This is a genomic window from Ruegeria alba (assembly GCF_022321465.1).
GTDB classification, from domain to species: Bacteria; Pseudomonadota; Alphaproteobacteria; order Rhodobacterales; family Rhodobacteraceae; genus Ruegeria_B; species Ruegeria_B alba.
The window spans coordinates 1-53,763 of the sequence record NZ_JAKOEM010000006.1 but is presented as its reverse complement, the minus strand read 5'-3'; the positions used below and the strand labels follow the sequence as shown (position 1 = coordinate 53,763).

Annotated in this window: 61 protein-coding genes and 1 tRNA gene (1 of these 62 only partly in view); 32 read left to right on the top strand and 30 right to left on the bottom strand. The window is 63.4% G+C overall.

Annotation, left to right across the window (positions count from 1 at the left end; translation table 11 throughout):
* Together MB818_RS09225 and MB818_RS09220 are read right to left on the bottom strand one after the other, a co-directional pair.
* Window positions 1-616: the 5' portion of an ornithine cyclodeaminase family protein gene (locus tag MB818_RS09225; RefSeq protein WP_238904878.1), read on the bottom strand. It extends 389 nt beyond the left edge of the window; only the first 616 of its 1,005 coding nucleotides appear in the window; its start codon is at window positions 614-616; its stop codon lies off the left edge, out of view.
* Window positions 613-1,311 (bottom strand): NAD-dependent deacylase, encoded by a 699-nt coding sequence (locus MB818_RS09220; protein ID WP_238904876.1) that lies wholly within the window; start codon window positions 1,309-1,311, stop codon window positions 613-615. The genes MB818_RS09225 and MB818_RS09220 overlap by 4 nt, the downstream gene beginning before the upstream one ends.
* Window positions 1,312-1,355: 44 nt before the next feature.
* On the opposite strand from MB818_RS09220, the gene MB818_RS09215 reads away from it, so the two are divergent.
* Window positions 1,356-1,817 (top strand): low molecular weight protein-tyrosine-phosphatase, encoded by a 462-nt coding sequence (locus MB818_RS09215; protein ID WP_238904875.1) that lies wholly within the window; start codon window positions 1,356-1,358, stop codon window positions 1,815-1,817.
* 285 nt (window positions 1,818-2,102) lie between these two features.
* Here the strand turns inward: MB818_RS09215 and MB818_RS09210 are convergent, their stop codons facing one another.
* Window positions 2,103-3,068: a LysR family transcriptional regulator gene (locus tag MB818_RS09210; RefSeq protein WP_234139403.1), complete on the bottom strand. Its 966-nt coding sequence runs from the start codon at window positions 3,066-3,068 to the stop codon at window positions 2,103-2,105.
* A 77-nt stretch (window positions 3,069-3,145) separates the two neighbouring features.
* On the opposite strand from MB818_RS09210, the gene hisD reads away from it, so the two are divergent.
* Window positions 3,146-4,447, top strand: a complete 1,302-nt coding sequence (gene hisD / locus MB818_RS09205) for a histidinol dehydrogenase (RefSeq protein WP_238904874.1) — start codon at window positions 3,146-3,148, stop codon at window positions 4,445-4,447.
* 47 nt (window positions 4,448-4,494) lie between these two features.
* Here the strand turns inward: hisD and MB818_RS09200 are convergent, their stop codons facing one another.
* A complete protein-coding gene (locus MB818_RS09200) occupies window positions 4,495-4,812 on the bottom strand; it encodes a hypothetical protein (RefSeq protein WP_234139405.1) in 318 nt (105 codons plus the stop codon).
* A gap of 375 nt (window positions 4,813-5,187) precedes the next feature.
* On the opposite strand from MB818_RS09200, the gene lepA reads away from it, so the two are divergent.
* The gene (lepA, locus tag MB818_RS09195) at window positions 5,188-6,987 is read left to right on the top strand and encodes a translation elongation factor 4 (RefSeq protein ID WP_234163236.1); all 1,800 of its coding nucleotides are present in this window, start codon (window positions 5,188-5,190) and stop codon (window positions 6,985-6,987) included.
* Window positions 6,988-7,141: 154 nt separating this feature from the next.
* Here lepA and MB818_RS09190 read toward each other — a convergent pair whose 3' ends face one another.
* The 5 genes from MB818_RS09190 to MB818_RS09170 form a co-directional block, all read right to left on the bottom strand.
* Window positions 7,142-8,086, bottom strand: a complete 945-nt coding sequence (locus MB818_RS09190; protein WP_238904873.1) for a hypothetical protein — start codon at window positions 8,084-8,086, stop codon at window positions 7,142-7,144.
* Window positions 8,079-8,669 (bottom strand): DUF6932 family protein, encoded by a 591-nt coding sequence (locus MB818_RS09185; RefSeq protein ID WP_238904872.1) that lies wholly within the window; start codon window positions 8,667-8,669, stop codon window positions 8,079-8,081. Before MB818_RS09185 ends, MB818_RS09190 begins: the two co-directional genes overlap by 8 nt.
* Before the next feature lie 330 nt (window positions 8,670-8,999).
* Entirely contained in the window at window positions 9,000-9,794 is a 795-nt protein-coding gene (locus tag MB818_RS09180; RefSeq protein ID WP_234139408.1) for a metal ABC transporter permease, read from the bottom strand.
* Window positions 9,794-10,564: an ATP-binding cassette domain-containing protein gene (locus MB818_RS09175; RefSeq protein WP_234143221.1), complete on the bottom strand. Its 771-nt coding sequence runs from the start codon at window positions 10,562-10,564 to the stop codon at window positions 9,794-9,796. Before MB818_RS09175 ends, MB818_RS09180 begins: the two co-directional genes overlap by 1 nt.
* Window positions 10,561-11,040 (bottom strand): helix-turn-helix domain-containing protein, encoded by a 480-nt coding sequence (locus MB818_RS09170; protein ID WP_234139410.1) that lies wholly within the window; start codon window positions 11,038-11,040, stop codon window positions 10,561-10,563. Before MB818_RS09170 ends, MB818_RS09175 begins: the two co-directional genes overlap by 4 nt.
* A 93-nt stretch (window positions 11,041-11,133) precedes the next feature.
* On the opposite strand from MB818_RS09170, the gene MB818_RS09165 reads away from it, so the two are divergent.
* Window positions 11,134-12,132 (top strand): zinc ABC transporter substrate-binding protein, encoded by a 999-nt coding sequence (locus MB818_RS09165; protein WP_275671437.1) that lies wholly within the window; start codon window positions 11,134-11,136, stop codon window positions 12,130-12,132.
* Between the two features lie 11 nt (window positions 12,133-12,143).
* On the opposite strand, the gene MB818_RS09160 is transcribed toward MB818_RS09165, so the two are convergent.
* The 3 genes from MB818_RS09160 to MB818_RS09150 all read right to left on the bottom strand — a co-directional run bounded on the left by MB818_RS09160 (window position 12,144) and on the right by MB818_RS09150 (window position 14,123).
* Entirely contained in the window at window positions 12,144-13,202 is a 1,059-nt protein-coding gene (locus MB818_RS09160; RefSeq protein ID WP_234182984.1) for a YeeE/YedE family protein, read from the bottom strand.
* Window positions 13,203-13,265: 63 nt separating this feature from the next.
* Window positions 13,266-13,601, bottom strand: a complete 336-nt coding sequence (locus tag MB818_RS09155; RefSeq protein WP_234139412.1) for an ArsR/SmtB family transcription factor — start codon at window positions 13,599-13,601, stop codon at window positions 13,266-13,268.
* A gap of 144 nt (window positions 13,602-13,745) precedes the next feature.
* The gene (locus tag MB818_RS09150; RefSeq protein ID WP_234216478.1) at window positions 13,746-14,123 is read right to left on the bottom strand and encodes a thioredoxin fold domain-containing protein; all 378 of its coding nucleotides are present in this window, start codon (window positions 14,121-14,123) and stop codon (window positions 13,746-13,748) included.
* A gap of 95 nt (window positions 14,124-14,218) precedes the next feature.
* Between MB818_RS09150 and MB818_RS09145 the strand changes: the two genes are divergently transcribed.
* From MB818_RS09145 to MB818_RS09095, 11 genes are all read left to right on the top strand, one after another.
* Window positions 14,219-14,956, top strand: a complete 738-nt coding sequence (locus MB818_RS09145; RefSeq protein ID WP_234139414.1) for a cytochrome c biogenesis CcdA family protein — start codon at window positions 14,219-14,221, stop codon at window positions 14,954-14,956.
* 27 nt (window positions 14,957-14,983) lie between these two features.
* Window positions 14,984-15,562 (top strand): thioredoxin family protein, encoded by a 579-nt coding sequence (locus MB818_RS09140; RefSeq protein WP_234139415.1) that lies wholly within the window; start codon window positions 14,984-14,986, stop codon window positions 15,560-15,562.
* A gap of 130 nt (window positions 15,563-15,692) precedes the next feature.
* A complete protein-coding gene (gene soxX, locus MB818_RS09135; protein WP_234237544.1) occupies window positions 15,693-16,166 on the top strand; it encodes a sulfur oxidation c-type cytochrome SoxX in 474 nt (157 codons plus the stop codon).
* A gap of 42 nt (window positions 16,167-16,208) precedes the next feature.
* Window positions 16,209-16,625 carry a thiosulfate oxidation carrier protein SoxY gene (gene soxY / locus MB818_RS09130; RefSeq protein WP_234139417.1) on the top strand — a complete coding sequence of 139 codons (417 nt, stop codon included), beginning with the start codon at window positions 16,209-16,211 and terminating at the stop codon, window positions 16,623-16,625.
* 33 nt (window positions 16,626-16,658) lie between these two features.
* Window positions 16,659-16,988, top strand: a complete 330-nt coding sequence (soxZ, locus tag MB818_RS09125; RefSeq protein WP_234139418.1) for a thiosulfate oxidation carrier complex protein SoxZ — start codon at window positions 16,659-16,661, stop codon at window positions 16,986-16,988.
* A 77-nt stretch (window positions 16,989-17,065) separates the two neighbouring features.
* Entirely contained in the window at window positions 17,066-17,917 is an 852-nt protein-coding gene (gene soxA, locus MB818_RS09120) for a sulfur oxidation c-type cytochrome SoxA (RefSeq protein WP_234177465.1), read from the top strand.
* A gap of 101 nt (window positions 17,918-18,018) precedes the next feature.
* Window positions 18,019-19,722, top strand: coding sequence for a thiosulfohydrolase SoxB (soxB, locus tag MB818_RS09115; RefSeq protein WP_234139420.1), 1,704 nt, complete (start codon window positions 18,019-18,021; stop codon window positions 19,720-19,722).
* A 78-nt stretch (window positions 19,723-19,800) separates the two neighbouring features.
* A complete protein-coding gene (soxC, locus tag MB818_RS09110; RefSeq protein WP_238904871.1) occupies window positions 19,801-21,084 on the top strand; it encodes a sulfite dehydrogenase in 1,284 nt (427 codons plus the stop codon).
* Entirely contained in the window at window positions 21,068-22,129 is a 1,062-nt protein-coding gene (locus MB818_RS09105) for a c-type cytochrome (RefSeq protein WP_234139422.1), read from the top strand. Before soxC ends, MB818_RS09105 begins: the two co-directional genes overlap by 17 nt.
* A 3-nt stretch (window positions 22,130-22,132) precedes the next feature.
* Window positions 22,133-22,843 carry a c-type cytochrome gene (locus MB818_RS09100; protein ID WP_234143227.1) on the top strand — a complete coding sequence of 237 codons (711 nt, stop codon included), beginning with the start codon at window positions 22,133-22,135 and terminating at the stop codon, window positions 22,841-22,843.
* Window positions 22,844-22,881: 38 nt separating this feature from the next.
* The gene (locus MB818_RS09095) at window positions 22,882-24,144 is read left to right on the top strand and encodes an NAD(P)/FAD-dependent oxidoreductase (RefSeq protein ID WP_234143228.1); all 1,263 of its coding nucleotides are present in this window, start codon (window positions 22,882-22,884) and stop codon (window positions 24,142-24,144) included.
* 24 nt (window positions 24,145-24,168) lie between these two features.
* On the opposite strand, the gene MB818_RS09090 is transcribed toward MB818_RS09095, so the two are convergent.
* On the bottom strand, window positions 24,169-25,173 hold the full coding sequence (locus MB818_RS09090) for a GlxA family transcriptional regulator (protein ID WP_234143229.1): 1,005 nt from the start codon (window positions 25,171-25,173) through the stop codon (window positions 24,169-24,171).
* 242 nt (window positions 25,174-25,415) lie between these two features.
* Here MB818_RS09090 and MB818_RS09085 point away from each other — a divergent pair, with 242 nt between their 5' ends.
* The 6 genes from MB818_RS09085 to MB818_RS09060 all read left to right on the top strand — a co-directional run bounded on the left by MB818_RS09085 (window position 25,416) and on the right by MB818_RS09060 (window position 29,277).
* Window positions 25,416-26,042 carry an ATP-dependent Clp protease proteolytic subunit gene (locus MB818_RS09085; RefSeq protein ID WP_234139426.1) on the top strand — a complete coding sequence of 209 codons (627 nt, stop codon included), beginning with the start codon at window positions 25,416-25,418 and terminating at the stop codon, window positions 26,040-26,042.
* 142 nt (window positions 26,043-26,184) lie between these two features.
* The gene (gene clpX / locus MB818_RS09080) at window positions 26,185-27,453 is read left to right on the top strand and encodes an ATP-dependent Clp protease ATP-binding subunit ClpX (RefSeq protein ID WP_234139427.1); all 1,269 of its coding nucleotides are present in this window, start codon (window positions 26,185-26,187) and stop codon (window positions 27,451-27,453) included.
* 129 nt (window positions 27,454-27,582) lie between these two features.
* On the top strand, window positions 27,583-27,981 hold the full coding sequence (locus MB818_RS09075; protein ID WP_238904870.1) for a RidA family protein: 399 nt from the start codon (window positions 27,583-27,585) through the stop codon (window positions 27,979-27,981).
* A 90-nt stretch (window positions 27,982-28,071) separates the two neighbouring features.
* A complete protein-coding gene (locus MB818_RS09070; RefSeq protein ID WP_234139429.1) occupies window positions 28,072-28,455 on the top strand; it encodes an NADH:ubiquinone oxidoreductase subunit NDUFA12 in 384 nt (127 codons plus the stop codon).
* Between the two features lie 10 nt (window positions 28,456-28,465).
* Window positions 28,466-28,921, top strand: coding sequence for an outer membrane lipid asymmetry maintenance protein MlaD (gene mlaD, locus MB818_RS09065; protein WP_234139430.1), 456 nt, complete (start codon window positions 28,466-28,468; stop codon window positions 28,919-28,921).
* Window positions 28,918-29,277, top strand: coding sequence for a DUF2155 domain-containing protein (locus MB818_RS09060; RefSeq protein WP_234216470.1), 360 nt, complete (start codon window positions 28,918-28,920; stop codon window positions 29,275-29,277). Before mlaD ends, MB818_RS09060 begins: the two co-directional genes overlap by 4 nt.
* Here MB818_RS09060 and aat read toward each other — a convergent pair.
* The 4 genes from aat to MB818_RS09040 all read right to left on the bottom strand — a co-directional run bounded on the left by aat (window position 29,241) and on the right by MB818_RS09040 (window position 32,463).
* Window positions 29,241-29,873 (bottom strand): leucyl/phenylalanyl-tRNA--protein transferase, encoded by a 633-nt coding sequence (gene aat / locus MB818_RS09055; RefSeq protein WP_234143230.1) that lies wholly within the window; start codon window positions 29,871-29,873, stop codon window positions 29,241-29,243. The two genes, MB818_RS09060 and aat, sit on opposite strands and share 37 nt — an antisense overlap.
* A gap of 51 nt (window positions 29,874-29,924) precedes the next feature.
* Window positions 29,925-31,274 carry an acetyl-CoA carboxylase biotin carboxylase subunit gene (gene accC / locus MB818_RS09050; RefSeq protein ID WP_234216468.1) on the bottom strand — a complete coding sequence of 450 codons (1,350 nt, stop codon included), beginning with the start codon at window positions 31,272-31,274 and terminating at the stop codon, window positions 29,925-29,927.
* Window positions 31,275-31,284: 10 nt separating this feature from the next.
* Complete coding sequence (gene accB, locus MB818_RS09045) at window positions 31,285-31,779, bottom strand: acetyl-CoA carboxylase biotin carboxyl carrier protein (RefSeq protein ID WP_234139434.1); 495 nt, start codon at window positions 31,777-31,779, stop codon at window positions 31,285-31,287.
* 147 nt (window positions 31,780-31,926) lie between these two features.
* Window positions 31,927-32,463, bottom strand: a complete 537-nt coding sequence (locus MB818_RS09040) for a LuxR C-terminal-related transcriptional regulator (RefSeq protein ID WP_234139435.1) — start codon at window positions 32,461-32,463, stop codon at window positions 31,927-31,929.
* 90 nt (window positions 32,464-32,553) lie between these two features.
* Between MB818_RS09040 and MB818_RS09035 the strand changes: the two genes are divergently transcribed.
* Genes MB818_RS09035 through MB818_RS09025 form a run of 3 tightly spaced genes read left to right on the top strand, consistent with a single transcriptional unit; the run spans window position 32,554 to window position 36,019 of the window.
* Window positions 32,554-33,714, top strand: coding sequence for an acetyl-CoA acetyltransferase (locus MB818_RS09035; protein ID WP_234163242.1), 1,161 nt, complete (start codon window positions 32,554-32,556; stop codon window positions 33,712-33,714).
* Entirely contained in the window at window positions 33,711-35,219 is a 1,509-nt protein-coding gene (locus MB818_RS09030) for a class I adenylate-forming enzyme family protein (protein ID WP_238904868.1), read from the top strand. The genes MB818_RS09035 and MB818_RS09030 overlap by 4 nt, the downstream gene beginning before the upstream one ends.
* Window positions 35,216-36,019: a 3-hydroxybutyrate dehydrogenase gene (locus tag MB818_RS09025; RefSeq protein WP_238904866.1), complete on the top strand. Its 804-nt coding sequence runs from the start codon at window positions 35,216-35,218 to the stop codon at window positions 36,017-36,019. The genes MB818_RS09030 and MB818_RS09025 overlap by 4 nt, the downstream gene beginning before the upstream one ends.
* A gap of 1 nt (window position 36,020) precedes the next feature.
* On the opposite strand, the gene MB818_RS09020 is transcribed toward MB818_RS09025, so the two are convergent.
* The 6 genes from MB818_RS09020 to MB818_RS08995 all read right to left on the bottom strand — a co-directional run bounded on the left by MB818_RS09020 (window position 36,021) and on the right by MB818_RS08995 (window position 42,369).
* Window positions 36,021-36,887, bottom strand: a complete 867-nt coding sequence (locus tag MB818_RS09020) for a glycosyltransferase family 2 protein (RefSeq protein ID WP_234143236.1) — start codon at window positions 36,885-36,887, stop codon at window positions 36,021-36,023.
* Between the two features lie 194 nt (window positions 36,888-37,081).
* Window positions 37,082-37,837, bottom strand: a complete 756-nt coding sequence (locus MB818_RS09015; RefSeq protein ID WP_234216460.1) for an ABC transporter ATP-binding protein — start codon at window positions 37,835-37,837, stop codon at window positions 37,082-37,084.
* 69 nt (window positions 37,838-37,906) lie between these two features.
* Window positions 37,907-38,662: an ABC transporter ATP-binding protein gene (locus MB818_RS09010; RefSeq protein WP_234139441.1), complete on the bottom strand. Its 756-nt coding sequence runs from the start codon at window positions 38,660-38,662 to the stop codon at window positions 37,907-37,909.
* Between the two features lie 12 nt (window positions 38,663-38,674).
* Window positions 38,675-39,877, bottom strand: coding sequence for a branched-chain amino acid ABC transporter permease (locus MB818_RS09005; protein WP_234139442.1), 1,203 nt, complete (start codon window positions 39,875-39,877; stop codon window positions 38,675-38,677).
* A 3-nt stretch (window positions 39,878-39,880) separates the two neighbouring features.
* Window positions 39,881-40,912: a branched-chain amino acid ABC transporter permease gene (locus MB818_RS09000; RefSeq protein WP_234139443.1), complete on the bottom strand. Its 1,032-nt coding sequence runs from the start codon at window positions 40,910-40,912 to the stop codon at window positions 39,881-39,883.
* 104 nt (window positions 40,913-41,016) lie between these two features.
* Complete coding sequence (locus MB818_RS08995) at window positions 41,017-42,369, bottom strand: substrate-binding protein (RefSeq protein ID WP_234139444.1); 1,353 nt, start codon at window positions 42,367-42,369, stop codon at window positions 41,017-41,019.
* Window positions 42,370-42,597: 228 nt separating this feature from the next.
* Between MB818_RS08995 and MB818_RS08990 the strand changes: the two genes are divergently transcribed.
* The 5 genes from MB818_RS08990 (at window position 42,598) to MB818_RS08970 (ending at window position 48,596) form a co-directional block, all read left to right on the top strand.
* Window positions 42,598-43,896 carry a helix-turn-helix transcriptional regulator gene (locus MB818_RS08990; RefSeq protein ID WP_234139445.1) on the top strand — a complete coding sequence of 433 codons (1,299 nt, stop codon included), beginning with the start codon at window positions 42,598-42,600 and terminating at the stop codon, window positions 43,894-43,896.
* Window positions 43,897-43,981: 85 nt separating this feature from the next.
* Window positions 43,982-44,362, top strand: a complete 381-nt coding sequence (locus tag MB818_RS08985) for a response regulator transcription factor (protein WP_234139446.1) — start codon at window positions 43,982-43,984, stop codon at window positions 44,360-44,362.
* Entirely contained in the window at window positions 44,359-44,664 is a 306-nt protein-coding gene (locus tag MB818_RS08980) for a hypothetical protein (RefSeq protein WP_234139447.1), read from the top strand. Before MB818_RS08985 ends, MB818_RS08980 begins: the two co-directional genes overlap by 4 nt.
* Window positions 44,661-47,339 (top strand): ATP-binding protein, encoded by a 2,679-nt coding sequence (locus MB818_RS08975; protein WP_234143240.1) that lies wholly within the window; start codon window positions 44,661-44,663, stop codon window positions 47,337-47,339. Before MB818_RS08980 ends, MB818_RS08975 begins: the two co-directional genes overlap by 4 nt.
* A gap of 81 nt (window positions 47,340-47,420) precedes the next feature.
* Entirely contained in the window at window positions 47,421-48,596 is a 1,176-nt protein-coding gene (locus tag MB818_RS08970) for a FliM/FliN family flagellar motor switch protein (RefSeq protein ID WP_238904865.1), read from the top strand.
* A gap of 18 nt (window positions 48,597-48,614) precedes the next feature.
* On the opposite strand, the gene MB818_RS08965 is transcribed toward MB818_RS08970, so the two are convergent.
* From MB818_RS08965 to MB818_RS08950, 4 genes are read right to left on the bottom strand one after another with little or no spacing between them, the layout of a single operon-like run.
* Window positions 48,615-49,046: a protein tyrosine phosphatase family protein gene (locus MB818_RS08965; protein ID WP_234139450.1), complete on the bottom strand. Its 432-nt coding sequence runs from the start codon at window positions 49,044-49,046 to the stop codon at window positions 48,615-48,617.
* Between the two features lie 9 nt (window positions 49,047-49,055).
* Window positions 49,056-49,487, bottom strand: coding sequence for a DUF6691 family protein (locus tag MB818_RS08960; protein ID WP_238904864.1), 432 nt, complete (start codon window positions 49,485-49,487; stop codon window positions 49,056-49,058).
* Entirely contained in the window at window positions 49,487-49,915 is a 429-nt protein-coding gene (locus MB818_RS08955; RefSeq protein ID WP_238904863.1) for a YeeE/YedE family protein, read from the bottom strand. The genes MB818_RS08960 and MB818_RS08955 overlap by 1 nt, the downstream gene beginning before the upstream one ends.
* A 40-nt stretch (window positions 49,916-49,955) precedes the next feature.
* A complete protein-coding gene (locus MB818_RS08950) occupies window positions 49,956-50,819 on the bottom strand; it encodes an MBL fold metallo-hydrolase (RefSeq protein ID WP_234139453.1) in 864 nt (287 codons plus the stop codon).
* A gap of 258 nt (window positions 50,820-51,077) precedes the next feature.
* On the opposite strand from MB818_RS08950, the gene MB818_RS08945 reads away from it, so the two are divergent.
* Window positions 51,078-51,293: a hypothetical protein gene (locus MB818_RS08945; RefSeq protein WP_234139454.1), complete on the top strand. Its 216-nt coding sequence runs from the start codon at window positions 51,078-51,080 to the stop codon at window positions 51,291-51,293.
* A gap of 11 nt (window positions 51,294-51,304) precedes the next feature.
* Here MB818_RS08945 and MB818_RS08940 read toward each other — a convergent pair whose 3' ends face one another.
* Window positions 51,305-51,526 carry a hypothetical protein gene (locus MB818_RS08940; RefSeq protein ID WP_439653283.1) on the bottom strand — a complete coding sequence of 74 codons (222 nt, stop codon included), beginning with the start codon at window positions 51,524-51,526 and terminating at the stop codon, window positions 51,305-51,307.
* Between the two features lie 148 nt (window positions 51,527-51,674).
* On the opposite strand from MB818_RS08940, the gene MB818_RS08935 reads away from it, so the two are divergent.
* On the top strand, window positions 51,675-51,935 hold the full coding sequence (locus tag MB818_RS08935) for a DUF2312 domain-containing protein (protein ID WP_011046781.1): 261 nt from the start codon (window positions 51,675-51,677) through the stop codon (window positions 51,933-51,935).
* A gap of 36 nt (window positions 51,936-51,971) precedes the next feature.
* On the opposite strand, the gene MB818_RS08930 is transcribed toward MB818_RS08935, so the two are convergent.
* Complete coding sequence (locus MB818_RS08930; protein WP_234139455.1) at window positions 51,972-52,847, bottom strand: hypothetical protein; 876 nt, start codon at window positions 52,845-52,847, stop codon at window positions 51,972-51,974.
* Between the two features lie 165 nt (window positions 52,848-53,012).
* On the opposite strand from MB818_RS08930, the gene MB818_RS08925 reads away from it, so the two are divergent.
* Window positions 53,013-53,088 (top strand) — tRNA-Thr (locus MB818_RS08925).
* Between the two features lie 484 nt (window positions 53,089-53,572).
* Here MB818_RS08925 and MB818_RS08920 read toward each other — a convergent pair.
* The coding region (locus MB818_RS08920) for a hypothetical protein (RefSeq protein ID WP_238904862.1) at window positions 53,573-53,763 on the bottom strand (191 nt) is incomplete at its 5' end.

The following is a 53,763-nucleotide window of genomic DNA, read 5'->3' as shown; positions in this document are numbered from 1 at the left end:
GATCAAGGGTGACCGAGGAAACCACGAGATCGGCGTCGGCGATGGCGTGGTGCGGGGTGTCTGCGATCTCGACCTCCAGCCCCCGCGCGCGGGCGGCCGCGCCCAGCCGGGCGATATTCTCGGCCCCGCGCCCGAAAACGACCGCCCTTTGCAACGGAAACAGATCGCAGAACGCAGCGAGGTGCGCGCGCGCCTGGGCGCCGGCGCCGACAAAGGCCACCACGCGTGCCGCCGGATCAGCCAGCCGCCGCGCCACCAGCGCGCTGAGGCCGGCGGTGCGCATCCGGGTGATCCAGCCCGCCTGCATCAGGGCCAGCAACTGGCCGGTTTCACTGTCCTGAACCAGCAAAACGCCCTCGGTCCCGGGCAAGCCGCGTACCGGGTTGTCGGGGCTGACCATCACCGATTTCACCACGGTCAGGGAGGGGGCGTCGCCGGTCGCAAGCGTCGTCATCACATAGCGCCCGTCGCCGGGCAGCAGCGCCAATTTCGGTGCCACATGCACTGCCCCGCGAAGCTGTGCCCGGATCGCGTCCTCAAGCGCCATCTGAACCTCGGCGGTTGTTACGCCAAGCCCCCCGAGGTTGCGATCGGAGAGGATCAGGAAATCGCTCATCCCCGCAGGCCCAGCATGTCCGACACCCAGTCGGGCACGACCCGACTGGCCGGGCCGAACCGCGTCTCATCGAAGTTCGAGGCGACAGCCGAAGGTTCGAGGTTCAACTCGATCGTCCGGGCGCCACTGGCCGTGGCTTCCTGCACGAAGCCTGCCGCCGGATAGACCTGCCCCGAAGTGCCGATGGCGGCAAACAGGTCAGCGCTGGCGAGGTGGTCAAAGATCGTATCCATGTAATAGGGCATCTCGCCGAACCACACCACATCGGGCCGGGCCGATGGGCGGGTGCAGGCGGGGCAGGGGGTGGTGGTGTCCATCGTCTCGGGTGCCACCCAGCGGTGGCCGCACCCGGCGCAAAGCGCGCCTGCCAGCGTGCCATGCATGTGGATCACATTGCTGGCGCCACCGGCCTCGTGCAGCCCGTCCACGTTCTGGGTGACGATTACCACTTCGCCGGGCCAGTCGCGTTGCAGCCGGGCCAGTGCATGATGGGCGGCATTGGGCTGGGCGGCAGCCGCCTGAACCCGACGTGCATTGTAGAATTCGTGGACCAGCACCGGATCGCGGGCAAAGCCCTCGGGCGTTGCCACATCCTCCAACGGATATTTCGTCCAGATGCCGCCTGCGTCGCGAAAGGTTCCCAGCCCGCTTTCCGCCGAGATCCCGGCACCTGTCAGAATGACGATCTTTCTCATATCACTCCGCTCGCCTATAGGTTCTGGGGAAACAGGAGCCCCGCATGACCCACCGTATCCTCTTTGTCTGTCTAGGCAATATCTGCCGCTCGCCCGCAGCCGAGGGTGTGTTCCGCGCCCTGATGCCCGAAGCCGGGACCGACAGTGCCGGAACCGGTGGCTGGCATGTAAGTGAACCGCCCTATGGCCCGATGCGGGCGGCAGCTGCGGCACGGGGGATCGACCTGTCGGATCTGCGGGCGCGACAGTTCGTGGCGGGTGATTTCGATCTGTTTGATCTGATCCTCGCTATGGATGCCCAGAACCTGGCCGATATCGAGGCGCAACGCCCGCCGGGCAGCGCAACGCCGGTACGGCTGTTCACCGACTATGCGCCCGAGAGTGGCGCCACCCATGTTCCCGACCCCTATTATACCCGCGACTTCGACGGGGCGCTGGATCTGATCGAGATGGCGGCGCACGGATTGCGCAAACGGCTGGTTGCGGGGGCGCTGCTGCCGGGTTGAGAAGCCGTTGCGGCGGAAGCTGAGCGACGGACCTGGGAACTGCCACCTGTTACGGAGGGCGTTTCGCGGTTCGATCGTCCGGGGCTCTTCACGATGCAAGTCCCAGCACACTTTTAGAAAACCGGAAACTGCCCGCTTATCTTGCGCAAACTCGACGGCGCCCTCTTGCCCGGTGGGGGCAAGACAGGGCTTGATCCCGTCGTCCTGCTTCTTCGAACCGGTGCGCCCGATGTCCCGACACGCCCTCATTCTGCAAGAGCGCCCGCAAGCGGGACGGTGGTGCGCTCAGCTTTCGATCACGCGCAATTCGCCGCCCAGCCACGGAAGCCGCGCCACCGCGGGGTCGATGATCTGGCTCTGCACCAGCCGCCGCATGGTCTCGGCCACGTCGCGCGGCACGCGGTCGGCCCAATCGGCGCCCGCAAACAACGAGATACGGCGCGAGAAGGCGGCAAAGGGCAGGGCAAAGGCCTCGACATCGTCATGAAATCGCTCTGCCCGCATAAAGCCCAGCGGCGTCGTCACCGCCCAGCCCAACCGCCGCGCCACCATCGCCATCAGCGCCAGGTGCGAGCCGATCTCGAAACGCTCTTCAAAGTCGAGTTTCTGACGAGCCAGATGCGCCTCGATCTGGCGTCCGATCAGCTGTTCCCGCGCATAGCGCAGCAGTGGCAACCCCTGCAGGGATGCAAGCATGTCGCCACCCTTGGGCACCACGCCACGCGGCGCCACCAGGATGAAGGGATCGCGCACCAGCGGGTATTCGACGATTCCGTCATGTACCTCGCCCGAGGTCGCGGCCACCGCGATATGCAGCCGTCGCGCCTTCATCGCTTCGCTTATCTCGTGGCTGGGTGCGGTGATCAACTTGAACCGGCACTTGGTCAGACTATCGGCCAGCAGGGTCGCCAGCCGCGGTGTCAGGTCGTTGTCGAAATCGTCGATCAGTCCCATGCTGAGCGTGCTCAGATGGGTCAGGTCCATCACCGTCAGCTCGCTCTGCGCCAGACGCAGCTCGCTCAGTACCGTTTCCGCGCGGGGCAAGAACGCGCGTCCGGCGGGTGTCAGCACCATCGGGCGGCGCCCATGGTCGACCAGATCGGTGCCAAGCGCCTGCTCCAGGTTGCGCAGTTGCTGGCTGACGGCGGGTTGGCTCAACCCCGTCTGCGCCGAAGCCTGGGCCACCGATCCGGTGCGCGACAGCGCCTCGAACACTTCCAGACCGCGCAGGGTCACGCCTTTCATCAGCATTTCGATCGCTCCGATCAGTTTTGCATTTTCTTAAACTATCCTGACCTAAGGTCAAGTGAGGAAAACAGGAACACGCCATGACGATCACGGTTTTGAAATCCGCCCCCGGTCTGCCGCCCGCACCACAGGGCGATGCGGCGGACGTGGTGCAGGTGATGCTGGCGCGGCTTCGGTCCGAGGGCGAGGCCGCCGCACGCGACTATGCCGCGCGGCTCGATGGCTGGACCGGCGAGATCGTGGTGAGCCCCGATCAGGTCGCGCGCGCCAGCGAACAGGTGCCCGAGGACCTCAAGGCCCAGATCCGCTATGCCCATGACAATATCCGCCGCTTTGCCGAGGCACAGCGCGCCTCGGCGCTGGATTTCCAGACGGAGCTGCGCCCGGGCCTGATCGCCGGGCAGAAACAGATCCCGCTATCCGCCGCTGGGGCCTATGTGCCGGGTGGGCGCTATGCCCATATCGCCTCGGCGCTGATGACGATCACCACCGCGCGCGCCGCCGGAGTGCCGCAGATTACCGCCGTCTCGCCGCCGCAGGCGGGGCGCGGGGTGCACCCCGCGATCCTCTATGCCATGTCGCTGGCGGGGGCCGACCGCATCCTGGCGCTGGGTGGGGTGCAGGGGGTGGCGGCGCTGGCCTTTGGCCTGTTTGGCGCGCCGCCCGCCGATATCCTGGTGGGTCCGGGCAACCAGTTCGTAGCCGAGGCCAAGCGCCAGCTGTTCGGCCCCGTGGGCATCGACATGTTCGCTGGCCCCACCGACAGCCTGGTGATCGCCGACGCCACCGCCGATCCGCTCACCGTCGCCTGGGACCTGGTCGGACAGGCTGAACATGGCTACAACTCGCCGGTCTGGCTGGTCACCGACGACCGGGTGCTGGCCGAGGCGGTTCTGGCCCATATCCCCGCCTGCATCGCCGATCTGCCCGAACCCAACCGCTCCAGCGCGCAGGCGGCCTGGGATGCCTTGGGCGAGGTGATTCTGTGTGAGGATCGCGAGGAGGTGGCGGTCACCGCCGACCGCTATGCGCCCGAACACCTGCATGTGCAGGCCGCCGATCTGGACTGGTGGCGCGGAAGGCTCATGGCCTATGGCTCGCTGTTCCTGGGGGAACTCACCACCGTGGCCTTTGGCGACAAGGCCAGCGGCCCCAACCATGTGCTGCCCACTTCGGGTGCGGCGCGCTATACCGGCGGGCTCAGCGTGCACAAGTTCCTGAAAACCGTGACCTGGCAACAGGTGGAGCCGCAGGCGCTGCCCGATCTGGCCCGCGCCACCGCCACCATCTCGCGCGCCGAAGGGATGGAGGGGCATGCCCGCACCGCCGATATCCGGCTGGACAAGCTGCGCCCCGCGCTCAGGCAGGTGAACGCGGGCTAAATGGGCTTAGGGGGCGGGCTACGACCCGCCACCGCCATCTATGGGTGTTACTGGCAGATCGCCTGCGCCAGCTCGCCAAAGGCCTTGTAGCGCTTCCACAGCGCCTCGTCGCTGCTCTTGTCCGACATCCGCACCACCTGTGCCTGATGCGGGTCGCTGAACCATTTGGCGACCTTGCGCCGCTCGCTGCGGTTCAGCGCCTTGTTGGCCGCTTCCTGGATACAGCCACAGCGCTCGATGGTGGCGGCGTCGCGGCCGCTCTGCCGGCAGGCCTGATTGATCACACCCGGCGCGGCGATGGCCTGCACCGGCATCATGGTTACCAAAAGGGCAGCACCCAGCGCCCCCGTCAAAATCCGTTTCACGTCCTGGCCTCTTGCTCTGCCACGGGGTCTGCCGCCCCGCCTGTCGGGCGACACTATGGCAAAAGAGTCGCTCGGGATCAATCGGCTGCGGTAAATGGAATGTGAAGGTGGCGGGAATGTGATCGGCGAGATGCACGCGCTGCCTTCAAACAGGCGTTGACTCGCGCCCAGAGAGTTCCTGCGCCAATATCCAAGCCCTGTTAATTCTCAGAGCCCATCGAATTTGGGAGTTGCTTTAGTGGTTCATTCCGGTCGTTACCGTGGCCGTTGGGTGTCGCGGTGCGATTGCCCTTGGACGTTCCTGCCAAAATGCGGCGGTTGTAGTCGTTCGATCCACCTTGACCAAACCAAGATTCCTCATCATATGCCCAATCCATGACTGACCTCGCCCACATCCGCAATTTCTCCATCGTCGCCCATATCGACCATGGCAAATCCACCCTTGCCGACCGGCTCATCCAAGAGACCGGGACGGTGCAGGATCGTGACATGAAGGAGCAGCTGCTCGACGCTATGGATATCGAGCGCGAGCGGGGCATCACCATCAAGGCCAACACCGTCCGCATCGACTATACCGCCGACAATGGCGAGACCTATGTGCTGAACCTGATCGACACGCCCGGCCATGTCGACTTTGCCTATGAGGTCAGCCGCTCGATGCGCGCGGTCGAAGGGTCCTTGCTGGTCGTCGACAGTACGCAAGGGGTCGAGGCGCAGACGCTGGCCAATGTCTATCAGGCCATCGACGCCGACCACGAGATCGTGCCGATCCTCAACAAGATCGACCTGCCCGCCAGCGAATGCGACCGGGTGGCCGAGCAGATCGAGGATGTGATCGGCATCGACGCATCCGGCGCAATCCGGGTCAGTGCCAAGACCGGCGTCGGCATCCACGAAACGCTCGAGGCCATCGTGCATCACCTGCCCGCGCCCAAGGGCACCCGCGACGCGCCATTGAAGGCGATGCTGGTGGACAGCTGGTATGACAGCTATCTGGGCGTCATCGTGCTGGTCCGCATCATGGACGGCGTGCTGAAAAAGGGCATGCGGGTCAAGTTCATGTCGAACGGCACCCTGCACCATGTGGACCGCATCGGTGTGTTCCGCCCCGCCATGCAGATGATCGACAGCCTCGGCCCGGGCGAGATCGGCTTTCTCACCGCATCCATCAAGCAGGTGCGCGACACCCGCGTCGGCGACACCATCACCAATGACCGCAACGGCACCGAAACCGCGCTGCCGGGCTTCAAACCCGCCCAGCCGGTGGTGTTCTGCGGCCTCTTCCCGGTCGACAGCGCCGAGTTCGAGGACCTGCGCGACGCGATCGAGAAACTGGCGCTGAACGATGCCTCCTTCTCTTACGAAATGGAAACCTCGGCCGCGCTCGGCTTTGGCTTCCGCTGCGGCTTCCTTGGCCTTTTGCATCTCGAGGTCATCCGCGACCGGCTGGAACGCGAATACGATATCGAGCTGATCACCACCGCCCCCAGCGTGGTCTATCACGTCTTCATGAAAGACGGCGAGATGCGCGAGCTGCACAACCCCGCCGACATGCCCGACCTCAGCAAGGTCGACCATATCGAGGAGCCGCGCATCAAGGCCACCATCCTGGTGCCCGACGAATACCTGGGCGATGTGCTGAAACTCTGCCAGGACCGGCGCGGCATCCAACAGGATCTGAGCTATGCCGGCTCGCGCGCCATGGTGGTCTATGACCTGCCGCTGAACGAGGTTGTGTTCGACTTCTACGACCGGCTGAAATCGGTGACCAAGGGCTATGCCAGCTTTGACTACCAGCTGACCGGCTATCGCGAGGACAGCCTGGTGAAAATGTCGATCCTTGTGAATGACGAGCCGGTGGACGCGCTGTCGACCATGGTGCATCGCGACCGGGCCGAGGCGCGCGGGCGGGCCATGTGCGAGAAGTTGAAGGACCTGATCCCCCGCCACATGTTCAAGATTCCGATCCAGGCGGCCATCGGCGGCAAGGTCATCGCGCGCGAGACCCTCTCGGCGCTGCGCAAGGACGTGACCGCCAAATGCTATGGCGGCGACGCGACGCGGAAAAAGAAGCTGCTGGAAAAGCAGAAGGCGGGCAAGAAGAAGATGCGCCAGTTCGGCAAGGTGGATATCCCGCAGGAGGCGTTTATTTCAGCGTTGAAGATGGACAGCTGAGGCTGTCCATCTTGAGTGACGGTGGGCCGAAAGCGGTTGGCGCAGCCAACTGCGTGCCCACACGGTCGAGAACTGAATGACTGTGGACAGCTGAGGCTGTCCATTTTGGTTTTCACAATAAAGAAAATGACTTTTCAGATTTTTTCTATTTTATTTAGTTAATCTCTTCAAAGCCAAGAGCGGTGTAAGTGATACTAACCGAGCCGTTGGGCTTTCTAATTTCTGCGATCTCGATATCCGCTCTAAAGCGAGCGCCAAGCAACAAGCCGTCACTTTCGATTCTTTCCAGGTAATCTTGACTTATTTGCCTGTCAAACTTTCCGGATACAATCCGAGATTCACCTTCCTTGTGAAAATCGAAGGTGCGATTGCTTGGAGAAAGCCCGATTAGTTTACCGACCCACTCCTCAGTAAAAAATTCATATTTCGTGTTGGTTAACCGATTGAAGGCACGTTCAATGTCGGCAGAGGAGTGGTAGTCCGAGCGGCTCGGCAGGTTTGTTTTGAGTGACGCTTCGTTGTTGTGCAGATGAGTGAAAAAATCGGTTAAACTTGAAAAAAGGCGAGGGTTTATCTCATCTATCTCCAAAAGAAACCGATCATCATCTCTCTGCGTCAATTCGTTGATCGCCTCGATGGCAGTGTTCAAGGCTTCCCGCGCGGAAGTTGGGATTACGCTGGATTGCTCGGTATCATCCTCTTGCAATACAAACCCAAAAGAGCCGAATGCTAAATCTGTGATGCGCAATGCGGATTGCGTGCTCTTGGCTACTTGTCCTCGCGTTCCCTTTAGGCCATTTTTTGAGTTCGCTGCATAAAGTTTGGCTACAATGTCTTGGAAAAAAGATAGGGCTTTAATGGCGAACCTGGCGTCAATAGATTTTTGACCGCGCACAGGTTTGCCGTCAAACAATAGCGCCACCTCTGCAACATTGGCATCGGTTCTCTCAATTAGCTCTAGTTCTTCCCTAATAGCATCTAGACGAGATTGGAAATTTAATCTAGCAACAACATCTCCAAGCTCTTTTGCCTCGAAAAGAAGCGCCTGAACCTTAACTTGTTCAGAACGAAGGTGTTCCAGATTCGAAATGTCAGACATCAAATCTCCCCCTCACCATCGCTTCAATGTTTTGGAATTCCATCGCATCTAAGGGCAACGGAATCTCCACGATGCCTTTTCGGCGAGCACTTCCTCTTTGCTCCGAGAAAAGCCCTAACCAGTATGATGACCAGTGCACAAGGTAGCTAGCGTCTGCATCTAGATCAAGACTGTAGCTGTCACAACTGTAGTTCGCCTTGTTGCTCCTTGGGTCAAAAAACTTGAAGTGAAGCTCGTTTTCATAGTCGGTGTTCCACCTAAGCCCATCATTGGCGTACCTTATCGGTCTCCGGAAAAGTGTGACAAGGTCAATGTCGTTGGGTGGGCGCCCTCTTACTTTTTCGATATCTTCAACAAAGCTGCCGTCTATCCACTGTGAGCCGACCACAAAGCCGCCTCGGAACAAATGTTCTCGGTAACGGTTCAGGCCAAGAACCAAACGTGCTCTCTGTGGAGAAGTGACAAAGCGCTCCACAAAGTTCTGTATCGTTGACCTATACGGCGATCTGAGCGCTGGTTTAGTTGGATCTGATCCAATAAATGCGGGGAGGGTTCCGCCGATATCAAAATCTGGGATGGTCATTACTGCTACCAACTTAAGTTGTAGCAAGTTAACAGAATGCTACTATGAGGCAAGCGCTTGATGAGTTCTTGTTGCGGATGCTTGGTCCTTTGTGTCGGTTCAGCCTCCATGTCGTTTAGGTTTGAGATGTGATTAGAAGTCTCTAGAAGTTGTTACCCAGTAACCTATGATCCACCCCCTCACCAAAACCACCCCTTCCTTACCTCCCCCGCAACCTCGCCGCCCTCCACCCCCACGACCCCGCCCGCCTTCAGGATCCGCCGTTCCTCGGCGCGGGTCATTTGGAACTTGCGCGCAGGGGGGGCGCCTAAAACACGGACCGTTCGACCCTCACCGCCCCCGCACCAGGCCTCGCGCCAATGTGGTCACGATAAAGCTCAGCGCGGCGACGCAGACGATGCTGGGGCCTGCGGGTGTGTCGAACAGGTAGGCGCCGTAAAGGCCGGCCAGCGCCGAAAGCCCGCCGATGCCCGCTGCCCCCAGTGCCATCCCCTCGGGCGTGCCTGACAGGGGCCGGGCGGCGGCGGCGGGGATGACCAGCAGCGCGGCGATCAGCAGCACGCCCACCACCTTGATCGCCACCGCGACCACCACCGCCAGCGCCAGCGTCAGCCAGGTCTCGGCCCGGCGCGGATCGACCCCGGCGGCATGGGCCAGATCGGGGTTCAGCGTCGCGATCAGCAGGTCGGACCAGCGCCACAGCGTCAGCCCCAGCACCAGCGCGCCGCCGCCCCAGATCACCGCCAGATCGCTGCGCGACACCGCCAGGATATCGCCGAACAGAAAGGCCATCAGGTCCAGCCGCACATCCGCCAGCAGCGACACCGCCACCAGCCCCGCCGCCAGCGCCGTATGCGCCATCACCCCCAGCGCCGTGTCCATCGCATAGCCGCGCCCGCGCATCAGCGTCACCGCCGAGGCCATCAGCACCGCCGCCAGCACCACCGCCGGCAGGATCGGTGCCGACAGCGCCAGCGCCAGCGCCACGCCCAGCACCGCCGCATGCGCCGTCGCCTCGCCGAAATAGGCCATCCGCCGCCAGACCACGAAACAGCCCAGCGGCCCCGAGGCCAGCGCGACGCCTGCGCCCGCGAGCGCTGCGCGGATCATGAAATCGTCCAGCATCACCGGTCTCCGTGCTGATGCATATGCTCTGCGCCATGGTCATGGCCGCAATCGTCGTCGTGGCTGTGGCTGTGCTGGTGGCGGTAGAGCGCCAGCGCCCCCCGCGTGCCGGTGCCGAACAGTGCCCGGTATTCCGGCGCGTCGGCCACCACCTCGGGCGTGCCCTCGCAGCAGATATGACCGTTCATGCACAGCACCCGGTCCGAGGCGGCCATGACGACGTGCAGATCGTGGCTGACCATCACCACCGCGCAGCCGAGGTCCTGGCGGACCTCTTCGATCTGTTGATAAAATGCGGCCGATCCGGGCTGGTCCAGCCCCTGCGTCGCCTCGTCCAGCAGCAGGAGTTGCGGGCGTTCCAGCACCGCGCGCGCCAGCAGCACGCGCTGGAACTGGCCGCCCGACAGGTCGGTCATCTGCCGGTTGGCCAGGTCGGGCACACCGGCGCGGGCCAGCGCCTCGGCGGCGACATCCTGCGGCACCCGGCGCGGCAGGCTCAGGAAGCGGCTGACGGTGATCGGCAGCGTCGCGTCGATCGCCAGTTTCTGCGGCACATAGCCGATGCGCAGACCCGGCGCGCGGATCACCCGGCCCGAGGCCGGGGGCAGGGCGCCGATCAGCGCCCTGAGAAAGGTGGATTTGCCCGAGCCGTTGGGGCCGACGATGGTGACGATCTCTCCGGCCGCGACAGCGACGGTGATATCGGCGAGCACGGTGCGGCCGTCGACCCGGATGCTCAGCCCCTCGGCGGCAATGACCGGAGTGTTCATGCGGCCTGACCCGCGCAGCCGGGACAGAGTCCCTCGGCCTCGACCACGATCCGTTCGATGGTGAACCCGGCCTCGGCGGCGGCCTTGCCCAGACGGCCCTGTTCCAGCTCGGTTCCCGCCTCGGCCACCGCCTTGCAGTTGCGGCAGATCAGAAAGGCGGGCACGTGGTCCTCCTCGGGATGGGCGCAGGCGGTATAGGCGTTCAGCCGCTCGATCCGGTGGGCGAACCCGTTCTGCACCAGGAAATCCAGCGCCCGATAGGCCACGGGCGGTTGCGAGCCCAGCCCGTCGGCGGCGAGAATGTCTAGGATTTCATAAGCGCCCATGGCCCGGTGACGGTCCAGCAGGATTTCCAGCACCCGGCGCCGCACCGGGGTGAATTGCAGCTTGTGCGCGGCGCAATGGCTTTCGGCCTGATGCAGCGCGGTGGCGATGCACTGGCTGTGGTCGTGACGTTCGAAACCTTTGGCGGTCATTCGGGCCTCCCGGCGAATTTCAGGCTTGATATGTTATAACATCCCCGATATCAAGTCGCGCAAGTTGTTACACTATAACATGTCGAGGTGTCCATGAACCGTCTATCCCTATCCGCGTTGATGATGACCTGTGCCACGCCGCTGCTGGCCGAGGTGCCGCAGGTTGCGGTCGATATAGCGCCCGTTCATTCGCTGGTGGCCCAGCTCATGGCCGGGGTTGGCGAACCGGACCTGATTGTGCGCCCCGGTGCCTCGCCGCATGGTTATGCCCTGCGCCCGTCCGAAGCGCGGGCAGTGCAGCAGGCCGATCTGGTGGTCTGGATGGGCGAGGAGCTGACCCCGTGGCTGGAGAAGCCGCTGTCGTCGCTGTCGGGCGATGCCCGCCATATCGCACTGCTCGAACAACCCGCGACGGCGCGGTTGGGATATCGCGATCTGGCGCATGATGACCACGAAGATCATGACGATCATGACGATCACAAGGAACATGCAGATCACGAAACGCAGGGCGACAAGGGGCATGACGATCACGCGCAGGCCGCGCATGACGACCATGACGGCGATCATGATCACAGTGGCACCGACCCGCATGCCTGGCTCGATCCGGGCAATGCCAGCGTCTGGCTGTCGCTGCTGGCGGAGGAACTGGCCGGGCTCGATCCCGATCACGCGGACCGGTACCGCGCCAACGCGGCCGAGGCGCAAGCCCGGCTGGCCGAGCTGACAGTCCAGATCGCGGCAGAGTTGCAACCGATGCAAGGTAAACCCTTTATCGCGTTTCACGATGCCTACCAGTATTTCGAGCGCCCCTTTGGCCTGACGCTGGCCGGCACCGTGTCGCTGGGCGATGCCAGCAGCCCCAGCCCGGCCCGGCTGGCGCATCTGCGCGAAGAGGTGGTGGAAGAGGGGGTGACCTGCGCCTTTTCCGAACCGCAATACAACACCGCCCTGATCGAAACGGCGGTCGAGGGCACGGGCGCGGCGATTTTCGTGCTCGATCCACTGGGCGCTGGGCTTGAGCCGGGGCCGGAGCTTTATCCGCAGGTGCTGCGCGACATGGCGGCAAGCTTTGCCGCCTGCGCGGCGCGCTGAACGACAAGATGCTATTCGGCGGCGCTGAACCCTTCGATCAACTGGCGTAGCCCCAGCGCGGCGCCGGCAAAGATTGCCAGAAATGTAACCGGGGCGCTGATTGCCAGCAGGCTGAAGGCTGTCAGCCCCTGACCCACGGTGCAGCCCATGGCAATGACTGCGCCGGTGCCCATGATCGCCGCTCCTACGATCTGGCGGCGCAGTTCGCGCGGGTCCTCGCAGGCCTCCCAGCGGAAATGGCCCTTGATCAGCGAGCCGATAAAGGCGCCTGCCCAAACCCCGGCGACCGAACCCACCGCAAAGGACAGCGGGCGCACCGAACCGGTCATCGCATAGAGGATGGTCTCGCCCACTGGCGCCGAGAAGCTGTGGGAGGCGACCTGTAGACCATCGAAGCCGTTCTGATAGACCCAGAAGCTTCCAGCCCAGCCGCTGACGACCGCGCCAGCGACCACCAGCGACCAGAAGATGGATTTCGGCTCGCGTCGCATGTCCCGTGAGCTAAGTGCAGCAAGGCAAAGGAGCAGACCGATGGCGATGCCGATCACATGTACCGGCAGGCCAGTCAGCACATGGGCGTGATGGGCCAGCCCCGGCGGCAGGTCGCCGGCGACCTCTATCTGGGGAAACAGCAGGTTGCGCAGCGGCGCCAGAGGTCCGGCCAGGGTGACATAGGTAAAGACCCCCATCACCAGAACGATGACAAAGGCGCGCAGATCGCCACCGCCCAGCCGCGCGATCGAGCCGTAGCCGCAATTGCCCGCCAGCGCCATGCCATAGCCGAACATCAGACCTCCCAGGATCGAGGCCAGCGGCATCCAGCGGATCGACAGGTAATAGCTCTGCTCGGGATCGAGCCAGCCCAGCCCCATCAGGCCGAAACTGCCCGCCATGGCGGCGCCGATGGCCAGCACCCACATCCGCATCCGGAGGTCGGAGCCGCCATAGAGCAGGTCTTCGATCGCGCCCAGGGTACAGAACCGGCCCAGGCGTGCAGCCAGCCCCAAGGCAATACCGCCCAAGAGGCCGATCAACGCGACGGCCTGGCTGTCGCTCAGCCAAACAAGCATGTTTTCCTCCCCACGCTCCGGTGGCCGGTTCCGCTTCTTGGCGACCGGAACCGGGTGGGCGGCTCAGTCGTTGTTGCAGAACAGGTCGTAGACCACTTCCAGTATCCGCCTTGGCCGCTCATCTGCCAAGCGGTAATAGATCGCCTTGCCCTCGCGGCGCGGAATTACCAGACCTTCGAGCCGCAGACGGGACAGTTGTTGCGACACCGCCGCCTGACGGGCGGCAAGCAACTCTTCCAACTCGGTTACCGATTTCTCGCCCGATACCAGATGGCACAGGATCATCAGCCGCCCTTCGTGACTGATCGCCTTGAGGAAATTCGACGCGGTGGTGGCATTGTCGACCATCTTGTCGAGTTCATCATCGGCCATATCGGTCGAAAACTTCGGAAGTGCCATGTCTCTTGTCCTCGTCCCCGGGTCGGTCCCGGGCAATAACTCAAGCGTCAACCCTCTATCTGGCGCGCCGGGCGCCCCTTAACCGATTTGCCGCGCGTAATCCACCATCACACGCGAATATGTTTGTTCTCGTGTCCCGCCTGCTCAACTGCTGCCGGGAGGTTTGGGCACAAAGCCCGTGTGATCGAGCAACAGCTTTTCCAGCAGCGGCCAGAAGAAATCCTCGCCCGGATAGCCTTCGAGCCGTGCCAGCTCGCGCCCGTCCTCGACGATCAGAAAGGTCGGGGTGAACACCACCCGGCGCGCGGTTTCCAGATCGGCGGGGATCGCCCGCAGATCGACCCGGCGCAACGGGGCAAAGGCGCCCTCGGCGGTCTTGGGGTAGATCGGCGCGATTTCCTCGTTCCATCGGGCGCACCATTCGCAGCCATGTTGCTCGACCATGACCAGTTCCGCCGCCAGCGCCGGCAAGGCAAGGACCGCCGCCAGACCCGCGGCCAGAAAGTTTCTCGTCATGCCCATGAATGCACCGTTGACCTTTCACTGACACAAAACATAATTTGAATGTGTGAATAGATCAAGCCGCGCGCAAGCGCCGTGCATCACAAGGCCGACAGATGTTCGAAATTTCCTATCTTGGTGCGCTGTTTGCCGGGCTGCTCAGCTTCTTTACCCCCTGCGTGCTGCCGATGGTGCCGTTCTACCTGTCCTATATGGGCGGGCTCAGCATGGCCGAACTGCGCGGCGACGGGCGGATCGCGCCGGGGGCGCAGCGACGGCTGATCGTGTCGTCCATCGCCTTTGCCGCCGGGGTCACCTCGGTCTTCATGATGCTGGGCATGGGGGCGACCGCGCTGGGGCGGCTGTTTGGCACCTATCTGGACACGCTGTCCTGGGCGGCGGCGGCGATACTGGTGGTGTTCGGCCTGCATTTCCTGGGCGTGATCCGGGTGCCGCTGCTCTATCGTGAGGCCCGGATGGACAGTTCCATGCCCGCCTCGACCCTGCTTGGGGCCTATCTGATGGGTCTGGCTTTCGGCTTTGGCTGGACACCCTGTGTGGGCCCGGCGCTGGCGGCGATCCTGATGATCGCCAGCGGCATGGGCGAGATCTGGCGTGGTGGCCTCTTGCTGCTGGTCTATGGCGTCGGCATGACCGCGCCTTTTGTGGTAGCCGCCTTTTTCGCGCGTCCCTTTCTGGGGTGGGTCCAGCGCCATCGCGCCGCCTTTGCCTGGGTTGAGAAGGGGATGGGGGCAATGCTGATCGTATTTGCTATCCTGATTGTCACCGGCGGTGTGAACTGGATCGCCGACGCGATGATCCGTTGGGTTCCCAGCTTTTCGGCACTGGGCTGAGGGGCGGGCTGATTATGAGGTGAGGAGATGAGAAGATTTCTGGCGATACTGGGCCTGCTGGCCCTGACGGGCGGCGCGCAGGCTGCGGAGCTGGGCGATGACGGGCTGCACAAGACCGCCTGGATGCGCGACACGTTCAAGGACCTGCGCGAGGACCTGGGCGAGGCCAACGCAGAGGGCAAACGCCTGGTGCTGTTCTTTGAGCAGCGCGGCTGCGTCTACTGCGCCAAGATGCACAAGGAGGTGTTTCCCCGGCCCGAGGTGAGCAGCTATATCGAAGAGAACTATTTCGTGGTACAATTGAATCTGCACGGCGATATCGAGGTCACCGATTTCGATGGCGAGGCGCTGTCGGAAAAGGACATGGCCCGCAAATGGGGCATCCTGTTCACGCCGACGATTCTGTTCCTGCCCGAAGAGGTGGCCGAGGACCAGTCGGCCCAGCAGGCGGCGGTGGCGGTGATGCCCGGCGCCTTTGGCGCGGGCACCACGCTGGACATGTTCACCTGGGTTGCTGAAAAGCGGTATGCGCTTGATAACGATGAGGATTTTCAACGGTATCACGCCCGGCGCATTCAGGAGCGCAGCAATGGTTCCACGGACTGAGCGTCGGGCGCAACAAAATTCCAATTCACATTTGCGAATTTGATGTTGCGTTCGGGGTGGTTCGTGGCCTACGGTATACCGAGCGAGTTTCGCCACGTGCGCAGACACGTGGGAGCCAATGGGAGGACACATGAAGACAACTATTCTGACGCTGGCCGCCGCGCTGATCGGTGGCGCAGCCTGGGCGGGTGAAACCGCACCAGGCGATGTGGTCTATGCCGACGGCGCCGTCGAGGCATCGCTGACCGGAACGCCCGGCGATGCGGCCAACGGTGCCATGGTCGTGGGCTCGAAAAAGCACGGCAACTGTGTCGCCTGCCATCAGGTCAGCGCATTGGCGGATGTCCCCTTCCATGGCGAGATCGGGCCGTCGCTGGACGGCGCGGGCAGCCGCTGGACCGAGGCCGAGCTGCGCGGGCTGGTCGCCAATGCCAAGCTGACGTTCGAAGGGTCGATGATGCCGTCCTTCTACCGGGTCGACGGCTATGTCCGCCCCGGCAACGCCTATACCGGAAAGGCGCCCGATGGCCCGCTGACGCCGCTCTTGTCGGCGCAAGAGATCGAAGATGTGGTCGCATTCCTCGCGACCCTCAAGGACGAATAAGCCGTGCCGGAACCGCGCGGCGACAAACAAAGGAGAGCAACGATGGATTTCTCACGTCGTGACACCCTGGGCCTGGCCCTGGGCGCAGCGGCCCTGACGGTGCTGCCGTTCCGCGTGAACGCCGCCGCCGAGGACCGGATCGCCGAGTTTACCGGCGGTGCAGACATGGGCGAGGGCGGGCTGACCCTGACCGCGCCCGAGATTGCCGAGAACGGCAATACCGTTCCGATCGAGGTCAGCGCCCCCGGCGCGACGGCGATCCTGGTTCTGGCCATGGGCAACCCGACCCCGGGCGTGGCGCAGTTCAACTTCGGCCCGCTGGCTGCTGCGCAGTCGGCCTCGACCCGCATTCGTCTGGCCGGGACTCAGGACGTTGTCGCCATCGCCAAGATGGCCGACGGCTCCTTCGTCAAGGCCAGCTCGACCGTAAAAGTGACCATCGGCGGCTGTGGCGGCTAAGCCCGCGCGTCCGATAATCAGGAGACAAGACACATGGCATCTGGTGTTAAACCCCGCGTGAAGGTCCCGAAATCGGCAGCAGCCGGCGAGGCGATCACGATCAAGACGCTCATCAGCCACGCGATGGAAAGCGGTCAGCGCAAGGACAAGGAAGGCAATGTCATTCCGCGTTCGATCATCAACCGCTTCACCTGCGAATTCAACGGCCAGTCGGTGATCGACATCACCATGGAGCCGGCGATTTCCACCAACCCCTATTTCCAGTTCGAAGCAACTGTGCCCGAAGCGGGCGAGTTCGCCTTCACCTGGTATGACGATGACGGCTCTGTCTACAACGACAACAAGTCGATCACGATCGCCTGATCCGCGGTCCTAGGCAAAAGATGCCGCCGCCCGGTGCGCGAACCGGGCGCGGCCAATCACCCAAGGGAGGAATATGGATGAAAGTCAGGGCAATGACCGCGATTGCCGCGTTGCTGGCCGCGCCTCTGGCGGCGGTGGCCGGCCCGGACGGCGATGAGTTGGTCGTCAACGGCGAGATCAACATGGTCACCCAAACCGAAGCGCCCGCCCATCTGGATGGCGCGCTGTCCGAGTTGTACTCGGGCTGGCGTTTCCGTTCGGACGAGACCCAGGCGTTGCAGATGGATGACTTCGACAACCCGGCCATGGTCTTTGTCGACCAGGCGCAAGAGGCGTGGGACACCGCCGATGGAACCGAGGGCAAATCCTGTGCCTCGTGCCACGGCGATGCCGCCGAAAGCATGGCGGGCGTGCGGGCTGTCTATCCCAAGTGGAACGAGGCCGCCGGAGAGGTGCGCACTCTGGAAGCGCAGGTCAACGACTGCCGCGAGAACCGCATGGGCGCCAAGGCGTGGAAATATGACGGTGGCGACATGGCGGCGATGACGGCGCTGATCTCGGTGCAGTCGCGCGGCATGCCGGTGAATGTGGCGATTGACGGCCCGGTTCAGGCAACCTGGGAGATGGGCAAGGAAATCTACTACACCCGTTACGGTCAGCTGGAACTGAGCTGTGCGAATTGCCATGAGGACAATTATGGCAACATGATCCGCGCCGACCACCTGAGCCAGGGGCAGATCAACGGTTTCCCGACCTACCGCCTGAAAAATGCCAAGCTGAACACGGCCCATGCCCGCTTCAAGGGCTGCGTGCGCGATACCCGCGCCGAGACGTTCAGCCCCGGCAGCCCGGAATTCGTGGCGCTGGAACTCTATGTCGCCAGCCGCGGCAACGGCCTGTCGGTCGAAGGACCCTCGGTCCGCAACTAACACCCGGGCCCCGCACCGGAATACCGGTGCGGGGTCTTTTTTGCCCAGACAAATTCACTTTTGTGAATTTATGATGAAAACGATCAGGAAAAGGCTGCCTCATGATCTCCCGTCGCGACTTTCTTCAGGTTTCCATGGCCGCATCGGCCCTGGTGGGGGCCTCCGGCTTTGGCAATTGGTCCCGGCTGGCCGCGCAGCAGGCGCTGACCCAGGACCAGCTCCTGGAATTCGACACGTTCGGCAACCTGACCCTGATCCATATCACCGACATCCATGCCCAGCTGATGCCGATCTATTTCCGCGAGCCCGAGGTCAATCTGGGTATCGGCGCGGCCAAGGGGCAGATGCCGCATGTCACCGGTGCCGATTTCCGCCGCTTCTACGGGATCGAGGATGGCAGCCCATCGGCCTATGCGCTGACATATAACGATTTTTCCTCGCTGGCCCGGGCCTATGGCCGGGTGGGCGGCATGGACCGGGTCGCCACCGTGGTGAACGCCATCCGCGCCGACCGGCCCGATGCGCTGCTCTTGGACGGCGGCGATACCTGGCATGGCTCCTATACCTGCTTCCACACCGAGGGGCAGGATGTCGTCAATGTGATGAACGCGCTGAAACCCGATGCGATGACCTTTCACTGGGAATTCACCCTGGGCACCGACCGGGTCACCGAGCTGGTCGAAAGCCTGCCCTTTGCCTCGCTGGGCCAGAACATCTTTGACGCCGAATGGGACGAGCCGTCGGAGCTGTTCAAACCCTACAAGTTCTTCGAGCGCGGCGGCGTCAAGGTCGCGGTCATCGGTCAGGCCTTCCCCTATATGCCGATCGCCAATCCGGGCTGGATGTTCCCCGAATTCTCCTTCGGCATCCGCGAAGAGAACATGCAGGCCATGGTCGACGAGGTCCGGGCTGAGGGCGCCGAGGTTGTCGTGGTGCTGAGCCATAACGGCTTTGACGTGGACAAGAAGATGGCGGGCCGGGTCACCGGCATCGACGTCATTCTCAGTGGTCACACCCATGACGCGCTGCCCGAACCGGTGCTGGTGGAACAGACCTATGTGATCGCCAGCGGCTCGAACGGCAAATTCGTCAGCCGGGTCGATCTGGATATCCGCGATGGCCGGATGATGGGTTTGAAACACAAGCTGATCCCGATCTTCTCGGACGTGATCGCCCCCGACCCGCAGGTCACCGCCCTGATCAACGCGCAGCGCGAGCCGCATATCGACCAGCTGCGCGAGGTGATCGGGCGCACCGCCGATGATGCGCTGCTCTATCGTCGCGGCAATTTCAACGGCACCTGGGACGACCTGATCTGCGACGCGCTGATCTCCGAGCGCGACGCCGATATCGCCATGTCGCCCGGCGTGCGCTGGGGACCGTCGATCCTGCCGGGGCAGGAGATCACCCGAGAGGATATCTGGAACGTCACCTCGATGAGTTACGGCGCCGCCTATCGCACCGAGATGACCGGAGAGTTCCTGCATGTGGTGCTCGAGGATGTGGGCGACAACCTGTTCAACCCCGACCCCTATTACCAGCAGGGCGGCGACATGGTGCGTGTCGGCGGGCTGGGCTACCGCATCGACGTGACCAAGCCGCAGGGGGAACGCATCAGCGACATGACCCTGCTCAAGACCGGGGAAAAGATCGACCCGGCCAAGAATTACGTCGTCGCCGGCTGGGCCAGCGTCAACGAGGGCACCGAAGGCCCGCAGATCTGGGATGTGGTCGAAAACCACATTCGCAAACTGGGCACCGTCAACGTGACCCCCAATACATCGGTCGAGGTCGTGGGCGCCTGAGGCGCTCACAACCAGCGTAAATTTTTTGAGCGATTGCATTCACATACGCGAATGCAGTGATGCAAAGGAGGCAACAGTATGAGTGAAAGCTCTGGCAAGCACAGCCCGTCGCGCCGCCGGTTCCTGACCAGTGTCGCGGCTGCCGGTGCAGGGGCCGTGGCGGCGGGCGCGGCACGGGCCGCAGGTCCCGATCCGCTGATCACCGAGGTTCAGGACTGGGCGCGCGCCACCGGCGATGGTGTGGACGCGACCCCCTATGGCCTGCCCATCGAATACGAGGGCGACGTCATTCGCCGCAACGTGGAATGGCTGACCGCCGACACGATCAGCTCGATCAACTTTACCCCGATCCACGCGCTGGATGGCACCATCACCCCGCAGGGATGTGCCTTCGAGCGGCACCATTCGGGCGCCATCGCGCTGAAGAAGGAAGATTACCGCCTGATGATCAACGGGCTGGTCGATCAGCCGCTGGTCTTCTCCTATGCCGATCTGGAGCGGTTCCCGCGCCAGAACCACGTGTACTTCTGCGAATGCGCGGCAAACTCGGGCATGGAATGGGCCGGTGCGCAGCTGAACGGCGCCCAGTTCACCCATGGCATGATCCATAACATGGAATATTCCGGCGTCTCGCTGCGCACCCTGCTGGAAGAGGCGGGGCTGGGCGCGGCAGGCGATCTCAAGGACAAATGGGTCTATGTCGAGGGCGCCGATGCCTCGTCCAACGGCCGCTCGATCCCGATGGAAAAGGCGCTGGATGACGTTCTGGTCGCCTTCAAGGCCAATGGCGAGGCGCTGCGCAAGGAACATGGCTATCCCGTGCGCCTGGTCGTTCCCGGCTGGGAAGGCAACATGTGGGTCAAGTGGCTGCGCCGGATCGAGGTGATGGACGGCCCCGTCGAAAGCCGCGAGGAGACCTCGAAATACACCGACACGCTCGAGGATGGCACCAGCCGCAAATGGACCTGGGTGATGGATGCCAAATCGGTCGTCACCTCGCCCAGCCCGCAGGCGCCGATCACCCATGGTGCCGGTCCGCTGGTGATCACCGGCCTGGCCTGGTCGGGCCGAGGTGCGATCACCGGTGTCGATGTCTCGATGGATGGCGGCAAAAGCTGGCAGCCCGCCCGCCTTGCGGCGCCGGGACAGGACAAGGCGCTCACCCGGTTCTATCTCGATACCAACTGGGACGGGTCCGAGATGCTGTTGCAAAGCCGCGCCCGCGATTCCAGCGGCTATGTGCAGCCCACCAAGGCGCAGCTGCGCGAGGTGCGGGGCCTCAACTCGATCTATCACAACAACGCGATCCAGACCTGGTGGGTCAAGGCAAACGGAGTGGCCGAAAATGTCGAAGTTTCCTAAGCTGACCCTCACCGCATCGGTCACCGCGCTGATGCTGTCGGCGCCGGCCTGGGCGGGCGAGTTTGGACTGGGCCGCCCGGCGCTGCCCGAAGAGATCGCCGCCTGGGATCTGGACGTCAGCCCCGATGGCACCGGCCTGCCCGCAGGCGAGGGTTCGGTCGAGGATGGCGAGATGGTGTTTGCCGAACACTGCGCCATCTGCCACGGCGATTTCGCCGAGGGGGTCGACAACTGGCCCAAGCTGGCCGGTGGCATGGACACGCTCGACCGCGAGGATCCGCTCAAGACCGTGGGCTCCTACTGGCCGCACCTGTCCACCGCCTGGGACTATGTCAACCGCTCGATGCCCTTTGGCAACGCGCAGTCGCTCAGCCCGGACGAGGTCTATGCGATCGTGGCTTATATCCTTTATTCCAACGATCTGGTGGACGACGATTTCGTGCTCTCCAACGAGAATTTCGCCGAGGTCGAACTGCCCAACGCGGGCGGGTTCATCATCGATGACCGCGAAACCTCCGAGGCGCATTTCTGGACCGACGCGCCCTGCATGGAAAACTGCAAGGACACGGTCGAGATCACCATGCGCGCCCGCGTGCTGGACGTGACGCCGGATACGGGCGGGGACAACGCGGCCGCGGCAGAGCCCGAGGGGGCGGCCACTGTCACCGAAGCGGCAGCAACCGAAACGGCGGCGGAACCTGCGCCTGTGGAAGCGGCGGCGCTTGATCCCGATCTGGTGGCAGCGGGTGAAAAGACCTTCAAGAAGTGCAAGGCCTGCCATCAGGTCGGCGAGGGTGCCAAGAACAAGACCGGCCCCATGCTCAACGGGATCGTTGGACATGCCGCCGGTGCGGTTGACGGGTTCAAGTATTCCAAGCCGATGCAGGCCGCTGGCGAAGGCGGGCTGGTCTGGACCGAGGACGAACTCGCCGCTTTCCTCGCCAAACCCAAGGCCTATATGAAGGGGACCAAGATGTCCTTTGCCGGTCTGAAGAAGGAGGACGATATCGCCGCCGTCATCGAGTACCTGAAGAGTTTCGAGTAAGCGATGCGCTGGCTGGGAGGAGCGATACTGGCCGGGGCCGCCCTCACGGGTGCGGCCCGGGCCGATGAGACCGCGCGGGACATCGGCGATGCCGCGCGCGGGGAGGGGCTGTTTCAGGTCTGTGCCAGCTGCCACCAGGTGGGCGAGGGGGCCGAGCATGGCACCGGGCCGCATCTGAACGGCATCTTCGACCGCAAGGTCGCCCAGTTCGAGGATTTCGACTATTCCCCGGGCATCCTGCGCGCCCGGCGCGACGGGATGGTCTGGGACCTCGAACATCTCGACGCCTATCTGACCAATCCCAAGACGCTGGTCTCGGGCACCAACATGGAGTTTGCGGGCCTGCCTGACGCGCAGGACCGGGGCGACATCCTGGCCTATCTGCGCCGGTTCTCGGCCAGTCCCCAGAACATCCCCGAAGCGGCGCCCACCGCGCTGAAACAGGATGTGGAACTGGCGCCCGAGGTGCTGGCCATGGTGGGCGATCCCGAATATGGTGAATACCTGTCCACCGAATGCACCACCTGCCACCAGACCGATGGCGAGTATGACGGCATTCCGGTGATCACCGGCTGGCTGGCCGAGGACTTCGTTCTGGCCATGCATGCCTACAAGCAGAAGATCAGGCCACACCCGGTGATGCAGATGATGGCCGGGCGGCTGTCGGACGAGGAGATCGCAGCACTGGCCGCCTATTTCGAAGCGCTGGAATGACTTCCGGCGCTCATTTGTTTCTTGGAGGAGGAAACCAGATGACTTTGAACAGACGGACATTCCTGGGCACTGGTGTCGCGGCGGCGGCAGCGCTTCAGGCGCCGGTCGTGCTGGGCGCGGGCAAACCCCGTGTGGTGGTCGTTGGCGGCGGTGCCGGCGGCGCCACCGCGGCGCGCTATATCGCCAAGGGCGCTGCCGGGGCCATCGACGTGACCCTGGTGGAACCGACCCGCAGCTATTACACCTGCTTTTTCTCGAACCTCTATATCGGCGGCTTTCGCGAGCTGTCGAGCATCGCCCATTCCTATGGCAAGCTGGCCAGCGAATACGGCATCAACGTGGTGCATGACTGGGCCGTGGGCATCGACCGTGACGCGCGCACCGTCAGTCTGGCAGGGGGCGGCGTGCTGCCTTATGACCGGCTGATCCTCAGCCCCGGCATCGACTTTGTCGATGGCGCGGTCGAGGGGTGGGACGTCAGCGCCCAGAACAAGATGCCCCATGCCTACAAGGCCGGATCGCAGTCGGAACTGCTCAAGGCGCAGATCGAGGCGATGCCCGAGGGCGGCACCTTCGCCATGGTGGCCCCGCCCAACCCCTATCGCTGCCCGCCCGGACCTTACGAGCGGGTTTCGATGGTGGCGCATGTGCTGAAACAGAAAAACCCGACCGCCAAGATCATCGTGGCCGACCCCAAGCCGAAATTCTCGAAAATGGCGCTGTTCCAGGAAGGCTGGAACACCCACTATTCCGGCATGGTCGACTGGATCGGTCCGGATTTTGGCGGCGGCGACGTATCGGTCGATCCCGAGGCGATGACCGTCACCATCGACGGCGAAGAGACCAAGGTCGATGTCTGCAACGTGATCCCGGCTATGAAGGCGGGCCGCATCTGCGAGATCGCGGGCATCAACGAGGGCAACTGGGCACCGGTCATCGGCCATACGATGCAAAGCCGGATGGACGAGAATATCCACGTGCTGGGCGACGCCACCAATCAGGGCGACATGCCGAAATCGGGCTTCTCGGCCAACAGCCAGGCCAAGGTGGCGGCGATGGCGGTGCGCGCGGCGCTGACCGGCTCCAAGATGTTCCCGGCCAAGTTCTCGAACACGTGCTGGTCGCTGATCGGCACCGATGACGGGGTCAAGGTCGGCGCCACCTACGAGGCGACGGACGAGAAGATCGCCAAGGTCGACGGCTTTATCAGCGCCACCGGCGAAAGCGCCGAGCTGCGCCAGGCCACTTACGAGGAGAGCATCGGCTGGTATGCCGGCATCACCTCGGACATGTTCGGCTAAACGGCCGCGCGGGGCGTGGTCCGCTCAGGACCACGCCTTGCGGAAGGAATGCGGCGAGGCGCCGTAACGGGCGCGGAACTGCCGCGACAGGTGGCTGGTATTGGCAAAGCCGGTGGCGGCGGCGATCTCGGCCACGGTCATGTTGGTCTCGTTGAGATAGATGAAGGCACGCTCGATCCGCAGGTTGAGGTAAAACGCCATCGGTCCCTGATCCAGATAGCGTTTGAACAATCGCTCCAGCTGACGGCGCGAGATGCCCAGCCGGTCGCACAGGTCGTCATTGGTCAGCGGCTCCTCAAGTTCCGCCTCCATCAACTCGATCGCCTTGAGCAGCGCGGGGTTGCGGCTGCCGATCGCCACCGAGCGCGCCGAGCGCTGCGGCGATTGCCGGCCCGAGCGCATGTGGATGCACATGTCGGCCACCACGATGGCCAGCTTGGGCCCGTGCTGCTTTTCGATCAGGGCCAGCATCATGTCGATGGCGGTATTGCCGCCGCCGCAGGTGGTGACCCGCCCGTCCAGCTCGTAGATGTTCGGGGTCGGGGTCAGATCCGGAAAGGCCTCGGCAAAGCCGGGTTGGTTTTCCCAATGCAGGGTGAAACGGCGACCTTCCAGCAGCCCCGCCCGGGCCAGGGCAAAGGCACCGGTACAGATGCCGCCCAGGGCGCTGCCATGGCGGTATTCCCGCCGCAGCCAGGCCAGTACGGCGGGGGAGTAGCTTTTCTCCGGTTCGACCCCGGCGCAGACAAAACCCATCGCTTCGGGCGGCAGCGGTGCCAGCGCCTGATCTGGGGTGATGCGCAGCCCGTTGGAACAGGTGACCGGCGCGCCGTTCTCGGTCATCGTATGCCAGGTATATAGCTGCTTCTTGGTCAGCTGGTTGGCGATGCGCAGGGGTTCGATGGCCGCGGCCACTGCCAGCATCGTCGCCTTGGGCAGCAACAGAAAGCGGAAATCCTGCGACGGCCCGTCATAGTTCAGCGAAACCGAGGCGGAGGCTGCTTTGGAAACAAAGGGGGTCTGGGTCATGGCGCTCTGATCGGGAAGGAGCGGGCAAGGGCTCCGACGGGTTACATGCCCGTACCGTGCTGTTTGCCCGGCGCAAGGTCAATATGCGTCGCATTGTTGCCGATTTGCGTCATGCCGTTGTGCGTGTCTGCGGCAAACGAATTCGCCTCCGGCCCTTGCAGCCCTCCCAAGGCGACACTAAGACTCGTGTAACCCTCCTCGGGTAATGTCCCGAACCAACGCTAAGAGCAGGCAGGTCCCAGATGTTCGATCCCGTCGATACCTACATGAATACCCTTGTCCCCATGGTGGTCGAACAGACCAGCCGGGGCGAGCGCGCCTATGACATCTTCTCGCGCCTGCTGAAGGAGCGGATCATCTTCATCAACGGCCCGATTCATGACGGGATGAGCCATCTGATCGTGGCCCAGCTGCTGCATCTGGAGGCCGAGAACCCGAACAAGGAAATCTCGATCTACATCAACAGCCCCGGTGGCGTGGTGACCAGCGGCCTGTCGATCTATGACACCATGCAGTATATCAAGCCGAAATGCTCGACCCTGGTGATCGGCCAGGCGGCTTCGATGGGATCGGTCCTGCTGGCCGGCGGTGAAAAGGGCATGCGTTTCTCGCTTCCCAACAGCCGTATCATGGTGCACCAGCCCTCGGGCGGGTATCAGGGTCAGGCCAGCGACATCATGATCCATGCCGCCGAGACCCAGAAGCTCAAGGACCGGCTCTATGACATCTATGTCAAGCACACCGGTCAGACCAAGAAAGCCGTTGAAAAGGCGCTGGACCGCGACAATTTCATGTCGCCGGAAGAGGCCAAGGAATGGGGTCATATCGACGAGATCGTCGAAAGTCGCAGCAAGGGCGACGACGCCTGATCGGCAGGTGGTGCGCGGACAACCCCGCGCACCGGGAAGTTTGACATTGTAGCGGCCGGTATGCTGGCCTAAGCTTCATGAACAAATCGGCCTCCCGCCCGCGCGGAGCGGGGCGCCGGGACGAAGGCCGGAAAGGGTGACCATGGCGACGAATTCAGGCGGTGACAGCAAGAACACGCTTTACTGCAGCTTCTGCGGCAAGAGCCAGCACGAGGTGCGCAAACTGATCGCGGGTCCGACGGTGTTCATCTGCGACGAATGTGTCGAGCTGTGCATGGACATCATCCGCGAAGAGACCAAAAGCAGCAGTCTGAAATCCTCGGACGGGGTGCCGACGCCGCGCGATATCTGTGACGTGCTGGACGACTATGTGATCGGCCAGTCCACCGCCAAGCGGGTGCTGTCGGTTGCCGTGCACAACCATTACAAGCGTCTGAACCACGCCCAGAAGGCCGGCAACGATATCGAACTGGCCAAATCGAACATCCTGCTGATCGGCCCCACGGGCTGCGGCAAGACGCTGTTGGCGCAGACGCTGGCGCGCATTCTGGATGTGCCGTTCACGATGGCCGATGCGACCACCCTGACCGAAGCCGGTTACGTGGGCGAGGATGTGGAGAACATCATCCTTAAGCTGCTGCAGGCAAGCGAATACAATGTGGAACGGGCGCAGCGCGGCATCGTCTATATCGACGAGGTCGACAAGATCACCCGCAAGTCTGAAAATCCTTCGATCACCCGCGACGTGTCGGGCGAGGGGGTGCAGCAGGCGCTGCTGAAGCTGATGGAAGGCACCGTGGCCAGCGTGCCGCCGCAGGGCGGGCGCAAGCATCCGCAGCAGGAATTCCTGCAAGTGGACACCACCAATATCCTGTTCATCTGCGGCGGCGCATTTGCAGGTCTCGACAAGATCATCGCGCAGCGCGGCAAGGGCAGCGCCATGGGCTTTGGCGCCGATGTGCGTGCCAGTGACGAGCGCGGGGTGGGCGAGCTCTTTACCGAGCTGGAGCCCGAGGACCTGCTGAAATTCGGTCTGATCCCGGAATTTGTCGGCCGCCTGCCGGTTCTGGCGACGCTGGAGGATCTGGACGAGGATGCGCTGGTCACCATCCTGACCAAACCCAAGAACGCATTGGTAAAGCAGTATCAGCGCCTGTTCGAACTGGAAGACACCGAGCTGGATTTCACCGACGATGCTCTGAAGGCGATCGCCAAGCGCGCCATCGAAAGGAAGACCGGCGCGCGCGGCCTGCGCTCGATCATGGAGGATATCCTGCTGGATACCATGTTCGACCTGCCCAGCATGAACGACGTGACCAAGGTGGTGGTGAACGAAGAGGCGGTGACCTCGGACGCGCAGCCGCTGCTGATCTATGCCGAAAACGAAAAGGGATCGGCAAGCGCCGGCTGAGAGCCGGGGAAGAGCGGATAGGGCGGCGCGGAACTTCCGCGCCGTTTTGTGTTGAAGGGGGAGAAGGGGGCGCTGCCCCCGTCACCTGCGGTGACTCCCCCGGGATATTTTCAGCAAGAGGAAGAGGCCATGTGCAGGCATGGCGATCGGGAAAGGAGCAGCAAGGTGGGTATCAGGCGGATTTCATCGGGTGGCCCGTTTGAGGCCAAGATCGGCTATTGCCGTGCGGTGGTGGCGGGCGGTTTCGTGCATGTTGCGGGCACGGTCGGGCAAGGTGATGATGTGGTGGCGCAGTGCCGTTCCGCGCTGGAAGTCATCGGTGCGGCGCTGAAGGAGGCCGGTGCAGGCTTTGCCGATGTGGTGCGGGTGAACTACTATCTGCCCGACGCGGTGGAATTCGAGCCCTGCTGGCCGATCCTGGCCGAGACCTTTGGCGCCAATCCGCCGGCGGCGACGATGATCGAATGCGGGTTGATCGATCCCAAATACCGGATCGAGATCGAAGTCACGGCCTTGTTGCCACAATAACGGCTGCGTGGGCCTGTCGCGGGGCTGGCCTCTGGACCTTGGCGCGCGCATCGGTCATATCTGCTGATAAGTCACTTTCGGAGGTACCCTATGGGAATCCTGAACACCCTGCTGCGCGCCGTGACCTGGTGGAACGGTGCTACGCTGAACACCCGGATCTATACCGCCCGCAAGGGCACCAAGGTGGGCGAGGACGCGCAGGGAAACGTCTTTTATCGCAACGGTGATGACAGCCAGCGCTGGGTCATCTTCAACGGAGAGGCCGAGGCCAGCCGAATCGACCCGGAATGGCATGGCTGGCTGCACCGGACCTGGGATGAGCCGCCGACCGAGCGGCCGTTGCCTCACAAGGCCTGGGAAAAGCCGCATCAGGAGAACCTGACCGGCACACCGCTGGCCTATGTCCCGGCGGGATCACTGCGCCGGCCCAAGCCGGTCGAACGGCGCGATTACGAGGCTTGGAGCCCGGAATAAAGAGGCGGATATGTCCAGCCACAACATGACAGAAGTTCTGGTCGGCGGTGCGGTACTGGCCGCGGCGCTGGCCTTTGGCGTTTATGCAAGCCAGGCCACCGGCCTGTCGCGCGGCACCGGCGGATACGAACTGGCGGCTTCGTTCCGCTCGCTCGAAGGGGTGACCGTGGGCACCGATGTGCGGCTGGCGGGCGTCAAGATCGGCACGGTCACCGGGGTTGATCTGAACCCCGAAAGCTATCGCGCCGATACGCGGTTTACCGTCATCGAGGGGATCCAGATTCCCGATGACAGCGCGGCGGTGATCTCGTCCGAGGGGCTGCTGGGCGGCAACTTCCTTGAAATCATGCCGGGTGGTTCGGCCTTCTACTTCGAACCGGGCGACGTGATCGACGACACCCAGGGCGCGGTCAGCCTGATCTCGCTGCTGGTCAAGTTCGTGGCGGGCGACGGGAGCGGCGAGTGATCCGTCTTGCCGCGCTCATTCTGACCCTGCTGGCAGCGCCGGTGCTGGCGTCGGATCAGGTAACCTCGGGCGCCGGGGCCTTGTTGCGCGGCCTGGACAAGGTCAGCGGCCAGACCGAGGATTTCCGGGTTGGAAACGGCGAGACGGCCGAGATCTACGGGCTGGATGTGGCGTTGGGCGATTGCCGCTATCCGGTCGAGAACCCCACCGGCGACGCCTTCGCCTATCTCACTATCTGGGAGCATGGCCAGCGGCAGGCGCTCTTTGATGGCTGGATGATCGCCTCGTCCCCGGCGCTGAGCGCGCTGGACCACTCCCGCTATGACGTCTGGGTGATCCGCTGTATGACGCCCTGAGGGCTCTGCTCGATCACGGCCGAGAAATCTGCCGATCCATCCAGCGCGCGTTCCAGCCGGCGCCGGTATTCGGCGCGCGGGATTTCGACCGCGCCCAGCGAGGCCAGATGCGCGGTCAGGAACTGGGTGTCGAACAGGGTGAACCCGGTTTGTCGCAGCCTGTCGACCAAATGTGCCAACGCGATCTTTGACGCGTCGGTGCGGCGCGAGAACATGCTCTCGCCAAAGAAGGCCGCGCCCAGAACCACGCCATAGACGCCGCCGATCAGCTGCGTCCCGTCCCAGATTTCCAGCGAATGGGCATGACCCAAGCGGTGCAGTGCCAGATAGCTGGCGCGGATCTCGGGGTTGATCCAGGTCTCGGCCCGGTCGGCGCAGCCGTCCACCACACCCGCAAAGTCTCGGTCGATGCTGACCTGATAGTCGCCGCGCCGCATGCGCCGCGCCAGGCTGCGTGACAGGTGAAAGCTGTCCAGAGGAAACACGCCGCGTCGCATCGGATCGACCCAGAAAACCTCGGGGTCGTCACGGTGCTCTGCCATGGGGAAAATGCCGATGGAATAGCCATGCAGCAGGAGTTCGGGCGCGAGTGTCATGCCGCGCCCGATACGCGGTGCGGAGCCGGATCCGGGACCCGGCCCCCACGGTCAGTCGGCCAGGTTCTCCGCAAGCCAGCGCTCCAGCCAGTGGATGTTATAGGTGCCGCTCTGGACGTCGGGCTCTTGCAGCAGCGCGTGAAACAGCGGCACCGTGGTGTCGATTCCGTCCACGATCAGCTCGCTCAGCGCTCGTTGCAGGCGGGCCAGCGCCTCGGGCCGGTCTCGCCCCTGCACGATCAGCTTGGCGATCAGGCTGTCGTAATAGGGCGGGATCGAATAGCCGGTATAAAGCGCCGAATCCATCCGCACGCCCAGGCCGCCGGGCGCGTGATAGGCGGTGATCCTGCCGGGGCAGGGCGAGAAATTCGGCAGTTTCTCGGCGTTGATCCGCACCTCGATCGCGTGGCCGTTGATCCGCAGATCGTCCTGGGTAAAGGACATCGGCAGGCCAGCGGCAACCCGGATCTGCTCGCGCACCAGATCGACGCCAAAGATGCCCTCGGTCACCGGATGCTCCACCTGAAGGCGGGTGTTCATCTCGATGAAGTAGAACTCGCCATTCTCGTAGAGGAATTCCACGGTACCGGCGCCGATATAGTTGATCCGGGCCACCGCATCGGCACAGATCTTGCCGATCCGGGCGCGTTCCTCTGGAGTGATGCAGGGGCCGGGTGCCTCTTCGAACACTTTCTGGTGACGGCGTTGCAGCGAGCAGTCGCGCTCGCCCAGATGCACCGCGTTGCCCTTGCCGTCGCCAAAGACCTGGATCTCGATATGGCGCGGCGTGGTCAGGTATTTCTCGATATAGACCTCGTCATTGCCAAAGGCGGCCTTGGCCTCGGAGCGCGCGGTGGAAAAGGCGTGCTCCATCTCCTTGGCATTGCGGGCGACCTTCATGCCGCGGCCGCCGCCGCCGGCGGTGGCCTTGATGATCACCGGATAGCCGATCGCGTCACCGACCCGACGCGCCTCGGCCAGATCGGCCACGCCGCCATCCGAGCCGGGAACCACGGGGATACCCAGTTCCTTGGCGGTTTCCTTGGCGGTGATCTTGTCGCCCATGATGCGGATATGTTCCGCCGAAGGGCCGATGAAGGTGATTCCGTGATCTTCGACGATCTGCACGAAACCGGCGTTTTCGGACAGAAAGCCATAGCCGGGATGGATCGCCTGGGCGCCGGTGATCTCGCAGGCCGAGATGATGGCGGGCACCGAGAGATAGCTCTGGCTGCCGGGGGCGGGGCCGATGCAGACCGATTCGTCGGCCATGCGCACATGCATCGCGTCGCTGTCGGCGGTGGAGTGCACGGCAACCGTGGCGATCCCCATCTCGCGCGCGGCGCGGATCACACGCAGGGCGATCTCGCCTCGGTTCGCAATCAGGATCTTGTCGAACATGACGGCGCCCTTATTCGATGATGACCAGCGGGGTGCCGAATTCCACGGCGTCGCCGTCTCCCACCAGGATGCGTTTCACGGTGCCCGCGCGCGGGGCGTGGATGTGGTTCATGGTCTTCATCGCCTCGACGATCAGCAGCGTGTCACCTTCGGCAACGCTGGCGCCGACGCTGACGAACGAGGGCGCGCCCGGTTCACCCTGCAGATACACGGTGCCAACCATGGGCGAGGTCACGGCGCCCGGATGGGCGGCGGGGTCCTCGGTGCTGGCCGGCGCAGCAGTGGGCGCCGCAGGGGCCGCCGGGGCCGGAGCGGCGTGGGCAGCGGCGGGCACGGCGACCTGCACCGGAGCCGCTGCGGGCAACACGCGGCTGACGCGCACGTTCAGGCTGTCTTCCTCGCCATATTCACGCTTGACCTGCACTTCGGTCAGATCGTTTTCCCGCAGCAATTCGGCCAGCGCCTTGATGAATGCCACATCCGCTTCGTGTCTGCTGTCTGTCATGAGTGTCCTCGACGGTTCCCCTTGGCCCGTTTGTGGTGTTCGGGCTCGTGAATTACGCGGCGTTATAGGCCAAGCGCCGGGCCATGAAAAGCGCCCTGTCATCGGGAAACATGGGGTTTGCGCCGCCCGATTGCGAGGAAAATGCGATCAAAGCGGCATTCCGGAGAGTTTCGCCACCAGTTCCGGCAGCTTGCGGGCGCCGAATTTTTGCAGCAACCGGGCGCGATGGGCCTCGATGGTGCGATAACTGAGTCCCAGTTCCGCACCCACCTCCTTGGCCGACAGGCCCCGGCAGGTCAGCAGCGCCACCTCGCGCTCGCGCGGGGTCAGCTCGACCACACGTCGTTCTTCGGAGATGTCGGCAAAACTCCAGATCCCATGGCGGAACGGGTCGTCGGGCGTCAACGATTTGCCGCGCGCCCGGCACCAGAACAGATCGCCATCGCGGCGGCGCATGATGCGTTCGTCAGTGTAATAACCGGTCTCGCGCATGGCCTGCAGGCCGCGCTTGCCGATGCGCTCGAAATCCTCGTGACTGGGATAGAGCCTGAGCAGCGGCATGTCGCGATAGTCGCTTTCCTGCCCGCCGAACATGCTGGCGAAATGCAGGTTGCACCGCCGGATGACGCGGTTTTCCAGCTCTACCAGACCGATAGGTGCATATTCGAAGCCGGGGTCACTCATGCCGCGTATGGTGACGGGTATTTCTACGGAATTGAAGCGAAAGCTGCGTCTTGGCAGGATTTGCCACAGATCTTTTGGGGAGGACGGACCATGGTTTCCATCGCGGGCTGGGGGCATACCAAGTTCGGCAAGCTGACAGACATGTCGGTCGAGGACATGATCACCGCCGCCGGGCGCGAGGCTCTGGCCGATGCCGGCATTGGCGCCGAGGCGGTCGACGGCATATGGGTGGGTCATTTCAATGCCGGGCTGGTGGGGGACGGCTTTCCCTCCTCGCTGGCGATGAGCATCGATCCGGCGCTGCGTTTCAAACCCGCGACCCGGTTGGAGAATGCCTGCGCGTCGGGTTCGGCTGCGGTATTTGCGGCGCGTCAGGCGATCCTGTCGGGCGAGGCGCGGGTGGCGTTGGTGATCGGGGTGGAAAAGATGACCCATCTGCCCACCGCCGAAGTGGCCGCGGCCCTTGGCCATGCGGCGTATCAAAAGGAAGAGGCGGGCCTGTCCTTTCCCGGTGTCTTTGCGCAATTTGCGCAGGCCTATTTCGACCGGTATGGCGATCACAGCCGGGCGCTGGCCCGGATTGCCGCCAAGAACCACGGCAATTCTGTCAACAACCCGCTGGCGCAGTTGCAAAAACCGCTGGACGAGGCGTTCTGCGCCGAGGTGTCCGATCGCAACCCGATCATCGCCGCGCCGCTGAAAAAGACCGACTGTTCGCTGGTCTCGGACGGGGCGGCGGCGCTGGTGCTGGTGGCCGACGATATGCTGGGTGACGTGGCCAAGGCCGCGCGGCTGCGCGGCGTCGCGCAGGTGAATGACATCATGCCGATGTCGCAGCGCGATCTGCTGGCCTTCGAGGGGCCGCGCCGGGCGATCCACCGGGCCTATGACCGGGCTGGCGTCACCGTCAGCGATATCGACGTGGCCGAGGTTCATGACTGTTTCACCATCGCCGAACTCCTTATTTACGAGGCGATGGGATTGGCCGCCCATGGTCATGCCAGCGATTTGCTCGAGGGCGGTGTTGTCCATGCGGGCGGGCGGCTGCCGGTGAACCTGTCGGGCGGGCTCAAGGCCAAGGGGCACCCGGTCGGCGCCACCGGTGTATCCATGCATGCGCTCATCGCGCGCCAGGTGCTGGGGCAGGCGGACGCGATGCAGCATCCGGGCGCCGAACTGGGGCTGGTCTTCAACATGGGGGGATCGGGGGTGGCCAATTACGCCTCGATCCTGGAACCGGTCAAGGCATGAATATCGGCCTCTGGCTGGCGCGGCAGGCGCAGGCGGGCGGCGAGCGTCCGGCGCTGTTTCTCGGGCGTGATCTGGTGGCCGATTACGCGGGGTTTCACGACCGCGCCGCGCGGGTGGCGGGCTGGCTGCGGGGGCAGGGCGTGGCGCCGGGCGACCGCGTCGCGCTGTTCATGGGCAACAGCCCCGATTATCTGATCCTGCAATATGGCATCTGGTATGCCGGGGCCGCGGCGGTCCCGATCAATGCCAAGCTGCACGGGCGCGAGGCGGCCTATATCCTTGCCGATTCCGAAACCACGATCACCTTTGCCACGCCCGATCTGGCCTCCACCCTGTATGAGGCCCAGGCGCCGGGCCGCATTGTCGAGACGGGCGCGGCCGGGCTGGCCGTGCTCCTTGCCGCTGACCCGGTCGCGACCCCGGCGCAATGTGATCCCACCGATCTGGCCTGGCTCTTCTACACCTCGGGCACCACGGGCAGGCCCAAGGGGGTGATGATCACCCACCGGATGCTGATGGCGGTCTCGCTCGCCTATCCGGTGGATGTTGACCCGGTCACGCCTGAGGATACGGTGCTTTATGCCGCCCCGATGAGCCATGGCGCCGGGCTCTACAACATGGTGCATGTGCTGCGCGGGGCACGCCATGTCTGCCCGGCCTCGGGCGGGTTCGACCCGGGCGAGATCTTCGATCTGGCGCGCCATTTCAGCCGGGTGCAGATGTTTGCAGCGCCCACCATGGTCAAGCGGATGACCGAGCAGGCCCGCGCCAGCGGAGAAACCGGCGAGGGGCTGCGCACCGTGGTCTATGCGGGCGGGCCGATGTATCTGGCCGATATCGTCGAGGCGGTCGACCATTTCGGGCCGATCTTTGTACAGATCTATGGTCAGGGCGAATGCCCGATGGGCATCACCGCCCTGTCGCGCCATGACGTGACCGACCGTAACCACCCGCGCTGGCAGGCGCGGCTGGCCAGCGTCGGGCGCGCGCAATCCCCGGTCCAGTTGCGCATCGGGGATGGGGATGGCGCGCCGCTGCCGCCGGGCCAGACCGGCGAGGTGATGGTGCGCGGCGACGTGGTGATGCCGGGGTACTGGCGCAATCCGCAGGCAAGTGCCACGGCTTTGCGCGACGGCTGGTTGATGACCGGAGACATGGGGTTTCTGGACGCGGATGGGTATCTGACGCTTCAGGACCGCTCCAAGGATCTGATCATCTCGGGTGGATCGAACATCTATCCCCGCGAGGTCGAGGAGGTCTTGCTGACCCATCCGCTGGTGCGCGAGGCCTCGGTCGTGGGCCGGCCCCATCCGGACTGGGGCGAGGAGGTGGTGGCCTTTGTGGTGGGTGAGGCCGAGGCGGCAGAGCTTGACGCGCTCTGCACCCGCAACATCGCGCGGTTCAAGCGGCCCAAACACTATCGCTGGCTGCCGGAGCTGCCCAAGAACAATTACGGCAAGGTTCTCAAGACCGAACTGCGCCGGATGCTGGAGGACGAGGGATGACCGATCTGAGTGGAAAAACGGCGCTGGTGACCGGCTCGGTCCAGGGCATCGGGCTGGCGATTGCCAAGGTGTTGGCGGGGGCCGGTGCCCGCATCGCGGTGCACGGGCTGGCCGACGCGGGTGAGGCCGAGGCGGCCTGTGCTACGATGCGCGCGGCGGGCGCGCCCGAGGCGCGGTTCTTTGCCGGCGACCTGCGCGACCCTGGCCAGATCGCCACGCTGATGCGCGAGGTGGCCCATTGGGGCGGCGCCGATATCCTGGTCAACAATGCCGGTATCCAGCGCACCGGACCGCTGGCCCAGATGGCGGGCGAGACCTGGGAGACGATCCTGTCCGTCAATCTGAGCGCCGCCTTCTACACCATGCAGGCCGCCATGCCCGCCATGGCCGAGCGCGGCTATGGCCGGGTGATAAACATCGCCTCGGTGCACGGTCTGGTGGGCTCGGTCGAGAAGGCGCCCTATGTGGCGGCCAAGCACGGGCTGATCGGGCTGAGCAAAGTGGCGGCGCTGGAATATGCGGCGCTTGGTGATCGGGGCCGGGGCGGTGTGACCGTGAATTGCATCTGTCCGGGTTGGACCGAAACCGCCATTCTCGAGCCGCAGATCGCCGCGCGGATGGCGGCGCTAGGCGCCGATCGCGAGGCGGCTATGGCCGATCTGATGGCCGAGAAACAGCCCTCGCGCCGGGCCTCGGACCCTGCCGAGATCGGGGCGCTGGCGCTGTGGCTTTGCGCCCCCACCGCCCATAACGTGACCGGGGCCGCGATCCCGGTGGATGGCGGCTGGACCGCGCAATAGGTCAGAGCGCGCTGAACCAGTCAGGCAGGCGGGTGCGGATGCGCGGCGTGTCCCGGCGCGCGCGGACCACGCCGGGACCTGTCTCGCGCACCGGTTCGGTCGAGATATCGGCATAGGCGCGCGGCTCGGCCTCTTCCCATGGCAGCTCCGGCAGCGCCTCGAACTGTTTGAAGAAGCGGCGGCTGTCGGTGCCGGGGTTGAGCCAGGCCTGGCCGGGATTACCCAGGCCCGGCTGGTCGGCCACCTCTCGCCGGTGTTCCGCAGCACGCGCCAGTGCGGCGCTGTTGGCGTATTTCAGATGCACCAGATAGACACCGCGCGGCATGATGAAGGGGAAGCTTTCGACCCGTGCCGGTCGCAGCTGCACCCCGTGCGCCTTGAGACCGATCCTGTTGCGCACCGCCCAGGCCTTGGAGTAATTGCCGGTGAAGACCGCGCTCTGGCGATGGTTCAGGACCGGTTCATCCCCTTGCAGCGTGGCGTCCTCGGCCCGTTCGCCCAGATTCAGTCCCAGGGAAAAAACGGCGCTGCGACGCTGGCGGGCGAAGAAATCGGCGAAACCGTCGAAGCGCTCTGGGTCGAGGCAGATCAGTTCATCCGCGTCGGTGCGGATCACCCAGTCGTAAATCTGGTTCAGCCCGTTCTGAAAGGCGTTGAGCATGTCGCCCCGACGGGTGTCGAACCGGCTGAGATCGTCGCGCGGGATGGTCAGGATGCTGGCGCCGGGACAGATGCGAGCGATATCGGGGTCGGAGCCATGGGCCACCACGTAAAGATGCTCGGCGCCCAATTGGCGTGCAAAGTGCCGGTACCATTGACCCAGCGCCCAGTGATCGCGGTAAACCATGGTGATCGCACATATTTTCATGCGCTCATTTAGGCAGGCGCGGACCTTTCGGGCAAGGGTCGGAAATTGGGAATTTCCGACCAGGAAAAGTCCTTTTCCTGGCCGTTTTCCGTGCCGGAAAACGGTCTCCACCACGCAAAAAAAGAACCGGCCCTGTGGGGCCGGTCGCAGGTATCGGCAGGGGCTGATAGCCCTGCACGACGGGGAGTGTGAAGTCAGATCGCCAGATACTCGGACCGCAGTTCGGCGTTTCCGAGCACTTCGGCGGCGCTGCCGTCAAAGACGATCGTGCCGGTATCCAGGATCACCGCGCGGTCGGCCAGTTCCAGCGCCCGCACCGCGTTCTGTTCGACGATGATCGTGGTCATGCCCTGTTCCTTGATATGGATGAGGGTCTTTTCGATCTCGTCCACGATGACCGGGGCCAGACCCTCATAGGGTTCGTCCAGCAGCAGCACCTTGATGTCCCGGGCCAGAGCGCGCGCGATGGCCAGCATCTGCTGTTCGCCGCCCGAAAGCGTGACACCCTCCTGCTTGCGCCGCTCGCCCAGGCGCGGGAACAGGTCGTAGAGACGCTCAATGGACCAACCGATCGGCGGCGCGATCTGGGCCAGTTGCAGGTTCTCCTCGACCGTCAGGCCGGGGATGATGCGGCGATCCTCGGGTACCAGGCCCAGTCCGGCCTGCGCGGCCTCGTAGCTGGTCATCTTGTGCAGCGGCTTATGGTCCAACCAGATCTCGCCATGTGTCACCATGGGCGATCCGGTGCGCGCGATCGAGCGCAGGGTCGAGGTCTTGCCCGCCCCGTTGCGGCCCAAGAGCGCCAGAATCTCGCCCTCGTGCACGTTGAAATTCACGCCTTGCACGATGTAGCTTTCGCCGTAATAGGCATGCATGTCCCAGACCGACAGAAAGGCGGGGGCGGTGGTGGCCTGATTGGCGTTCTTGGAGAAATCGGGTTTTACGTTCATGGTTTATCCTTTCTCACTCATCTTGTCCGAAAACCGGTTCCCGGTTTTGGGGATGAGTGACGCACTCCCTTACGCACTTTCGCCCAGATAGGCTTCGCGCACCTTCGGATGACCCTTGATGTTTTCCGGCGTGTCCTCGACCAGGGGCGTGCCTTGGGCCAGAACGGTGATCCGCTCGGCCAGGCTGAACACCACATGCATGTCATGTTCGATGATGGCGATGGTGATGTCGCGTTCCTGTTTGATCTGCTTGAGCAGGTCGATGGTATTGTTGGTATCGGCCCGTGCCATGCCCGCGGTCGGTTCATCCAGCAGCAGCAGGCGGGGTTCCTGGCTCAGGCACATACCGATCTCCAGGCGCCGTTTGTCGCCGCGCGACATGGCGGCGGCATGCATATGACGCTTGTCGGCCATCCGCATCTCTTCCAGCATGTGCATGGCCTGGTCCACGACGTCTTTCTGCTGGCTTACCGAGGGCAGCGCGTTCAACTCGAACGCGCCGTCCCGTTTGGCGAAACAGGGGATCATCATGTTTTCCAGAACCGTCAGATCGCCAAAAATCTCTGGCGTCTGGAACACGCGGCTGATGCCCATCTGATTGATCTCGTAAGGGGCGCGTCCCAGAACGGACTGGCCGTCGAACATGACACTGCCGCTATCCGGGATCAGCTTTCCGACCAGGCAGTTGAGCAAGGTGGACTTGCCCGCGCCATTCGGTCCGATGATGGCGTGAACGGTGTTTTCGGCCACGCTCAGGTTGACATCGGACAGCGCCTGAAGACCACCGAACCGCTTGCCCACATTCTTGACTTCGAGAATTCCCATGATCCCGGCTCCTTATTCCGCAGGCTCGTGCTTGGTCTTGGCCTCACCCGAGCGCTTGCCCCGGTTCCGCAGCCAGTTGCCCAGCCTCTGGCCGCCTTCCACAAGGCCACCGGGCAGGAAGATCACCACCAGCATGAACAGGATACCCAGCGTCAGGTGCCAGCCCTTGCCGATGAACGGGTGCACGATGAAGACCATGAAGTCCTCGATCCCGTCGGGCAGGAAGCTGAACCACTGGTGCAGGATGGTGTCGTTGATCTTCGAGAAGATGTTCTCGAAATACTTGATGAAGCCCGCGCCCAGAACCGGCCCGATCAGGGTTCCCGCACCGCCGAGGATGGTCATCAGCACCACCTCGCCGCTCGCGGTCCACTGCATCCGCTCGGCGCCCGCCAGCGGGTCCATCGCCGCCATCAGGCCACCGGCCAGACCGGCATACATGCCCGAGATGACGAACGCGGCCAGAGTGTAGGGACGCGGATTGAGGCCGGTATAGTTCATGCGCTGCTGGTTCGATTTCACCGCCCGCAGCATCATGCCGAAGGGCGAGCGGAAGATGCGGATGGCAAGGTAGAACATGACCATCATGATCACGGCGCACAGGTAATAGCCCACGTTGAAGTCAAAGCTCCAGGCGCCGATGTCGAGCTTGTAGGTCGAACGCATCGACAGACCAAACAGATGCGGCATGTCGGGCAGGCTGTCACGGTGGAAGATTTGCGGGTCATCGGCATAGACCTGAAGCCCGGTTTCCCCGTTGGTCAGGTTGAACTTGGGGTTCGACAGCACCGAATAGGCCAGCGCAAAACTCATCTGCGCAAAGGCCAGCGTCAGGATCGAAAAGTAGATGCCTGAGCGGCGCAGGCTGACATAACCGATCAGCAGCGCGAACAGCGCGGCCACGACGACACTCAGCGCGATGGCCGGGATCACGTTGTAGCTGAGCAGCTTGAACATCCATACGGCCGAATAGGAGCCGACGCCCAGAAAGGCCGCGTGGCCAAAGCTGAGATAGCCGGTCAGGCCGAACAGGATGTTGAAGCCGATGGCGAAGATGCCGAAGATCACGAACCGCTGCATCAGATCGGGATAGCCCGCGTTGAACTGTGCCATGGCACTGCCTGCGGGAAACGGGTTCAGGATGAACGGTGCCAGCAGGGTGAGGATCGCCACGATGATCAGAAGCGAAGTGTCTTTCTTGTCCAGTCCCAGCATGGGTTAGTCCTCCATCACGCCCTTGCGGCCCATAAGGCCCCGAGGACGGGTCAGCAGAATGATGATTGCGACCAGATAGATGATGATCTGGTTGATGCCCGGGATGGTGGTGGTGGCCCAGGTGGTCGAGGCAAAGCTTTCCAGCACACCCAGCAGGAACCCGGCCGCGACGGCGCCCGGCAGGCTGCCCATGCCGCCGACCACGACGACGACGAAGCTGAGCACCAGGAAATCCATGCCCATGTGATAGTTGGGCGGGTTGAGCGGCCCGTACATGACACCCGCCAGACCGGCCACACCGGCGGCGATGCCGAACATGATGGTGAACCGCTTGTCGATATTGATGCCCAACAGGCCCACGGTCTCGCGATCCGCCATGCCCGCGCGCACCACCATGCCGAAGGTGGTGAATTGCAGAAAGGCGAAGACACCGCCGATGATCACCACAGAGAAGGTGAAATAGACGAGGCGCCAGATGGGATAGATGATCGCGTTCGGGTCAAAGCCCAGCATCAGCCCGATATCGAGCGAACCCTTGAGTGCCGAGGGTTCCGGCGTCTGGATCGGGTTGGCGCCGAAGAAATACTTGATGATTTCCTGGAGGACGATGGCCAGGCCAAAGGTCACCAGGATCTGGTCTGCATGGGGACGCTTGTAGAAATGCTTGATCAGGCCACGCTCCATCGCATAGCCGACAGCGAGCATGATCGGGATGGCGAAAACCAGCGCAAGTGGCACCGACCAGTCGATGATCGCGGCGCCGATCTCGGGGCCGAACCAGGCTTCGACATAGGGGGTGTCGACCTTCAGCGGGTTGCCCAGAAAGTCCTTCTGGGTCTCGTCCACGGTCTGAAAGCTCAGATTGAGAAGCCGTTGTACCGTCACAGCGCAGAAGGCGCCGATCATGAACAGCGCCCCGTGGGCAAAGTTCACGACGCCCAGCGTCCCGAAGATCAGTGTAAGTCCCAGCGCAATCAGCGCATAGGCAGAGCCCTTGTCGAGCCCGTTCAGTATTTGCAGGATGATTGCGTCCATCGTCCCCACCTTGTGGCTGGTACCGCACGCCCTTCCCAGCCGGGGCCGGGAAGGGCGGCTTTGCGGAAATCAGAGAATTTTCATCGAAAATTCTCTGGCCCGGATTATGCGCCCGAGTTGCACTCGCCCAGCGAGGCCTCGGCACCGCCGAACATCGGGTGATCGGGGGCGTACATGACCTGCTCGACCGGCGTGACCTCGACGATTTCCAGCGTGTCATAGGCGTTGGTCGGGTTCTGCGCGCCGCGCACAACCAGAACGTCCTTGAAGCACTGGTGGTCATCGGCGCGATACAGCGTCTTGCCGTTGCCCAGACCGTCGAATTCGAAGCCTTCCAGCGCTTCGGCAACGCCGCAGGGGTTGAAGGTTCCGGCACGTTCGCAGGCATCGGCATAGAGCAGAACCTGTGCATAGCAGGTCTGGGCCGAGTTCGACGGCGGCTTGCCATACTTCTCGCCAAAGGATTTGACGAACGCCTTGGAGCCTTCGTTGTCCAGCTGCCAGTTGTAGTTCATCGAACCCAGCACGCCCTTGATGTTCTCGCCCGCACCGGCGGCCATCAGTTCCGAATAGAGCGGCACGACGATCTTGAAGTCCTTGCCGTTGGCGACCTTGTCCAGCAGGCCGAACTGGATCGCGTTGGTCAGCGAGTTGACCATGTTGCCGCCATAGTGGTTCAGAACCAGCACGTCGGCGCCCGAGTTCAGGACCGGCGCGATATAGGACGAGAAGTCGGTCGATGCCAGCGGCGTCAGCACGTTGTTGACGGTCTCCCAGCCCATGGCCTCGGTCGCGGCTGCAATCGATTCCTGCTGCGTCCAGCCCCAAGTGTAGTCCGCGGTCAGGTGATAGGCGCGGCGATCGGCCCCCATCTCCTTGGACAGCACCGGTGCCAGGGCGGCCGCCGACATGTAGGCGTTGAAGAAATGGCGGAAGCCGTTCTTCTTTCGGTCCTTGCCGGTGGTGTCGTTCGAATGGGTCAGGCCCGCCATGAAGATCACGCCGGCATCCTGGCATAGGCCCTGCACGGCCACGGCCACGCCCGAGGACGAGCCGCCGTTGATCATGATGGCGCCGTCTTTTTCGATCATCGACTTGGCTGCTGCGCGGGCGGCGTCCGACTTGGTCTGGGTGTCGCCGGTCACGAACTGGACCTTCTTGCCCAGGATGCCGTTCCCTTTGAGTGCCTTCGAGGTGAAAGTGTTCAGGCAGCCGCCGTCGCCCATCCCGTTCAGATGCTCGACCGCCAGCTGCTGGGCCAGCAATTCGTCATTGCCTTCATCCGCATAGGGGCCGGTCTGGGGCACGTTGAAACCCAGGGTGACGGTGCCACCGGTGGGTTCGTTGGTATAGGCGGCGGCCGACGACGCGGTGAAGATCGTCGGCAGGGCCACACCGGCCCCGGCAACCGCACCGGTCTTGAGCACGCCCCGACGCGTGACTTGGTTCTTGGACATGTTTTCCTCCCAAAAGATTGCGTGCGCGGCGGCTCCTCTTCCGCGATGCGCAGGCACATGTGTGCAAAAGCAGTATGGTGGAGGATTGGAAAATTACGCAATAACCCCTTTAAACCGAAAGAAAATTCTGTAAATCTCTCAACACGGTTTTCGAGGATGATGTAAAAAACCTTATGTCGCGCCGCAGAAACCCGTTGATTTTTATTCACATTCCGGGAACGGGATACCATGGCACGCGACACATTGACGGGCAGTCGAATCCGCGAGCGGCGGCTGATGATCGGTCTCAGGCAGGCCGATCTGGCCCGCAAGGTGGATATTTCCGCCTCCTATCTCAACCTGATCGAGCACAACCGGCGCAGAATCGGCGGTAAACTGCTGGTCGATATCGCGGCTGCACTGTCGGTCGAGCCTTCGATGCTGACCGAGGGTGCCGAGGCGGCGTTGCTGGCGACGTTGCGCGAGGCGGCTGCCGATGCCGGTTCCACCGCCGCCGAGGCGGACCGGGTCGATGAATTCGCGGGCCGCTTTCCGGGCTGGGCCGAGGTTCTGGCGCGGCTTTTCCGGCGGGTCGGGTCGCTGGAACGCACGGTCGAAACTTTGTCTGATCGGCTGACGCATGACCCGCATCTTGCCGCGTCGCTGCACGAGGTGCTGTCGACCGCGGCCGCGATCCGTTCGACGGCGGCGATCCTTGCCGAACCGGGAGAGCTGGAGGCGGAATGGCGCGATCGGTTCCATCGCAACCTGCACCAGGACGCCGAGCGTCTGGCAGAAAGCTCTAAATCGCTGGTGGGCTGGCTTGACGACAGCGAGGCGGGCGAGGACCGCACCGGTGTCCCGGTCGAGCAGGTCGAGGCCTTCGTCGCCGGACGCGGTCACCATTTCACCGAACTTGAAAAGGGTGGCTCGGTTGCGGATGTGCCGCTCGACAATCTGGCCTCGGGCGCCGCGCGCGAAATCGCGCGCTCGATGCTTGCGGTCTATGCCGCCGATGCGCGTGCCATGCCGCTGCCCGAGATGGTGTCGGCACTGGATGTTCTGGGGCTCGATCCGGTCGCGCTGGCGCGACGCTTTGGCGTCGGGCTGCCTGCGATGTTCCGGCGCCTCGCCAGCCTGCCCGAAGGCGTGTTGCCACACGAAGCCGGACTGGTGATCTGTGACGCCTCGGGCAGTATCCTGTTTCGCAAGCCGGTGACCGGTTTCGCCTTGCCCAGGCATGGCGAATCCTGTCCGCTCTGGCCGCTTTACGCCGCGCTTGGCCGGCCGCTCGTCCCGATCCGCCGGCGGGTGTCGCAGCTGGGGCGCAATGCGGCAGAGTTCGATTGCCTCGCCGTCGCCTGGCCCGAGGGCATGCCGGAATTCGACAGTGATCCGGTGATCCGTTCCGTCATGCTGATCCTGCCTGTACCAACCGCCGAGCGGGGGCGGCAGGCGGCGCAGCCTGTCGGTGCATCGTGCCGGGTGTGCCCGCGCCGCGACTGCGCGGCGCGGCGCGAACCGTCGATCCTGTCCGAAGGGTTTTGACAGGCCCCTGACAGCGGGTCTAATCTGAATTCGGGAAAACGAGCGGGCAACAGTCCGCCACCTTTTGGGGGAGGAAGGGGCAAGGATGAGCCGACGGCTTCTGCTGATCGAAGACGAGCCGAACATCGCTGAAGCAATTCGTTTCCTGCTGACGCGCGATGGTTGGCAGGTTGAAACGCACGAGGATGGGGCGGATGCGGTCGAGAAGATCACCGCCGCCGCGCCCGATCTGGTGATCCTGGACGTGATGCTGCCGGGCAAGAGCGGCATGGATATCCTGCGAGAATTGCGCGAGCGGGTGGCGACGCGGGATCTGCCGGTTCTGATGCTGACCGCGCGTGGCCAGTCGCGCGATCGCGACATGGCGGAAAAGGCCGGGGTCAGCCGGTTCATGACCAAACCCTTTTCCAATGCCGAGGTGTTGACAGCGGTGCGCGATCTGCACGCACAGGCATCGCGCCCATGAGCCGGTCCGCGGGCGAGGAGACCGGGCGCACCCCTGTCCAGCCGCCGCCCGTGTTTCTTGAGCGGCAAAGCTATCGCCGCCGCCGCCTGATGGATGCCGCGCGCCTGTTGCCGCTGATGGGGGCGGCGCTGTTCGCCGTACCGCTGCTTTGGCCGTCCGAGGGGGCGGGCACCGTGCGGATGTCGGCGGCCATCACCTATGTGTTCGGCGTCTGGGCCATCCTGATCGCGGTCAGCGCCCTGTTCGGACGCGCCACACGTCAGAGTGGCGGTCATCAGATCGGGCAGGAGACCGAGCGGTGACCTCTCTCAACGTCCTGGTCGCGGTCTGCATGACCTATGTGATCCTGCTGTTCGGGGTCGCCTTTGCCGCGGACCGGCTGTCCTCGACCGGGCGCACAACCTGGCTGCGCTCGCCGCTGGTCTATACCCTGTCACTGTCGATCTACTGCACGGCCTGGACCTTTTACGGCGCCGTGGGCTATGCGGCGCGCTCGGGGCTGGAATTCGTCACCATCTATCTGGGGCCGACGCTTGTGATGATCGGCTGGTGGTGGGGATTGCGCAAGCTGGTGCGGGTGGGGCGCTCGCAGCGGGTCACCTCGATCGCCGACCTGATCTCGTCTCGCTATGGCAAGTCGAACACGCTGGCGGTCTGCGTTACCCTGCTCGCCGTGATCGGTGTCACCCCCTATATCGCGCTGCAACTCCAGTCGATCACCCTCAGCTTCGATATCTTCGCCGAGGCCGATCCGGTCAGCCGTCCGGGTGAGGGGTCAAGCGCCTTCTGGGTCGCGGGCGGGCTGGCGGTGTTTGCGATTTTGTTCGGGACCCGCAACCTGGATGCAAACGAGCGCCACCACGGTGTGGTCACCGCCGTCGCCATCGAGGCGGTGGTCAAGCTGGTGGCGCTTTTGGCGGTTGGGATCTTCGTGGTCTGGGGCATCGCCGGCGGGCTGGGTGACACGCTGTCGCGCATCGACGCCTCGGAAATCGGGGTCTGGCAGGTCGATCACGGGCGCTGGGCGACCATCACCTTTCTGGCGGCAGCGGCCTTTGTCTGCCTGCCGCGCATGTTCCAGGTGATGGTGGTCGAGAACGATGACGAACGCCACCTGCGCACCGCCGCCTGGGCCTTTCCGCTTTATCTGATGCTGATGAGCCTGTTCGTGGTGCCCATTGCCGTGGTGGGGCTGGAGATCATGCCCAAGGGGGCAAATCCGGACATGTTCGTGCTGACGATCCCGCTGGCGCAGGGACAGGAGACGCTGGCGATGCTCTCCTTTCTGGGCGGGTTTTCTTCGGCCACCTCTATGGTGATCGTGGCGGCCATGGCATTGTCGACCATGGTGTCGAACCATATCGTGATGCCTATCTGGCTGAACGCCCAGGGCAGCGGCGCCTCGGTCTCGGGGGATGTGCGTTCGGTGGTGCTCTATGCCCGGCGGGTGTCGATCGCGGCGGTTCTGGCGCTTGGCTATTTCTACTATCGCCTGTCGGGAGGCGGCGCGGCGCTGGCCTCGATCGGGCTCATTGCCTTTGCCGGTATCGCCCAGATCCTGCCGGCGCTGGTGGGGGGGCTGTTCTGGCGCGGCGCCACCCGGACCGGCGCGCTGGTCGGGCTGACAGTGGGGTTCGTTCTCTGGCTCTATACGTTGCTGCTGCCCGGAATGGGCGCCGGGGTGATCGCGCCCTCGGTGATGGAGGACGGGCTGTTCGGCTTTTCGTGGCTCCGCCCGCAGGCGCTGTTCGGCATCGACGGGCTCGACCCGATGGTGCATTCGGTGATGTGGTCACTGTCGCTGAACACCGCCGCCTTCTGCATCGCCTCGCTGTTGAGTTTTCCCAGTCCGCTGGAGCGGTTGCAGGGCGCGCAGTTCGTCAACGTGTTCGACCATTCCGCCGGGCCACGGGGCTGGACCGGGTCCGTTGCGCAAAGCGAAGACCTGATGATCATGTCGCAGCGCATCATGGGCGCGCGCGAGGCGCAGGAGTTCTTTCATTCCGAGGCGGTGGCGCAGGGCAGCCGCGCCTATCTGCCCGAGCCGAACCCGGCCTTTCTGGAGCGGCTGGAGCGGGAACTCAGTGGCTCGGTCGGGGCGGCCACGGCGCATGCGATGATCGGCCAGATCGTTGGCGGCTCCTCGGTTTCGGTCGAGGATCTGCTGGCGGTGGCGGATGAATCCGCGCAGCTGCTTGAGTATTCCAGCCGGCTCGAGGCGAAATCGGCCGAGCTCAGTCGCACTGCCCGTAAATTGCGCGAGGCAAACGAGAAACTGACCCAGATCTCGCTGCAAAAGGACGCGTTCCTGAGTCAGATCAGCCACGAATTGCGCACGCCGATGACCTCGATCCGGGCGTTTTCCGAAATTCTGCGTGATACCGACGGACTAGAGCCGGTGGAAAAGACCCGCTACGCCACCATCATCCATGACGAGGCGCTGCGACTGACCCGGCTGTTGGACGACCTGCTGGACCTGAGCGTGCTGGAAAACGGTCAGGTCACGCTGAACATGGGGCAGGGTCGGTTGGTCGATATCCTTGATCGCGCCGTGGCGACGGCGTTGACGGGCACTGACAGGGCGCTGCGGGTGCGGCGCCATCGTGGGGCCGAACGGATTGCGCTGCGCACCGATCTGGACCGGCTGTCGCAGGTTTTCATCAACCTGATCTCGAACGCGCAGAAATATTGCGATGCGGCCGACCCCGAACTGACGATCACCGTGCATGACGTGGGCGGGCGGATCGTGGTCGATCTGATCGACAATGGCGGGGGTATCCCGCTGGATGCCCGCAAGATGGTTTTCGAGAAATTTGCCCGTGTCAGCGCTGAAAAGGCCGGTGGTGCCGGCCTGGGTCTGGCGATTTGCCGCGAGATCATGCAGCGCCTGGGCGGTGATGTCAGCTATCTCTCGGGGCAGGAGGGTGGCGCGTTCCGTGTCAGCCTGCCGGTCGGCATGGAAATCGCCGCGCAATAGATCGTCGTAAAGAGCTTGGTAACGCTTGTCGCGCTACATCTGTCTGAAGACAGAAGCGGAGCGGTAGGCGAAACGCATGTGATGGCGACGGACGCGGAAAACAAGACGGTTCTGGAACGGAAACTGGCCCTGGCCCGGGACGAAGGCCAGGGCGATACCCGCTCGATCCTGCGCGCGCTGCGCCTGGCATTGGCCCGCGCTGCGGATGAGGCGGTCGGGCTCGCTATGTCTGTGATCGGGGCGACCCAGGCCAGGCGTGAACTGGACGAGCTGGGGCGCGCGGTGGCAGAGGACCGGCTATACCTGATGCTCTCGGGGCCGGATGGAGCGCTTGGTGCGGCTTGTATTGACCGGGCCTGCGTCACGGCGATTCTGCAACAGCAGACCATGGGGCAAGTGGTGGCAGGCGGGATTGTCGAACGAGCCTTTACGGGCACTGACGCCGCTATGGTGGCGCCGTTAATAGATGCGCTGCTGCCGCGCGCGAGAGAGATGGTGGATCAACCCGCTGACCGTACCTGTCTGACTGGATACGAGTTCTGCGCCCGCGCCGAAAGCCGCAGGGCCCTTTTGTTGCTTTTGGAATATGACCGTTATCGGGCTTTCGACCTGACCGCCGAAATAGGCGGGGGTAAAGCTCAGGGTCAGATCACCCTGATCTTGCCCGACCGCCCCGATGCTGAGTTGTCTGGCGCCGAGGGGGGGGGCACGCCCCGGGGACGGCGTCTGGACGAGGCATTCGGTGTTGTCCGCGCAGAGCTTGATGCGGTGATCGCGCGTATTCGCTTGCCGCTTGCGGCCTTTGCCGGCATGCAGCCCGGTGATCTGTTGCCACTGGTGGGGCTCAAGCTTGACAGGACAGAGATCGTTACCATCGAGAGGCGCCAGGTGGCGTTGGCCCGGTTGGGCCAGAGTCGCGGCATGCGGGCGGTGCGCCTGAACGAGAAACTACCCGATCCGAAGCGGATCGAGCAGGCACCAGACGACTTTCTGGCGCACAGGCCCGCTAACGCGCAACCGCCACAGGCGCAGGTAGACACAGATATTTTAGAACACGCGGATCCGCCGCCGCCACGCCGCCGCTCGCGCAGGACTGCTGAAGATTTCGAGGAGATTGATCCCGAGTCTGAAGGCGTGGACGATCTGGATGCGCTGTCGGAATTCGACCTTCCGGCGCTGAGCACCGATAAGGTTGCCTCGGAGATAGCGAAACTGGCCGGGTTGCAGCGAGAGGAAGAGGTGGCCGAACCGCGATGATCCGACTGGGCTAGCGGACTAGCTCCGCGTGGCTGCGATCTCTTCCAGTCGGGGGCGCAGCGCGTCGAGGGGGTAACCCGCCGCCGAGGTCTTGCTCAGTACAGCATCGGCGCCGAGCGCGCCACAGTGACCCAGCGCCCAGACCACGGAACACCGGGTGCCCGAGGCGCAATAGGCCAGAACCGGGCCGCTGGCAGTCTCGGCCAGCGCGGTCTGCCGCGCCACGTTTTCCGGTGTCATGGTTTGATGGGTCAGTTCCAGCACCTCGAAATCCAGCCCCGCCGCGCGCGCGGCCGCGCCGATGGCTTCGGCCTGATGGCTGGGCGGCACCTCGGCATCGGGGCGGTTGCAGATGATCCGGGTGAACCCGGCGGCTGCGATGGCGGGAATGTCCTCGACCGAAATCTGCGGCGAGACGGCGTAGCGGGGGGTGATCGGTCGAATATCCATATCCGCTCCTTAGGCCGTTGCCGCGAGCCTGTCCAGTTGCGTGCCGACGCGGGGCGCCACCGCCATGCCCGCCAGCATCGCAAACAGGAAAATCAGCCCGCCAACCCCGCCATAGCTAAGCGAGGCGATGGCCGGTCCGGGGCACAGCCCGGCCAGGCCCCAGCCCATGCCGAACAGCACCGATCCGGTGATCAGGCGATGATCCATTTCGGGGCGCGGCAGCGCCGGAAAGCTGCCACCCGCCAACGGTTTGCGCCCCTCGGTCAGGCGCCAGGCCAGCAGCATCGGCAGGATGGCGCCGCCCATCACAAAGGCCAGTGTCGGGTCCCAGTCGCCGAACACATCCAGCCAACCCTGTACCTTGCGTGTATCGGTCATGCCCGAGACAAAGAGGCCGCCGCCGAACAGCGCCCCCGCGATCAGAGAAATCAGCAAGCGCATCAGATCACCCCCAGGACATGGCGGAAGATCGCCAGCGTCAGACCGCCGGCGAGGATGTAGAACACGGTCGCCACGATACCACGCAGCGAGAACCGCGAGATGCCGCAGACCCCGTGACCCGAGGTGCAGCCATTGGCGATACGGGTGCCGACCCCGACCAGCAGGCCTGCGGCCACGATGATCCAGATATCGCTGGTCACATGCGTGTCGATCTCGACGCTGTAGAGCGGCCACAGCACCAGCGGCGCCACCACGACGCCGAAGAGGAACACCGCCCGCTCGACCCAGTTGCCGCGCCCGGTGCCGTCGATCAGGCCGCCCAGAATGCCGCTGGCCCCCATGATGCGGCCATTGCCCAGCAGATAGACCGCGCCGCCGGTGCCGATCAGCAGCCCGCCGACCAGCCCCCAAATCCAATCCGTTTCCATATTAACCGTGTTCCCTGTTCGCGCTTGATTGGTCCGCCGGTCAGAGCTTGTTGACCGGCAGTTTCAGAAAGACATTGCCCTGTTCGTCGGCCGGCGGCATCTGGCCCGCGCGCATGTTGACCTGCAGCGAGGGCAGGATCAGCCGCGGCATGCCCAGCGTGGCATCGCGTGCGTCGCGCATCTGGACGAACTCTTCGACGCTGCGGCCCTGACCGATATGGATGTTCAGCGCCTTCTGCTCGCCCACGGTGGTTTCCCAGGCGTACTCATCGCGTCCCGGCGCCTTGTAGTCATGGCCGACAAAAATTCGGGTTTCATCCGGCAAGGCGAGAATCTTCTGGATCGACTGGTAGAGCGTCGCCGAAGAACCGCCGGGGAAGTCGCATCGCGCGGTGCCGAAATCGGGCATGAACAGCGTATCACCGACAAAGGCCGCATCACCGATCACATAGGTCAGGCAGGCAGGCGTGTGGCCGGGCGTGTGCAGCACGTCGCCGCGCATCTGGCCGATATGGAAACTGTCACCCTCGCGGAACAGCGCGTCGAACTGGCTGCCGTCACGCTGGAATTCGGTGCCCTCGTTGAACACCTTGCCGAACGTGTCCTGCACGATGGTGATGTTAGCGCCGATGCCGATCTTGCCGCCCAGCCGTTCCTGCAGATAGGGGGCGGCGGACAGGTGATCGGCATGCACGTGGCTTTCGAGGATCCACTCGACGTTGAGACCCTCGGCGGTGACGTAGTCCACGATCGCATCGGCCGAGGCGGTGTTGGTCCGGCCCGAGGCGTGATCGAAATCCAGCACGCTGTCGACGATGGCGCAGGCGCGGCCGTCGGGCTCGCGCACCACGTAGGACACCGTAAAGGTGGCTTCGTCGAAGAAGGCTTTTACGAAGGGGGTCATGACGGACTCCTGTTGGTTTCCTGGATCATATGGTAAATTGTGAATATGATGCAACTCCCATGTGCCACTTTTCTATATCCGGGGCGTTTTGATGTCGGTCAATGCGCGCGAACGGGTGCTGTGCAAGGATGCGGCAATCGCCACGAAAACAGGCATATCCGCCCTTTCGGCCGGGAGATGGGGCCGAATGTCTGGGAAATTTCTTAAGCCTGTTACGCGGCTGTGGCAGATTCGGTTCCGATACAGGGGAGAAGACACATGACAGCACAGGATCTATATCACGCTGCCGAGCGTCTGGAGCGACGGGTAACGGGGGCGCCGCTGAATATCCGGCTTGAGGTGCAGCCGGAATTCAGCCGGGTCGTGGACCGCATGCGGCAGCATGGGCTGAAAGTGCCTGCGCGACTGCGCCAGCTTGATGCGGCGCTGTGCGAGGATGCGGTCGAGGCGCGGTTCGACAATATGCCGGTCTGAGCGCGCCGCGCTCAGCCCAGCGATATCCCGACCATCACCATCATCAACCCGATGACGGACAGGAACAGCGCACCCAGGTTCCAGGGCAGCACCGCCTGAACTGCGGCGCGGAGTTCATCGTCGCTCAGCCCGGCCTTGCGGGCACGGTTGACGCGCAGGATGCACCAGACCAGCCCGGCCAGCCCAAGCAACGACAGGGCGGCGCCCGTCCAGATGATGATGTCGAACAGCATGACCGCGCCCCGTCTGTTACGCCAGTTGCGCGCCCGCGTTACCGCATCGGCCCATCCGGTGCAACCGGCGGGAAATGATCCTTGCAGGCGAACCGGCGCCGCGTTATCCCGCTCGTCGCCGCATAACGCACCGATGGAGATCGCACCGATGGATCAGCCCCAATCAGACGCCAATTACGGGATCGCCGCAGGCGAGTTGCGCCAGTTCATCGAACGGATCGAGCGACTGGAGCAGGAAAAGAAAGACATCGCCGACCAGCAGAAAGAGGTGATGGCCGAGGCCAAGGCGCGCGGTTACGACACCAAGGTCATGCGCAAGATCGTCGCCCTGCGCAAGCGCGACAAGGACGACATCGCCGAAGAAGAGGCGGTGCTGGAGATGTACAAGGCGGCGCTGGGTATGGCGTGAGCCGCGCGCCCGATGGCCCGTCCGCAGCCGGACGGGTCAGGGGGCGATAAACTGCACGCCCGGAATGCGTTGCAGGCTGAATACGTCCTCGTCGTATAGCTCGGTCAGCTGGTCGACCAGTTCATGGGTCCAGCCGGGCAGGTCCAGCTCTTCCTCGACCGCGTCTTCAAGAGCGTATTTGTCCAAAAAGGCGGCGATGACCCGGCGTTTCTGCATCTCGCTCAGCTCGGGATGCTCGGCCAGATAGGCGCGAAACCGCTGCATGCCCTCCTTGGACATGATCTCGGACAGCAGCGAGAAGCCGCCGACGATCTTGTTGCCATGTTCCAGCCCTGCTAGATCGCGGATGATCTGCGCCCAGATCAGCGGCGTATCCTCGTTGCACCAAAGGGTCAACTGTACATTCGGGGCGGCGGCGCGAATGCTCTCGACCATTCCGGTCCAGTGCAGCTTGTGCAGATCCATACCCTCCATTACCTCGGCCGCACCCTTTTCAGGGAGGGCGCCAAGGACATCGGGGACGAAACTCGCCGGATTGCGGATCGACATGAACATCTCGACCTGATCATAGGCAAAAATGGCTTGTAGGTTCGCCATGCGGGTCGCCGCGCGGGGATAGAACATGCCCTTGCCCAGGGCGGACCAATGCGAGCCAAAGAAATTGGCATCCGAAAAGATCACCCGGTCGGCTACCTCACCATCCAGAATCGCCTCTATCAACACCTCGCGCGCCTGCGGTTCGGGTTCGGCCTCGTCCAGCGCGGTCAGGACCTTCTTGAACAGGGCGCGATACTGTGCCGGCCCCGGAACGGCAACGCCACGCTGAGAGAACGGCTCTTTGTTGCTCAGCAGGCATTTGATCAAACGATCGTCGTCGGTGCCATGCGAGCCAGTATGGAATACCACCTGCATCGTTTGCCGGGCTTCCTTATGAAAAACAAACAGATAGTTCCCTGACTACAAGCTAGGTGCAAGGCAGTCAAACGCTTGCGGCAGGGACACTGTCGGAGATTTTCCTCAATGGGCCTTGATTTCCATCTTGAAGTCGAACCGACCTGCGATTAATCGGGTCCTGTTGCCCCTATAGCTCAGCTGGTAGAGCAACTGATTTGTAATCAGTAGGTCCGCGGTTCGAGTCCGTGTGGGGGCACCATCTTGTTTCAGATATCTTATTTAAATCAATATATTGGATGCCTGGCTTGTGGTCTTATCCCCCTTTTAGTCCCCTTTTCTGTTGATGGTATACAGCCCATCTTGCTTTCTGAGACGCGTACATAAGCAAGCGCTCGTAGGCGAGTCGAAAATAGGCCGGGATAGTAGTAAATTGGCAGCGCCACTACGTTGAAAACGTGCCCGAGTGCTTGATCTCGTCACGAGCCTGCCGACGCGTGACAAGAGGATCTACTGTTTCGGCTTGGCCTTCCGGCGCTTGGCGTTCACTAGGGAGTCGATCTTCTTGATATTCCGCCGTGCCTCGTCCTTCTGCTCCGGAGTCGTTTTCGGATCGTCCAGCATCCGCCGGAACGTTTTGTGCAGTCGCGTCCCCTCGCACTCCCGCCCCGTCTGGGGTTGGTCAGCCAGTCGCGGTTGGGTAGTTTCTGCCGGTGGTTCATCTGCTTCTGCGCTCTTGTTGAATATCACTTCAAGTAAGCCCTTTCTTCGTAGTCGATTCTAAATTCACCCCCAAAGCACACTTCTTGACTGAGTTTCTGCCACTTGTTGAAGAGAGACGGTTCCGGAAAACTGAACAGCCGGGATAAGTGGATTTTCCGCGCAACAGCAGCATGATGCTGCGAGCGAGGAGAAGACCATGACAAGACGACCGCGC

Coding starts and splice junctions, on each gene's coding strand:
- MB818_RS09210 (WP_234139403.1), bottom strand. CDS start 3,068: ATGCTGATGAAAGGCGTGACCCTGCGCGGTCTGGAAGTGTTCGAGGCG.
- MB818_RS08955 (WP_238904863.1), bottom strand. CDS start 49,915: ATGGAAACGGATTGGATTTGGGGGCTGGTCGGCGGGCTGCTGATCGGC.
- MB818_RS09005 (WP_234139442.1), bottom strand. CDS start 39,877: ATGCTGGGACTGGACAAGAAAGACACTTCGCTTCTGATCATCGTGGCG.
- MB818_RS09070 (WP_234139429.1), top strand. CDS start 28,072: ATGGGAATCCTGAACACCCTGCTGCGCGCCGTGACCTGGTGGAACGGT.
- MB818_RS09170 (WP_234139410.1), bottom strand. CDS start 11,040: ATGACCGCCAAAGGTTTCGAACGTCACGACCACAGCCAGTGCATCGCC.
- MB818_RS09185 (WP_238904872.1), bottom strand. CDS start 8,669: ATGACCATCCCAGATTTTGATATCGGCGGAACCCTCCCCGCATTTATT.
- MB818_RS08985 (WP_234139446.1), top strand. CDS start 43,982: ATGAGCCGACGGCTTCTGCTGATCGAAGACGAGCCGAACATCGCTGAA.
- MB818_RS09220 (WP_238904876.1), bottom strand. CDS start 1,311: ATGAGAAAGATCGTCATTCTGACAGGTGCCGGGATCTCGGCGGAAAGC.
- soxZ (WP_234139418.1), top strand. CDS start 16,659: ATGGCATCTGGTGTTAAACCCCGCGTGAAGGTCCCGAAATCGGCAGCA.
- lepA (WP_234163236.1), top strand. CDS start 5,188: ATGACTGACCTCGCCCACATCCGCAATTTCTCCATCGTCGCCCATATC.
- MB818_RS09075 (WP_238904870.1), top strand. CDS start 27,583: ATGTGCAGGCATGGCGATCGGGAAAGGAGCAGCAAGGTGGGTATCAGG.
- aat (WP_234143230.1), bottom strand. CDS start 29,873: ATGACACTCGCGCCCGAACTCCTGCTGCATGGCTATTCCATCGGCATT.
- accB (WP_234139434.1), bottom strand. CDS start 31,779: ATGACAGACAGCAGACACGAAGCGGATGTGGCATTCATCAAGGCGCTG.
- MB818_RS09140 (WP_234139415.1), top strand. CDS start 14,984: ATGAGAAGATTTCTGGCGATACTGGGCCTGCTGGCCCTGACGGGCGGC.
- MB818_RS09090 (WP_234143229.1), bottom strand. CDS start 25,173: ATGACCCAGACCCCCTTTGTTTCCAAAGCAGCCTCCGCCTCGGTTTCG.
- MB818_RS09160 (WP_234182984.1), bottom strand. CDS start 13,202: ATGCTTGTTTGGCTGAGCGACAGCCAGGCCGTCGCGTTGATCGGCCTC.
- MB818_RS09180 (WP_234139408.1), bottom strand. CDS start 9,794: ATGCTGGACGATTTCATGATCCGCGCAGCGCTCGCGGGCGCAGGCGTC.
- MB818_RS09215 (WP_238904875.1), top strand. CDS start 1,356: ATGACCCACCGTATCCTCTTTGTCTGTCTAGGCAATATCTGCCGCTCG.
- MB818_RS09040 (WP_234139435.1), bottom strand. CDS start 32,463: ATGAGTGACCCCGGCTTCGAATATGCACCTATCGGTCTGGTAGAGCTG.
- MB818_RS09190 (WP_238904873.1), bottom strand. CDS start 8,086: ATGTCTGACATTTCGAATCTGGAACACCTTCGTTCTGAACAAGTTAAG.
- MB818_RS08940 (WP_439653283.1), bottom strand. CDS start 51,526: ATGCTGTTCGACATCATCATCTGGACGGGCGCCGCCCTGTCGTTGCTT.
- MB818_RS08965 (WP_234139450.1), bottom strand. CDS start 49,046: ATGGATATTCGACCGATCACCCCCCGCTACGCCGTCTCGCCGCAGATT.
- MB818_RS09150 (WP_234216478.1), bottom strand. CDS start 14,123: ATGGGCATGACGAGAAACTTTCTGGCCGCGGGTCTGGCGGCGGTCCTT.
- MB818_RS08945 (WP_234139454.1), top strand. CDS start 51,078: ATGACAGCACAGGATCTATATCACGCTGCCGAGCGTCTGGAGCGACGG.
- soxY (WP_234139417.1), top strand. CDS start 16,209: ATGGATTTCTCACGTCGTGACACCCTGGGCCTGGCCCTGGGCGCAGCG.
- soxA (WP_234177465.1), top strand. CDS start 17,066: ATGAAAGTCAGGGCAATGACCGCGATTGCCGCGTTGCTGGCCGCGCCT.
- MB818_RS08970 (WP_238904865.1), top strand. CDS start 47,421: ATGGCGACGGACGCGGAAAACAAGACGGTTCTGGAACGGAAACTGGCC.
- MB818_RS09000 (WP_234139443.1), bottom strand. CDS start 40,912: ATGGACGCAATCATCCTGCAAATACTGAACGGGCTCGACAAGGGCTCT.
- soxC (WP_238904871.1), top strand. CDS start 19,801: ATGAGTGAAAGCTCTGGCAAGCACAGCCCGTCGCGCCGCCGGTTCCTG.
- soxB (WP_234139420.1), top strand. CDS start 18,019: ATGATCTCCCGTCGCGACTTTCTTCAGGTTTCCATGGCCGCATCGGCC.
- MB818_RS08950 (WP_234139453.1), bottom strand. CDS start 50,819: ATGACCCCCTTCGTAAAAGCCTTCTTCGACGAAGCCACCTTTACGGTG.
- MB818_RS08930 (WP_234139455.1), bottom strand. CDS start 52,847: ATGCAGGTGGTATTCCATACTGGCTCGCATGGCACCGACGACGATCGT.
- MB818_RS08990 (WP_234139445.1), top strand. CDS start 42,598: ATGGCACGCGACACATTGACGGGCAGTCGAATCCGCGAGCGGCGGCTG.
- MB818_RS08935 (WP_011046781.1), top strand. CDS start 51,675: ATGGATCAGCCCCAATCAGACGCCAATTACGGGATCGCCGCAGGCGAG.
- MB818_RS09100 (WP_234143227.1), top strand. CDS start 22,133: ATGCGCTGGCTGGGAGGAGCGATACTGGCCGGGGCCGCCCTCACGGGT.
- MB818_RS09145 (WP_234139414.1), top strand. CDS start 14,219: ATGTTCGAAATTTCCTATCTTGGTGCGCTGTTTGCCGGGCTGCTCAGC.
- MB818_RS09025 (WP_238904866.1), top strand. CDS start 35,216: ATGACCGATCTGAGTGGAAAAACGGCGCTGGTGACCGGCTCGGTCCAG.
- clpX (WP_234139427.1), top strand. CDS start 26,185: ATGGCGACGAATTCAGGCGGTGACAGCAAGAACACGCTTTACTGCAGC.
- MB818_RS09165 (WP_275671437.1), top strand. CDS start 11,134: ATGAACCGTCTATCCCTATCCGCGTTGATGATGACCTGTGCCACGCCG.
- MB818_RS09010 (WP_234139441.1), bottom strand. CDS start 38,662: ATGGGAATTCTCGAAGTCAAGAATGTGGGCAAGCGGTTCGGTGGTCTT.
- mlaD (WP_234139430.1), top strand. CDS start 28,466: ATGTCCAGCCACAACATGACAGAAGTTCTGGTCGGCGGTGCGGTACTG.
- accC (WP_234216468.1), bottom strand. CDS start 31,274: ATGTTCGACAAGATCCTGATTGCGAACCGAGGCGAGATCGCCCTGCGT.
- MB818_RS09085 (WP_234139426.1), top strand. CDS start 25,416: ATGTTCGATCCCGTCGATACCTACATGAATACCCTTGTCCCCATGGTG.
- MB818_RS09020 (WP_234143236.1), bottom strand. CDS start 36,887: ATGAAAATATGTGCGATCACCATGGTTTACCGCGATCACTGGGCGCTG.
- MB818_RS08960 (WP_238904864.1), bottom strand. CDS start 49,487: ATGCGCTTGCTGATTTCTCTGATCGCGGGGGCGCTGTTCGGCGGCGGC.
- MB818_RS08995 (WP_234139444.1), bottom strand. CDS start 42,369: ATGTCCAAGAACCAAGTCACGCGTCGGGGCGTGCTCAAGACCGGTGCG.
- MB818_RS09105 (WP_234139422.1), top strand. CDS start 21,068: ATGTCGAAGTTTCCTAAGCTGACCCTCACCGCATCGGTCACCGCGCTG.
- MB818_RS09155 (WP_234139412.1), bottom strand. CDS start 13,601: ATGGCACTTCCGAAGTTTTCGACCGATATGGCCGATGATGAACTCGAC.
- hisD (WP_238904874.1), top strand. CDS start 3,146: ATGACGATCACGGTTTTGAAATCCGCCCCCGGTCTGCCGCCCGCACCA.
- soxX (WP_234237544.1), top strand. CDS start 15,693: ATGAAGACAACTATTCTGACGCTGGCCGCCGCGCTGATCGGTGGCGCA.
- MB818_RS08980 (WP_234139447.1), top strand. CDS start 44,359: ATGAGCCGGTCCGCGGGCGAGGAGACCGGGCGCACCCCTGTCCAGCCG.
- MB818_RS09035 (WP_234163242.1), top strand. CDS start 32,554: ATGGTTTCCATCGCGGGCTGGGGGCATACCAAGTTCGGCAAGCTGACA.
- MB818_RS09175 (WP_234143221.1), bottom strand. CDS start 10,564: ATGAACACTCCGGTCATTGCCGCCGAGGGGCTGAGCATCCGGGTCGAC.
- MB818_RS09015 (WP_234216460.1), bottom strand. CDS start 37,837: ATGAACGTAAAACCCGATTTCTCCAAGAACGCCAATCAGGCCACCACC.
- MB818_RS09095 (WP_234143228.1), top strand. CDS start 22,882: ATGACTTTGAACAGACGGACATTCCTGGGCACTGGTGTCGCGGCGGCG.
- MB818_RS09030 (WP_238904868.1), top strand. CDS start 33,711: ATGAATATCGGCCTCTGGCTGGCGCGGCAGGCGCAGGCGGGCGGCGAG.